A 57,671-nucleotide genomic window follows, 5' to 3' on the forward strand; every position below is an offset into this window, starting at 1 on the left:
CATACGGTCAAATGACCAGGTTTAGTTTCAACAACTTGTCCAGTTTTATAAGGGGTAAAACAAACTTCGAAATTTAGTTCTTTAGCTCGAGCCTCTAATACGGCCTGATCTCCTAAAATTACCAAAGGAAAATTATACCCCGCAAGTGCCAGACATAAATCTGGACCAACTCCAGCTGGTTCCCCGCTGCTTATAAGCAAAGGCCTCACGCCAGCTCCTTTTCAATGATATTCACATAAGCATCCGAACGTATGTGTTGTTGCCAATTTTGAACTGCTTCAGCAAACTTTCGTTGTTGTAAAAATTGTCGTACTTGTTGCTTTTTAAAAGCTTCGGAATCATCTTCTTGTTTACGGCCAAGCACTTGAATAAGATGCCAACCAAATTGTGATTTGACAGGTGGACTTATCTCGTTAACAGCTAGCTTATCCATGGCTTTCTCAAACTCAGGAACTAACACTCCTGGCGAAACCCAACCTAAATCACCACCTTTTACAGCACTCGATGAATCCAGGGAGTATTGTTTTGCCATCAGTGCAAAATCTTTGCCTGATTTTAGTTGCTGATAAATATTATTCACTTGTTTTTTGGAATCTTCAGGAAGCATGCTTGGATCAGGCTTTAAAAGAATATGACGAACATGAGTTTTGGTTATGACATGATGTTGATTGTCACCACCAATAGAAACCAGTTTAATTAATTGAAAACCATTACCTGCACGTAAGGGACCTGATACTTGTCCCACTTTCATATTTACTACTTCCTTAGCAAACAATTCGGGTAATTCAGCTAAATGACGCTCACCTAAATCACCTCCTTCCAATGCAAATTCACCACTGGAATTTTCTATAGCCAAGCGACTAAAATCCCCACCTTTTTTTATTTGCACCAGCAACGAATCTGCTTTGGCCTTGGCTTTTTTTAATTCTTCTGATGTAGGCTCTTCATTTAAGGGAATAACTATATTCTGAAGATGATAGGTCAGTGCCGAACGGTTGATTATTCCCCCTTCTGTTTTAAGATATTGCTCAACTTGTTCATTTGAAACTGCAGCGTCCCGCCCAACCGCCTTTTGTTGCAAGTTAGAAAGAAGAATTTCTTTTCGAATATTTTCTCTGTATTCATTCCAAGTCATTCCTTGTCTAGTAATTTCCTCCCGCAATTGAGTTACAGTGGCATGATTCGCAGTAGCTATTTTTTCAATGGCCTGGTTTAACTCTGTATCATCTACCGTGAGGCCGTGTTGCTTTGCCATCTGCAACTGTACATTCACATCAATTAAATGTTGAAGTACTTGCTTACGTAACACTGAATCTTCTGGAACTTGCATTCTTTGAGCAATAATTTGTTTCTTTGTCAATTCAACTTGTTTGTTTAGTTCACTTGCAGTGATTACTCCGTTATTAACAACTGCAACCACCTTATCCAATAATTGTTTTGCTTCGGTCATGCCAACGACAGCAAACAATAGGCATGCAAGGGTTATTTTTTTATACATGTTAATCCTTATTACTTTTTTTCGAGCAATTTAGGTTATTTTTATTCAAAACACAAGCGACTCTGTTTTAATTTATACCAATGTTCGATCTAACTATGGAATGGATCACTATATCCAGGAATATAAGTACGCAATACACTCCCAGGATCACTATTTGCTACTGATCCTAAGCCTTTTAATAAAATTTGCAAATAGATGTTGTTATTATATTGGGGCATATATTCTGCATTTAAACTCTTAAACGTTCTTCCTCCCAAAATTCTCACAGCCCAACAGCAACTATCATATTGCATCCCTAATAAAGACATCATACTGTAATCTTTACTAATATTATGACTATATGCGCCAATAGCGCTCCATCGATCACTGATTGGCCAAGCAGCAGAAACCATTCCCTGATGTAATGCATTATCTACCCCTGCATTATTCCTAACTTTGGTCACATCCCCATTAACTAAATAGCTGTAGCCTAAATTAATGACTGCATTTAATTTAGGTTGATAATGTAAGTTTAAATCCCCATTGTTTGTCCCGGAAGTTGCAGGATCCCATACATAATCACCGAGAATTTTTAAAGATCGGTTAAAGTGATAAACTGCCCGAGAAGCTATAGGGGATGTTTCAGAAAAGGGAGATAAGTGGCCAATCTCAAGAGGATTTGCGGTGCAAATTCCGGTAGGACTACGACATAACTGTACTTGTCTATCCGAAAAATATTTAATTTGACCCACCGAAAAACTGGCTAATTCAGTACCCGTACTTCCTGAAAGCCAACGAGTGGTTACTGCATAGGATAATTGATTAGCATCACCAATTCGGTCGAATCCGGAAAAGCGATTGGTTCTAAATAGTTGATCAAAATTAAAAATCATGTTCCCCGTATCATATATCGGAAGCTGACTTTGATTATAAAAAGGAACATACAAATAATATAAACTTGGCTCTAAAGTTTGGGTGTATGACTTACCCCTCCAATTAAAGTTCCTATCAAAAAATAAACCACCATGGGTACTAAAACGAGGAATAAAACGGTTATCTTCAGTGTTCGTATCAATCCAATTATTCTGGACCTGATAGTAGTTTTCTACAAACTCAACTGATGGTGTTATAAATCCCCAACTCGTTCGCTGTGGCACAGAAAGAATTGGGTTTAGGTGGAACCTTGGTCCCTGAGGCATTTTTCGTAAAAATTGAGGTGATGTCGGCCAAACAAACTGATCATATTGCCCTGTTATATTTAAATTGGCCTGCGCGGGCAAGTCATAATAATAACCACGAGCATTTATTTGGGGTAAACGTTCATATTGATCAAGAATAGGAGTCTCATTGATCGGGTGTAATGTTTGAAAACTTTGAACCATACTTCTAAAAGTCCAATGTTCTGTCGAATAAGTTAAATCGGCTTGGCGCAATAATTGTCGCTGAGTAATCCGTGCCAAATTGGTACTAAAATCCTGGAAGTAATAATCATCAGAAACTTGTTGCACATTTACATTTAAACGCAAATTAGAGCTCAATTGCGTGGTATCACGAACCCCAAATGACCATCGATTTGTTGACTTATCTCTAAAAAAGGGGAATTCTTCTACATGATTGTCCAAAAAATTCCGGTATGCAGCATCGTTCGGTAAAAAACTCCCAGTAAGAAAGCCCACGCTGTGTGGCGTTAAATAACGGAAATCTCCGCTTAACATAACATTCCGCTCAGTATAAAGATGCGGTGTTACAGTCAAATCATAGTTTGGAGCAATATTCCAATAATAAGGAAGTCCTAGATCAAAACCCCCTACATTCGAATATCCCACTATAGGCATTAAGAAACCTGATTTACGTTCTTTAGTTGTAGGAAAACTCAGGTAAGGAACATAAAGTAGCGGCCAGTCATGAATACGTAACTTAACATTCCTAGCGACACCCATCTTTTTCTTGTTATCAATGACAATTGATTTAGCCTCTATATCCCAAGCTTTATCTTGTGGGGCACAAGTAGTGTATGTCGCCCGCCGTAATAAGTAATCTGAATTTGGAAAGCGCTGCATTAAACTGGCTCTTCCCCATGCAGGCAAGATTGCCGAATGTTTGTTGGTATTAAAACGATAGAGTACATCTTCAGTTTGACCTGATTTATCTTGAGGATTGATTGTTGCTTTACGAGCAATCAATAATTTATCAGGTTCCAGGTAATGAACATTACCCAAAAATTCTATTTTCGTGACCTCTTTACTTTTTGGATCACGATAAACATGTGCTGTTTGTGCATTGACTATTCTTTGACCTTGCTGTACTTCAACATGGCCCGATAAGGTGGATGGCTTATCTTGATAAAAAGAAACTTGATCGGCCATAATCCTGATTTCATCAGGTGAGGCAAGCGGCGTCACCGTGAGCGGTTGATATGAACCAAGGCAAATCGGGGAACTTTGATCAGCGTGCCAACCTAAGCATTGAGCAAATTTCGCCCTCACTGAATCAGTTAAATCCACATCGCGAGCGATGACACAGGCTTGAACGGGTTCATTAATTATAGAAGCAGAATGGGCTAACGCATGATAAATTACCATGAGCAAAATAAGTAAGGTCATACAGATGCTCATCAAGAACCATTTAAATGAAATCTTGTTCACGGGTAATAAAATGCCTTATTATGCACACAAAAAATATGTAACTGTTTACTTTAAGATCGTCGCGTTCACGCTAAAGGTATTGCGGTATAATTCATACCACAACCTACCTCTTTATTCTCTCTACTCATGAGAGAGGAGATCTTGGTTATAAGTTACAACCAGAAATAATGATGGGAAAGTATACCATGCATGCTAGAGAAAACGCACTTAAAGAATGGTTAATTGATACGCTAAAACTACAAGATTTCCAATTAACTCCTTTGGCTGGAGATGCCAGTTTTAGACGATATTTTCGTCTTAAATATAATGGAATCACCCAAGTTGTTATGGATGCGCCTCCAGGAAAAGAGGATCTTAAACCTTTTATATATATTGCACAAACCCTTGAGAAAGTGGAAGTTCAAACGCCGAAAATTCTAGCAACTAATTTAGCCGATGGATTCTTATTATTAAGTGATTTAGGAGATCAACTTCTCTTGAATGCCCTTCACTCCGAAAACGTGGATGAACATTATTATCATGCAATAAACACTTTATTTAAAATTCAAAACTGTTCCAGTTACAATCCGACTCTTGCACAGTTTGATAAAGCACATATGCTCAAAGAAATGAGTTTATGCTCTGAATGGTTTTTTAAAGCATATCTCGATTTACAACTAACACAAGTTGAACATTCTTTAGTACAACAAACCATGGATTGGATCGCCACAGAAGTAGCCCTTCAACCGTTGACTTTTATTCATCGTGATTACCACTCTCGCAATCTGATGCTATTACAAAATGAGGTGGAATCAACCTTGGGAGTTATTGACTTTCAAGATGCAATGATTGGCCCATTTACTTATGATTTGGTTTCTTTGCTCAAAGATTGTTATATTTCCTGGCCAAGAAGTAAAGTCCTGGAATGGGTTGAATTTTTTTACGCTCAAAGTACTTTAACTAAAGATTATTCCTTGCCTGAATTTATCCGTGCATTTGATCTTTGTGGTTTACAAAGACATTTAAAAGTTTTAGGAATCTTTTCTCGCTTGCATTTACGCGATAACAAACCTGGATATCTTAAAGACTTACCTTTAACTTTTAAATATGTACTTGAATGTACAGAAATTTATGAGGAATTACATTCATTCTTTCAATTTATGCAAATGAGAGTTTATCTACCATGAAAACTGCGATGATATTAGCTGCTGGACGTGGCGATCGTTTAAAACCACTTACTGATATCACCCCCAAAGCCCTTTGCATTGTTAAAGAAAAGCCTTTAATAGAGCACCATGTAAGCAATTTAGCAAAAGCAGGTTTTGAACGATTAGTCATAAACCATGCCTATCTTGGGGGAAAAATCCGTCAGTATTTAGGTGATGGAGCTCGTTGGGGAATTGAAATTTGTTATTCACCGGAACCGCCAGGAGGCTTAGAAACAGGTGGAGGTATTGTAAATGCACTGCCACTGCTTGGTGATAAACCTTTTATCACTGTCAATGCGGATATCTATACGGATTTTGACTTCTCTCAATTACAGCCCGAAAATATTCATACCATTCATGTAATTTTAGTAAATAAAAATCCAGCCCTTAATCATCTTGGAGATTTCGGATTAATCAATCAAACTCAACTAAGTAATGCAGATCGAAAATACACCTTTGCAGGTATCTGCTGTTATCATCCAGATATATTTTCTAATTACAAACTCGGTCGCTATTCAGTTGCACCTATAATCCGTCAATACGCTGGAGAAAATAAAGTAACAGCCAGTCTTTATAGTGGCCTTTGGTTTGATATAGGAACTTTAGAAAGATTACATGCAGTGAATATGATCTAAAATCAGCATTCACTACATGTAAATAACTTAGACCTCTTGCACTGTTTTTTAAACAGTAAAAAAGCCCCGTTTAGGTTGGGCTAATGTTTTGGGGTTGAACTTCGGCCTCGACTTTTTCCGCTTCTTCCTCTTCTATTACACGCTCTACAGCTTTTTGAGCTGCGGCCTTCTTGGCTTCTTCCAATCGCTGTTCACCTGGGTATTCTCGTTGGCGAGCCACCAGTGGGGTTTCAGCATGATTGCTTTGTAAATAATCCTTAAAGCCCTGTGCTGAATCAGCCATGATCTCTTCTACTTCATCTGCAGTCAACTGCCTTGTTTTATTCCCTTCTGCGTCCGTTTTAAAGAAAAAACCATTCTCAGTTAGAACTTGATGTTCATTTGCTAACCATGCATTAAACAAACGATCTAAAGCATCTACTGTTTCGCCATCCAATGGAGGAGCTCCTTTCTCTATAGACGCATATCCGCGAACAAAATGTCCTTTCTCATCTCCAGTCTGCTTGATAGCATAATCGAATCGGATTCCCGCAAAACCTTTTTTCTCTAATAATTCTACCGCTTCCTGGGTGATTCCACGGTGTATATTTTCAAACCTTGAATTCGGCGGTATACCAGCCCAGATTTTCTTTTCTTGTTCAGAAAATTTATATTCCACAAGTTGCGTAAATTCGTCAACCGCTTTTATTATTTGTTGTGCCACTTGCATTTTCTCGGGCGATTTTTTAAAAGCTCTCGAAGTATCAACTATCTCATGGACTTGTTTTTTTAAATACTGAGCTAGCTCTGCTGAGGTTCCTGCAAGTTGCATTGCTTTTAGAAGATCTTCTCTAACGAAGGTTTTATCATTACCCGATGATATTACAGGTGAAGTTGAGGACATACATTTCTCACAAGAATTCTATTTTGTATTGACTTATTATAGCAAACTAACGTTATTTATAAGATAACTGCTTTTTCAGCTTGCTTGTTAAAAACGCGTAAATATAGGTTGTATAGCCTATTACTTATTCTTTATTCCTGAAAAACTGATAGATTACATAACTAAAACCCGCGGTTTCCCGCGGGAAATCCTTCTTTAAGAAGAAACATCTTCCTGCATAAAGGGTGATTTAATCTCATCAATAACTGAGTTAAATAATGGGTTTTTCATGGAATCAAAAGTGAACTCATCAACTAAAATAGCATCCCATCGCGCCGCTTCAGTTGCAAGTAACGCATCCATTTCCTGTTGTGTGAGCTCATTAAGCACCACTTTTTCTTTTAATTTATCTCTTAACTTACCGAATTTAACTCGTCTTAAGTCGCCCATTTTTTTGGCTAGATCATCCGTTTTAATGATTTGCTGTAAAGCTTGCTCTACTTTGTCGATTGGTTGCTTTGCATCCCCACTTAAATAAACAATCTTTTTCAACCGATCGCGGTACTGATTATTCTTGGTCATCAATCGTGCTAATTGCTGATCCAGCTTATCCGTTGGATAACGCATCGTTTGTCCTAAAGGGAAGGCCAAAACACGAGCGAAAGCGCCTAAAAATCGGGACGGAAAATTGTAGCATAATGCGATCATTGCACGTTGTGCATGATAAAAACAATAGGAAACAGCCCATTGAGCATGCAATACATCATCTGGATTTTCATTATTTAATTGTACATTACGTAAAACAGCCATGGCCATATAAAGATAGGACATACCATCAGCAAGACGCGCAGAAAGTCGCTCTTTACGTTTTAAATCTCCCCCCAAGACTATTAGAGACAAATCCGCCAACCATGCATAAGCGTGGCTAAGGCGTGCCAACCGCTGATATTCACGTTTCATTTTTTGTTTAGGAGCACTAATAAATATCCCACCCGTCCATCCAGAACAAATAGTTTTGGCAAAATTTTGCATGAAATATTGAATATGTTTCCAAATTATTTCTCTAAAAGCTTCTTTATCTTGGTTGGATATTGCGTAAAACTCTTGGCGAATATAAGGATGGCATGCCATCGAGCCTTGTCCAAAAATCAATAAGTTACGTGACATCACATTAGCCCCTTCCACCGTAATAGAAATAGGCACTCCATTATAAAAATTGGTGAGATAATTACGTGGACCCACCACTACAGCTCTTCCTGCATGCACATCCATTGAGGCATTAACCACTGATCGCGCCAATTCTGTATTAAAATATTTCGCAATTGCAGAGGCTACAGAAGGTTTTTTATGCTCGTTCACCGCGGCTACAGTCATTAATCGGTTTGAATTAATCAAATAATTTAAACCTGCGATTTCTGCAAGTTTTTCTTCAATTCCTTCAAATTGGCCAATTTCCACACCAAATTGACAACGTATGCGCGCAAATGCACTCGTTGCCAAATAACAAGTAGAGGAAGAACCCGCTCCAAGCGCCGGTAAAGAAATGGAGCGACCAATTGATAAGCATTCGACCAACATCTGCCATCCATTACCTATCCGTTGCTGACCGCCAATCACTGTGGTTATGGGCACAAAAATATCTTTTCCACGAATTGTGCCATTCATAAAGGGTTGATCCGAAGGTAAGTGACGATTGCCAATTTCCAGATTCTTAGTGTCACGTGGAATCAACACGCAGGTAATACCTTCTTGTCCTTCACCCTGCAATAAACCATCGGGATCTTTCACGTTTACTGCAAGTCCAATTAAGGTTGCTACGGGTGCTAAAGTAATCCAGCGTTTATCTAAAGTAATATTTAATCCGAGTACCATTTTGCCATTTACTTTTTTCTTCATGACGATAGCAGTAGATTGAATGGAGGTTGCATCACTACCAGCCCCGGGTTCTGTTAGTGCAAAACAAGGAATATCAATACCTTTTGCAAGACGTGGTAAGTAATGATTCTTTTGTTCCTCGGTACCATAGTAATTAATTAATTCGCCAGGGCCTAAAGAGTTAGGAACCATCACCGTTACCGCAGCAACTCCAGAACGACTGGATATTTTCATTACTACATCAGAATGACCACGCGCCGAAAATCCTTTGCCACCATATTCTTTGGGAATGACCAAACCAAAAAATCCATTTTCCTTCATATAGGACCAAACTTTTTCGGGTAAATCACGTGTTTGGCTAATTTCCCACTCATCGATCATGCTGCATAAAGTGTTCGTTTCATTCTCAAGAAAGGCTTGTTCTTCTGTAGAGAGTTCTGTAGCTACATTCGCCAGTCGGTTCCAATTAGGGGTTCCAGTAAAGATATCTTGTTCTAACCAAGTATCCCCTGCATTGAGAGCCTCTTCCTCTGTTTTGGATAACTTAGGAATCGATTTGCCAGCTCTCTTATAAAGGTGGTCCGCAATCGAGGCGCGTAACGGCTCAAGATAGACTACGAGTAATGCGACAATAATCACAAGCCAGAGCAGAAAACCAATAATCCAAGGCAAACCAATAGCAAAAGTGGCAACAATTAAGTAAAAAACGCTACCCAACTCCCAAACTAATGGATTCATTGCTCGGTAAAGAACAATCAAAGTAAATATTAGGTACACTAAAAAAAATAGAATGGCCATAATATCAATACCTTCCCTTGCTTTGCATAATAAAGGTGTAGTATATACTCTTTATTTTACGAGTAGCAATTGAGCATGAACCAACGTTTGGTTTGGAATTTCGAGTTTACTCCCAAAACTGGCTTGTCTTTGCCCACTTTAGTAGATAAAAAAGACGAGCAGATAAAATGGGAAAAGCGTTTCTTTTGGCCGGATAATAAAATAATTATCTTAAATATTATTGATGACTCATTACTCGATTTAGCTCAATACAAGCAAAAACATAGAGAAGATTACTATTATTTGCTACCTGGAACAAATTACAACATTAAGAAACGCAGGGAACAATTGCTTTACAAGCCTCTACTCAAACAATCAAACCATACAGCAGGTTATGGAGCAAAAATAATTCTTAGCGATTCTTATGATCAACCTCTTCCTCCAGATTTACAAGAAATAGCACAGCAAGTTGAACAGAAAGGAATTGAGGTTTGTGTCAAAAAAGAAGCACTTATCTATAAATTGCCAACGAAACCCAGCATAAAAATTGAACTCGCTCGTGTCGAGGTATGCAACCAAATTTATTTTAGCTTATGTATCGAAGGAAAATCGCTTCATTTGGTAGAGACTATTTCCAAACACTTGCTGGATGAACCTGTTTCCTGCGAATATGTAACTTTCCTGAAAAATTTAATGAAATTATGATAAATACCTTAGTCGCGATCATCCTAAGCTTCGGAAAAATTGGTCTTATTTCCTTAGGTGGTGGGAATTCAATGTTAAAGCTGTTGGAGTATGAAGCTGTTGATTATCGACATTGGATAGGACAAGAAGAATTTATCGCCATGGTGGGTTCAAGTTTTATTTTTCCAGGATTGACCGGGGTTAAATTATCGGCCCTTATTGGATATAAAGCTGCCGGAATCACTGGTTTAATCCTTGCTGTTCTAAGTCTTAATTTACCGGGACTACTGATGGCGATAGCAGGCTATCATTGGCTTACAAGCCATAATGGGCCGGGAATGCGAAAAATAATGATAGGTGTACAATATGGTGCATTGGCCTTACTTGCAGCTGCCAGTTACTCAGTTGGGCAGGGCGTTGTAGGTATGTATTTTTCAATCCCTATTGTGTTGTGTTGTTTGGTTTTTTTTCTTGCGTTAACCTTCTGGAACTTATCACCTTTTTATGGGTTTATAGGATTTATAGTGGTATGTTTTTTTCTGGTCCGTTAAGACCTAAAATAATAACATAGCCAAGCCTTATTACTTTTTGTAAGAAAAATGGAGTTACACTTGGACACTGTGTTGGACAATCCCGAATACTACATCAATAGAGAATTCTCAATTATCGCATTTAATCAGCGTGTTCTGATGCTGGCTAATGATGAACGGGTGCCTTTGCTGGAAAGAATGCGTTTTTTAAGTATTTGTAGCAGTAACCTTGATGAGTTTTTTGAAATACGTGTAGCAGGCCTTAAAGAAAAAATTGCAATGTCTTCAGGAAAATTAACTATTGATGGTTTACGATCTGATGAAGCATTTAGCCAAATCAGTCAAAAAACACATAAACTTATCGATCAGCTTTACTCGATCTTTAATAAACAACTCCTTCCAGCCCTAGCTAAGGAAAATATTTATTTTCTTGATACCGAACAATGGACTGATGATATTCACTTGTGGGCAAAACACTATTTTAAGCACGAGATTCAACCGGTAATTAGTCCTATTGCGCTCGATCTAGCACATCCCTTGCCACAACTAATTAACAAAAGCCTAAACTTCATTATTTCTTTAAGTGGTAAAGATGCTTTTGATCGTAACATTAATTATGCAGTGGTACATGCTCCGAGATCACTTCCTCGAGTCATTCATTTGCCTTCGGAGTTATGTGGAGATGCGCATTATTTTGTTCATCTCTCCTCGATTATTACTACCCACGTTAATAGTTTATTCCCAGGAATGGAAATAAGTGGTTGTTATTCGTTTCGTCTTACTCGAAATAGTGATCTTTTTTTACGAGAAGAAGAAATTGATGATTTGGCGAAGGCTGTGCAACGAGAAATTTTTTCTCGTCATTATGGTCATGTGGTTCGATTAGAAATTGAAAAAAATTGTCCCGAGAAAATTGTGGATTTTTTATTACAAAAATATCATCTTCGCCATGAAGATACTTATTATTGTGATGGGCCCGTTAATATACAACGTCATTTGACTGCAATTAACAGCATTGAAAGACCTGACTTGAATTACCCCCCTTTCTCAGCACAATATCCTCAATTTCCTAGATCAGAACGAAATCTATTCAATGTGATCGATGAACAAGACATTCTCCTTCATCATCCCTATCAAAGCTTTGAACTCGTTATTGATTTTGTAAGACAGGCAGCAAGCGATCCCAATGTGTTGGCAATAAGCCAAACATTATACCGTACCCGATCAGAATCTGTAATGGTCGATGCTTTGGTTGATGCAGCTCATTCTGGCAAGGAAGTGACCGCAGTAATCGAATTACGGGCTCGTTTTGATGAGGAATCCAATCTAAAATTAGCAAACCGATTACATGCCGCGGGAATTCTGGTGCTTTATGGAGTCGTAGGCTATAAAACCCATGCTAAAATGACCCTAGTTGTTCGTCGAGCTCATGGAAAACTAAAGCGTTACGTCCATTTAAGCACCGGTAACTACCATGAGTACACAGCAAAACGATACACTGACTTAGGTTTATTAACTTGCGAACCAACGATTACCTCAGATATTCAAATTATTTTCCAACAGTTAACTGGGCTGGGTAAAGTTGTCAAACTTAAAGCACTAAGCCATTCACCATTTACCTTACAAAAAACCCTATTGCAATATATTGAACAATGTACTGCAGCTGGATTAAAAAATGAAGACACCGAGATCCTTTTAAAAGTAAATGGATTAGCCGATAAAACGATAATTCAGGCCTTATATAAGGCATCACAAGCGGGAGTGAAAATAAATTTGCTTGTGCGGGGAGTCTGTTGTTTAAAACCCGGAATACCCGGTATTTCGGAAAATATACGAGTACTTTCCTATATTGGACGCTTCTTGGAACATCATCGAGTATTTTATTTTCGGATTCAAGAAGAAGAACATTACTTTTGTTCAAGCGCTGATCTAATGGAAAGAAATTTATACCATCGCATTGAAATTATGTTTCCAATCCTGGATGAGCAATGTAAAAAGCGGATCAAGCAAGAAATTATTAAAAACTACCTCAAGGACAACAGCAATACGTGGGAAATGCAAAGTGATGGAAGTTATAAACCAGTAACGCAAGGAACGAGTTGCGCTCAAGAAAAGTTAATTAAGCTGTATCGAGAGGAAGGAAGTACGATTTAAAAAACGGGGGCAGCAAGTACTGCTTTTGCTGCTCCCAAGTTAGCGAAAGCACGTTAATTGGCTATGTTCGCCAAGTTGCAAATGTGCTTCTGTTCCCAGAGGGATAGGAAAATTGATTGTACCATGTCCTATCCCTGCAATTCTTAGTACTGGAATAGCACTACGTTCAGCAAAACGTTGTAAGACGGGTTCAATTAAAGAAGAACCATTTGGTTCATCCCCATTGAGAAAATCGCCCAATAGAATTGCTGCCGCATTTGTAAAGATATCTGCTTGTTTTAAATGCTCCAGCATTCGATCCACACGATATCCTCGTTCACCTACTTCTTCCAGCAAAATAATTTTATCTCGACCATCCATTTGCCAACATGTGCCAATACCAGATTGAATGATTGCTAAATTGCCCCCAGTAACCGGAGACTTAATAGTCTTCTCTTTTTGTGCAGCCTTGTTCAATGGAATAAGCCCCGTGAACTTAGCCGGAGTCTCCCCCAATAAAATAGACTTCACGGCTGCAATTGAGTCTTTGGAAAATTTATCAGGCGCAGCAGCCCCATGAATTGTGGGCCAACCCCAATGTTGTTGCAAATAAAGATGCAGACAGGTGATGTCACTGATGCCAATGAATAGTTTAACCGATTCAGGAGGTTCAAGTTCTGCTAATCGGGGAATTAAACGCGTCGAACCGTAACCACCACGCACACAAATTACTGCTTTTGTTTCGGGATTGTGTAAGGCGTTTTTCAAATGTTTAAATCGCATCTCATCTGTATTAGCACATAAGAAATCCTGAGCAAAAATGTCATGTTGCACGATACATTTCAACTCCCAAGACTCTAATAATTCTTTTAACTCGAGCAATTGACTGTCCGTACTTCGAGATGAAGGTGCAATAATTTCAATCGCATCTCCGGGATTTAATACAGGTAATTTTTTCATTCTTTATCTCTTAAAACTTTTGCATGGGGATCACCCGTTAGCTTATTGAAATTTTGTTTGAAAAAGCAAAGTATTAGGCTCCAGTATACCCTAAATTAATAGAGTTTTACTTAATTTTCCGGGCTCTTCGCAAACCAAACGCGGTAAAAGGTATCCTGGCAAAAGATTTTGTAATTGCTGATAAATAGCTTGTACTTTCTCAAACGGCAAATCAAAGTGAGCAGCTCCTTTTACTTTATCCAATCGGTGTAAATAATAAGGTAAAACTCCATATTCAAATAAAGTTTGACTTAAATTAGCCAAAATATGAGCCTCATCATTTATTCCTGCGAGTAAAACAGTTTGATTCAAAAGATGACATCCTATTTGTTGTAACTCACGAAGGACTCGACCTACCGAATCATCCAGTTCCTGAGCATGGTTACAATGCAACACAATTACCTTCTTGAATCGCGTTGTTTGTAATAGTGCAAGTAAGCTCTGCTCCATCCGTTCGGGAAATACTACAGGAATCCGTGTATGAATGCGTAAGGTATGTAAATGAGGAATTTCTTCCAATTGTTTTATTAACTCGGCCAGTACCAAATCAGAGGCCAACAAGGGATCACCGCCACTTAAAATTACCTCGGTAATACTTGCATCTTGGGCTATATAGTCACAAATGGCTTTAAATCCATTGCGTCCAGGATTATTGTCTTGATAGGGAAAATGTCTGCGAAAGCAATAACGGCAATTCACTGCGCAGACCCCGGTCAAAGTTAACAACACTCGACCGTAATATTTATGCATTAATCCTCGAATTGGATTACTACTGCGCTCCTCTAAAGGATCGTCACTGTATTCTTCATTACTTTGTAATTCATCTTCAGTCGCTAAAACTTGGAGCAATAAAGGATCACGAGGATTACCTTTTTGCATACGTTTAGCAAATCCTAAAGGAACACGACTAGAAAATTGCTTTTCAGCGTGCACGTTTCCAGTAGATAAAGGCAGCTCCAGAAAATTTAATAATTCAGTGACTGAAGCAAAACCTTGTGCCAAATTTTTTTGCCAACTTAAAGAGGAATCTCGCATTAATTACACAGACTTGATAAACTGTGCGAACTTTAACTAAAACGAAGCAAAATCTCAACTGTGGAGCACTAATGGCAATTTATAGCACCAATGAATTTAAAAATGGCTTGAAAGTAATGGTTGATGACGCCCCATGTACCATTCTCGACTGTGAATTTGTAAAACCAGGAAAAGGACAAGCTTTTACCCGCATTAAAATTCGTAACTTGAAAACAGGTCGAGTTGTAGAGCGCACATTTAAATCAAATGAATCATTACCTTCTGCTGACGTTGCCGATGTAGAAATGCAATATCTTTATAACGATGGTGAACAATGGCATTTCATGGTTCCTGATAATTTTGAACAATATGCTTTAAGTAAAGAAGTACTTGCTGATGCGGCACAATGGTTAAAAGAACAAGATATTTGTATCGTAACCCTTTGGAATAATGAACCCATACAAGTGACACCGCCTAATTTTGTAATTTTAGAAATTACCGAGACAGATCCTGGATTAAAAGGCGATACCTCTGGAGGTGGTGGAAAGCCCGCCATTTTAGAAACCGGAGCGGTAGTGCGCGTTCCCTTATTTGTACAAACTGGAGAGTTAATTAAAGTAGATACTCGCAAAGGTGAGTACGTTTCTCGCGCCAAAGAATAATAAAAATGCACGCCGAAAATTCCAATTTCATTTATTAATTAAAGATTGTTGGAAATTCTTAGATCCTCGCACTTAACTACGAGGATCTATCTCAACCAGATAAAATCATTAATTAATAAACCTGATAGCTATTGTACATACCCCAATACCCCACATCACCTAAATCGTTATACCCATAATAATATGCATCGCTATCATTATAATAATCTATATCCCAATATGGGCTCGTATGATAACCGGCCGAATAAGTGTAAGCTGGAGTCGTGTAAGCTGGGGTATAATAAGTTTTAGTATAAGATGGAGTATAAACACGCTGCGTAACACACCCTGTGACTAAAAATGTCATTCCTGATACCATTAACGCAAGTATTAATTTATTCATGATCTCTTCCTCAATAGTGAACCCTAAGAGACATAACTAAAAATTTACCAAGGGTTCCAATCATGCCATCGATACCAATAGGCAATAATTGGTTGCTTTGGGTAAATTATTGTTAACTGCAGCATCTGTCCTTCAGTGCTGGATTCTCAAGCACAGAGGGTAGAGCCGCAAAAGCAAGCAGAGCAGTTAAGAAAAGGGGGGTACTTAAGACTACGGAAATCATTAGTATTTTCATAATAGCCTCCTGGCCTTTATTGCAACTCTAATTTCTGTAGATTAAGTATACGATATGTATATAGTTTAATCAAAATGATTATTTTTAAATAATTTGCGGGGGGGGTTAGTGCTCAAAAAATACAGGCGACGACTTCCTGTATACTGAGCCTCTTACGTGGTTCACTATGGAGGTTTATGGAACGCTTTAGGCTTCCTACTGGGTACATAGGCTTGCACACCACGCTCCAACACAACCCCCTAATCTGGCACTATTAAATGGTTCAGCCAGGATTAGCCATCACCTATATATATAAATAATAGACCATTGAAGGTGGAGCCCGAGCAATTTTGCGCAAACTTTACTTATTTCTTATCTCTCGCTAAATGATTAGCTGATGCTTGTACTGTGGGCATAATCGTCATTTCTTCGATATCTACATGTTTTGGGCGAGTTATACAATAAACTATCGCATCTGCTATATCATCTGCTAATAAAGGCTGAAAATCTTGATAAAACTCTTTTGCCTTTTGTTTATCATTCCATCGGACCTCACTAAACTCAGTTTCAACCGCACCCGGTGCAATTTCAGTAACTCGAACAGGTTTACCTAACATATCCAATCTCATTGATTTTGAAAGAGCATGGACCGCATGTTTCGTTGCACAATAAACATTGCCATTGGGATAACATTCGTGACCTGCCACAGAACTGATATTGACTACATGACCACGACCTCGCTCCAACATACCTGGTATCAAAGTACGACTGACATAGAGTAATCCTTTGATATTTGTATCAATCATGATATCCCAATGTTCTTCAATTCCCTTTTGCAAAGGCAAACTATCTAAAGCCAATCCCGCATTGTTAATTAATACATCCACGGATTGCCATTGGCCAGGTAAGGAACCTAGTTGCTTTTTAACTTGTTCAGGATCACATACATCTAAAGGTAAAACGTAATGCTCCTCTCCATAAAGTTGAGTCAACTCTTTGGCTAAGGCTTCAAGTCGTTCGACTCGGCGAGCACACAGTATTAATCGAGCTCCTTGCTGTGCGCACAAACGAGCACAAGCCTGACCAATTCCACTGGAAGCTCCTGTCACTAAAATAATTTTATTGGTTAAATTGTTCATCTCATGCCTCATCGCTACATGGTTAATGCGAGGAGGATAAGTTTGAGTGATACTTAGCTTTTTTGCAATAATTGCATCACTTCATCGTCGGTTGTTTGTGAAAAATCACTGTACCACAAGCCTACAGCATAAAAATTAACCGGGCGCATGGGACAAATAATTTCGTCAACTAGAGGAGCGATTTCATCACAGGTCGAGCGGGCGGCCACCGGAACTGAGACTATAATTTTAGCTGGATTTTTCTGTTTTAATGCAGCAATTGCCGCTCGCATAGTATAACCTGTCGCGATACCGTCATCTACCAGGATTACTGTTTTTCCTTCTAAGTTAGGGAATGGTTTTTTTCCTCGATAAACCAACTCACGCCGTAATAATTCGTCTTGTTCCGATTTTTGAATTGTATTAATCGCCTCTTTCGATATGAGCATGGCATTGACTATCTCATCGTTCAAAACAGTTATTCCGCCCGACGCAATGGCTCCCATAGCTAATTCTGCATGTCCAGGAACGCCAAGCTTACGAACAATGAAAATATCAAATGGAAGCGAAAGTTTATTCGCAATTTCATAGGCAACAGGGACACCCCCTCGTGGTAACGCCAATATGAGTACATCTGTTCGTTTCGCGTACTTCTTTAGTAAATCAGCTAGAACGCGCCCTGCATGAAAGCGATCCTGATAATTCATTGCCCTAATCTCCAAACGTTCCATCAATTTGAAGTCTAGCCCATACTTCGTAATGTAACAAAGTAGATTAGGGGCCTCATTTCAACTAAAACTTCTATTGGTTATCGAAAGTGTATTTAGTGCATTGTGCTATATTTTAACAATCAGCTGTTTTCAAGGAGGAAGCGATGAATGTAACGGAAAAGATCATCAAAGCACATCTTCTAGAAGGCAAAATGGAGCCTGGTAAAGAAATTGCCTTAAAAATGGATCAAACTTTGTGTCAAGATGCTACAGGAACACTAGTCATGCTTGAATTGGAAGCCATTGGACTTGAACGTACCCACGCTGAAATATCAGTTCAATACGTAGATCACAATTTAATTCAAGAAGACAATAAAAATCCTGACGATCATCTTTTTCTTGCAAGCGCAGCCAGAAGATTTGGGTTTTACTTTAGCCGTCCCGGAAATGGAATTAGTCATGCCGTACACATGCAAAATTTTGGAAAGCCGGGTAAAACACTCACCGGTTCAGACAGTCACACCTGTGCTGCAGGTTCTATGGGAATGGTTGCAATTGGTTCAGGTGGGTTGGAAGTCGCACTCGCCATTGCCGGTTATCCCCTGTATATCAAAATGCCTAAGGTTATGGGTATTCATTTAACAGGTGCCTTACCCCCCTGGGTTAGTGCAAAAGATGTCATTTTAGAAATGCTCCGTCGTTATAATGTTAAAGGGGGAGTTGGGTACATATTGGAATATTATGGAGAAGGATTAAAACATTTAAGTGCCATGGATCGACATGTAATTGCTAATATGGGTGCCGAGTTAGGAGCCACGACTACCGTTTTTCCATCAGACGAGATCACTAAGGAATTCTTAGAAAGTCAAGGTCGTAAAAACGACTGGATAGAACTAATCGCAGATCCCAAGGCTTCCTATGATGAACATACAGAAATCAATTTATCGAAATTAATCCCCCTCATCGCAAAACCAACCAGCCCAGGTAATGTAGTACCCGTCGCTGAAATAGCAGGGGAAGAGGTCTATCAAACCTATATTGGTTCTTCTGCCAATCCTGGATATCGAGATTTTGCAATTGCAGCTGAAATCGTCAAAGGCCGGACAATCCATCCAAATGTATCTTTTGATATCAATCCAAGTTCGCGAACAATTTTAGAGGAATTGGTCCGAGATGGATATTTAGGAACTCTTATTCATTCTGGAGCCCGCATCCATCAGGCAGGCTGCAATGGGTGTATTGGGATGGGACAAGCTCCTGCAACCGAAAAAAATAGCTTACGAACGGTACCGCGAAATTTTCCGGGCCGTTCGGGAACAGAAGAAGATAAAGTATTCCTTTGTAGCCCTGAAACTGCCGCTGCTTCCGCTTTGACAGGAGTAATTACCGATCCAACTACTTTGGACATACCTTACCCAGAAATAAAAATCCCTCAGAAAAGAATATTAAATCCAGCATGTTTCGAAGCCCCCTTGCCTTTAGAGGAGGCAAAAAAAGTAGAGCTCGTGAAAGGTCCAAATATAGTAACGTTGCCAGAGTTAGCACCCTTGCCAAATTCATTTAGAATACCCGTACTTCTTAAGGCAGGAGATAATATTTCTACGGACGAAATCTCTCCTGCAGGAGCAAAATTTCTTCCTTTCAGAAGTAATATTCCTAAAATAAGTGAATTTATCTTTATTCGGGTCGACCCAACTTATGCAAAACGTACTCGCAAACATCAAGATGGGCATGTAATTATAGGAGGAGACAATTACGGTCAAGGCTCAAGCCGTGAACATGCGGCTTTAGCTCCTCGCTATTTAGGTTTGCAAGTCGTCATTGCAAAAAGTTTTGCTCGCATCCATTGGCAAAATCTGATTAATTTTGGCATTCTACCTTTGGTTTTTAAAAATCCTAACGATTATGATGAAATCCATTTAGAAGATATTGTTGCGATCAATAACTTACCCCATATCTTAGACAAAACATTATTCACAATAACCGTTAATGATAGAGAAATAGAAGTAATACAAACTCTGTCCAAACGTCAAATCGAACTGCTTATTGAGGGTGGATTAATTAATTGGGTGAGAAAGGATCTAAAGAGTAGAGTATAGATTAATACTTTTTAAATGTATTGAGTAATGACTGGATTCCTGTCTACGTTCAGAACGACAGGAATCAGGGGCTATTAAAAATCAAAGTTAAGTTTCGGTCCTAAGGGTACAATTTGTGTTGGATTTATGTTCTTGTGACTAAAATAATAGTGTTGCTTGATATGTAAAAAGTTTACGGTGTCACGCACTCCAGGATGATTGTAGAGTCTTTCTAAATAGGGCTGTATCCCTTGATAATCACTAATTCGCTGCTGATTGGTCTTGAAATGACTGTAATACACTGCATCAAAACGAATTAAGGTGGTAAAAAAGCGCCAATCAGCCTCAGTTACCTGTGCACCCAGTAAGTATTTTTGGTGACGTAGTCGTTCATCCAGTTCATCCAGTAAAAGAAATAATTGGATGTATGCCTCTTCATAGGCCTTTTGAGTTGTTGCAAATCCACAACGATAAACTCCATTGTTAATGGCATGATAAATTCGGTCATTCAATGCATCTATTTCCGTTCGGAGTGATTCTGGGTAAAAGTCCTGATTATCACCTGTTAAATGGTTAAACTCTTGATTGAATTGACGAATAATTTCTGCTGATTCATTACTAACGATAGTTTGTTCCTTTTTATCCCATAAAACAGGAACAGTAACTCGGCCAGTGTAATTTTGGTTTGCTTTCACATAAAGTTCATATAAATAGTTCAATCCATAAAGAGTATCTCCAGTAGCTCCCATTTCTTGTTTAAACGTCCATCCCTTTTCAAGCATGTGCGGATGCACTATGGAAACATCAATATAATCTTCAAGTTTTTTGAGTTTTCTGAAAATTAAAGTCCGGTGCGCCCATGGACAAGCAAGCGATACATATAAATGATAACGGTTTTTTTCAGCTGGAAAGCGAGAATTGGGCTCATTACTTATCCCCGAATGAAATTGGCTCGGTTCTCGTTTGAATGCCCCTCCTGTTTTAGACGTATCGTACCAGACATCATGCCACTGACCATCAACGAGAAGTCCCATGATTTTCCTTATAAGTCCTCAAAAGTATCTGTAAACAATTTATATCAGATAATCCCTATACTTCACAAACTATAGATGGTCTAAAAACAGCAATAAAGAGTGGCGGGTAGGAAGTTGAATAATCAATTTCGTTCAACGGTCATAAAAAAAGAATAGCACAGAAGGATTCATTCTTATCCAGCAGGAAACTCCTATGTTCTCATGCTATGATGCTTGACTCAAAAAATTTTTTTGATCCATTAATGAATAAACAAATAATATGCATTGGCGGTATAACCATTGATCGCAAATTAACATCCACACATCAACTGCAATTAGGGACATCCAATCCCGTTTCATCCATTTCAAGCTTTGGTGGTGTTGCTCATAATGTGCAAAAAATCTTTCATTATTGACTAATAATGTTCATATCTACGGCGTGGTAGGCCAAGATAATGATGGACTACAAGCCATTGCCCATTTAAAAAGTATGGGCGTGGGAATCCAAAATATTCTTACTATTCATAATAAACCTACAGCTCACTATGATGTTATTCTCGATAAAGAAGGAGAATTAGTTCTTGCTTTAGCCGACATGGAAATTTTTGATCATGTTCCCTTCGAGCAATTTACGTCTTCTTGGTGTGAATGGAATAATGAAGAGATTGTATTTCTGGATACTAATTTACCTCATGTTATTATTGAATATGCCATTCAAATAGCGCGCACCCAAAATATTAAACTATGCATTGATCCGGTTTCTGTGAGCAAAGCCCGAAAATTACCGCCTTTATTAGAGAATATTTTTCTGTTGAAACCGGACCGTTTTGAGGCAGAAGCTTTAACACAAACTCATATTCATTCAGTATCTGACTGCATCAAAGCAGGCCAGATATTGTTGGATAAAGGCGTTAGGAATTGCATTATCAGTTTGGGAAAATCAGGTTATGTGATTGTTAATGAAACCGTTAAAAAACATGTGCCAGCATTTTTTATTGATCCAATAGTCGATGTCAGTGGAGCAGGAGATGCTTTCATTGCAGGAATTCTTTATGAATTAAAAAAGAACACACCCATAATTGACGCCTGTCACACAGGGGCGGCAATGGCTGCTTTAACCGTGCAATCATGTCACACCGTCAATGAACAAATTAATTTTGAAGCATTAAAAAATATTCAACTAAACCATTCAGTACGAGAAATTCATCATGAACCAATTTTTTGATTACTCCCCCGAAGTAAAAGTAGCGCTTGAGCATAACAAACCGATACTGGCATTAGAATCCACAATTATTTCTCATGGCATGCCTTATCCTGATAATTATGAAACCGCACTAGCAGTGGAGCAAATTGTACGGGAACTGGATGTGACACCCGCAACCATTGCTGTGATTGATGGAACAATTAAAATTGGTTTAACAACAAATGAATTGCAGCAATTTGCAAACAATAAAGAGGCTTTGAAAGCAAGCCGACGCGATTTACCCTATATGTTAGCCAATCGGCACTCTGCAGGAACTACAGTCGCTGCAACCCTATTTTGTGCTGCTAAAGCAGGTCTTAAATTATTCGCTACTGGAGGAATTGGCGGGGTTCATCGAGGCGATGCACAAGATATTTCAGCAGATCTTATTGAATTATCCAGAACTCCCATTGCGGTAATTTGTGCAGGAGCCAAAGCCATACTCGACCTGCCGCGTACCTTAGAATTTTTAGAAATGATGAGTGTGCCTGTAGTAGGTTATCGCACGCAAGTACTGCCCGCGTTTTATACCGATGCAACCCATCATCCGTTATCAACCTGGGTTGAGGATGTATCAACCCTTGCAGATATATTAACAGCACATTGGGGTTTGGGCATGACATCAGGTGTCTTGGTCACCAACCCGATTCCTGCAGAATTTAATATTCCAGTTCAGATCATCGAACCTGTTATTATGAATGCCATACAAAAAGCGGAACAAAATAATATCACAGGAAAGGAATTAACTCCCTTTCTCTTAGCCGAAGTTGCCCAACTCACCCAAGGAAAAAGTTTGCTGGCCAACATTGCTTTAATTAAAAACAATGCACGCCTAGGGGCTGAACTAGCACGTATTATTTATTCCTGACTGTAACATAAGAATTGTAGCCTGGAGCACGACTTCAGGTTACTCGTTTAATTCATAGTACCTTTTACCATACATGCGCCAATGGTATAGCTAGTACTCTCTTTAGCCACTAGAAATCCTGTCTCGGATGAATAATTCATAGCTAGGGGATTACAAATCATGGCCCGGATTAATCTAGGCCCCATTCCAGGCATACCGGCATGCATAACTTTTTTATTATCAATAAGCAATACATCCCCTTTTTTCCACAAACAAGATGAATAATAACTTCGCATGAGTTGAGCGAGTTCTTTTATCTCTTTGTCGTTAAAACAACTCCCCACTTTTACTGTTTTCGCTGATAACCTTTTATTTTTTCTACTCGCTTTAGAATTGGATAGTTTTGTGCGTACAATTTTATATGCATTTTGAGGTGAATTAAAAAAAGAAATACACACCATAGCGAGAAATTCTACTAAATTGAACATTGAGGTAGGTAAGCGCCAAAAAAATCGATGCCAAAACCAAATCTTCCCTTTATAGTCGTTCATAAAACACTTTCTCAGTTCATAATTAAGTGTAGGCAGCTCAAACATATTGATTTGCAGGGCTTTTTCTTGAGTAAGAGGATGTTCCCAAACACTGGGCTTATACATCAATACAAACTGATTTTCTCCATCGCCTTCAATTGGAAAATTGAATTTCTGGCATACTTTTTTTACCGCATCCTGAGAAATTTGATATCGTTCTGCAATTTCGGCAACTGACCATTTACAAACAAAAAAAGAATTATTTTCTAATTTTTGTTTTAGCTCATCTTGCAGATGGCTGTAAATTTTTTGCGTATTAATTAAACCGGTCTCACCCCCTAACTCTGAGGGTTGGAAACAACAAAAACAAAGATAACTAGGAACATCAGCAGAATAATAATTTTCCGAATGGAAGCCCCCTAGATAGAGTGTTCCGCCCGTTTTATAGACGGAATTAGTATGTAGCACAAATTGCAGATTATCCACGCGATCGCGACCATTTTCAGACATAAATGCTTCACTAATACCGCGAAATTCTGGGATACTCAAAACAATCCTCTCGAACTCCTCATCAGTATTGATAGCAAAACCTCTTAAAAGAACTGCTCCATACTGAGCCATATCTGCAATAATTTGTTGCGAGTTAGATTTAAGGAACTGTTGCAAAAACTTTAGATCTGTTGCATCAGTTGCCTCAATAACCAGTGGCATTTCATGTTCTTCGGATAATATGAGTCGCTCCTCTTGACGCAGAAATCGCGTCACCACTCCTTGGTATTTCGTGTACATATCCTTAAAACGTCCTTATAAAATCACCCATAAAAACTATAACAAAAAAAATGCACGAAGATAAACCATCTTATTTAATTCATACGAAATCATTTGTTCGAATAAAAATTAGTAAGCGCCTAATGGATACTCCCGCATTGCAAGAAAAATAAATACTATGTTTGGGTAGGTGTGGAGATTTTTATTGCCAATTTAAACTCTTGGTCTTCATAAAAAGCGGGCCAAGCTTGGATAAATTGCATCAAGTTTTTATTTGGGACAAGAGTCTTACCTCTAATGTTCTCCTGTGTCATTGGATCAGGGATTGGAAGTGTATTACTCACTGTTGGCAACCCAACTTGTTTCTTTTTTATCCATAGCTCAATGGATTTTTTCTCATAAGAATGTCCACTAGGACTCAACACAGGTTCGGTCATTGTTTCAGAAAATATAGGATCATTAATATCTTCATCAATTTTTTGTAATTTGCTCCAATACTCTTCTGGCATTAAAGTAGTTGCTGAAATGTAGTTGATAATGTTCTTTAGCTTAATATTGGGATAAAAATCTGCTCCTTCTTGCAGATAAGGATATTTTTCCAATAAATAGCTGCGCTCATAGCTAATTCCATCATCAACGCGTGTCACTGGATCTTTCATTACCTTCATCTGCCCTGTTTTTAATACTGAAATTGGACAACAAAGGGCCATGCTGATCCCTTCGGGCAAAAAAACTTCTGTTGATTGCACGGTGACTTTGGGTGACAAATCGATAATGTAAGTTGAATAACCTGTTAATTTTGATTGCTGTCCTGCCTTCGGGTTAATCCTATTTTCTATATAATATCCATTCTCGGCTAGAATTTTTAATAACCCCGGAAGATGAGGCTTGGCCTTATCGGCCGTCATATCGATAAACCCCCCCACTGAATCCACTACTGCAAGAAAGATATCACTGCCAGGAATTGAATTATTTAAAATCCATCCGTGATAATTCGATAACATGTAACGCTGAGGCCCATTGAGTACCCATTGGGTTAACTCTTTATCCCAGCTAACCGATTGAACTGTAAGTAAGCCAGCCACTCGGCTATCGCGGATTAACCAGAGCTTTTCGCTACTGTGTTGTAACTTAGCAATCTTTGAACAACCATCAGGCTGAATAAGTAACTGCTCCAGTTTAGTAAAGAGCATTCTGTCCGTTTCATCGGGTTCCATTTTACCGTAGATAAAAATATCCGCATCATTAATTTCTTCTATCTTAAGCTCCATTTTTTCTCCTTGTTATTCAGTTATAATGAGATAAAGGATAAATGTATCCTCGAATCAAAAACACGCTTTTAGCGCAATAGCACAGCTTTTGATCAAAATTAAAAATTTAATAAGATAGACAAATAAAAATGGAAACTCATTCTCTGTCGTAAAGATAAAAGTGCTACTTATATTAACCCAGTTATTCCCCTAAATTACTTAGGGGAATTACATACAATCTACTTGTTTGAAAAAGTACTAGGTACTTGCGAAACAGACGCCTCTTCCTTCTCTGATGAATGATTCTTCTCTTGCCACCAGTAGTGGAGTTTTTGACAACCGTGAAGGGCAGCTTTATATAAATCGGGAAGTATAGATACAATAGCATCAAGAAAATCAGTAAAGCCACCTTTGTTGTAACCGTAAATGCAACGGCTAAATTCCGCACCTTTTTTACTGAGTGCAATCGTATCGTCTGTTTTAGAAAAGAATTGATTAGGATTGAAGCCTAATTTAAATCTTTTTTCATACTCATTTAATTCTTCAGCAAATTTACCCTCAATATCATCCGCAATGAGATGTTTTACTTGTTTTTCCGTAAGAACAGGATAAAGCACAGCCATCATATCACGTATCGATTCGTGGGTAGTCAAAAGACTGATACTGCTATTGCGTGTTTCCTCACCTTCACCCAGACTCCAATTGCATACACCTACTAAAAGAGCCAATGATTCTTGATATTCTTTATATGCAATAGCACGTTGTTGAATAAAATAAGCGGTAGCCCCCCAACCTATCCAACCTAAAAGGCCAACCACAGGCAGAAACGATAATGCAGTTGCAGCTACCCCAAAAACCACACTGCCTATGATTTTTTGATCGATATTCTTGAGTTGCGTGGATTTTTCTCTCACCAGCGCAGTACATCTCTTTAAAAATTCAACATGTTCACTATTTTTTATTCCGAAGTGTTGTCCTTCATTAATCGCAACACCGAGTTGGTTGCCATCAGCAGCATAAACTCCTTTTGCAATAGTAAAATAATTTTGGGACTGCGATTGAAGTTTACTGAGATCACTGCTGATCCCTAATTCCGTCATGGAGGTATATTCAAGTTTGTCTTTTAGTCCTAGGAGCGCAAATACTGATGACATTTTGTTCTACTCATAAATAAAAAAGGCATTCTAAATTTAATTTAGAACAATGACAATGAGTAAATGTACAAAATAAGACTTAAGTGCATAACTACTTGATTTATTATTTTTTATTGGGGAAGAGATCAATTTTCTTTCTAAAATTTTGACGAAATAGTCATCATTTGTTTAACAACAAGAAGACAATTTACACTTAGTTTTTTTTCGCAATTAATTGTTTAATATCAAGAGCTATTTCACGGATTGTTTTTTCTTTATGGATGTCATTACGAATATCAAGATCAAACTCATCCTCTAGATCGAAGAATAAATTAACTAAATCCAGAGAGCGAGGAACAATTTGGTAAATCGATTGATCCAAATCAATATCTTCAGGTGGGATCTCTTGAGTTCTTGCAATTAAATTGATAACACGATGTTCTACTGTTTGCGCCATAAAAAATCCTTCTTTTATTCACTAATATATAATGTTCCTTCTATTTGAGTATACAGTCAGCTCTGGTTCAACTCCATTAATATTTATTATAAAGTCTCAACCCATATATCTTGGTAGTCTTAGTCATTTAAAAACCGAATTTCTTAAAGCACTGAGTCCCTAATGATTTCATCGCACTACATTGAATTATTGTTTTTGTCGCGGCGGCGTCGTTGGCAATTTGAATGACAAAGGACTTACCATTAGAACAAGCAATATTCCAATAGGCCGCATCATTCAGATCCACACCCTGATAAAAAGCTTCGGTAGGAATACATGGCTCGCCTGCTGAGTTGATAATCCCACTTAGAATTTGTGCTTTCTGCTCTGAGGTTCTGCTTAATAAAATATTATTAGCAATGTTGGCATAATCGCAAGAAGAAACTACCAAGAGGAGCATCATCATAGACTTACTCATAAATGCATCCTTAAAGTTGAATTGCAGCGCTTTAGCAAGATTTATGTCTATATGATGTTATTGTAGAATATGTAATGGATTTCTCCATTTAATTCATAAATTGCTCATCAAATGGAAGAATTAACTAAGGTGTTCAGGAGAAAAAGCATCGCAACATTTTTTCTCCTGCAATCTGTGAATTCTAGCGTTCATCACAGACGGTGTAATATCCATGGCGAAAAGGATTACTGCGGGATCTAAACTTATAATCACGACAGCGTTGTCCATGATCATCGGTATACCGTTTATCTAATCGAAATGAAAAATCACCAAAATTCATATCTTGTTGCCATTCTCGTTCTTGCCTTACCCTGTCTTCCTCATCCATTTGTTTTAAAAATTTACTAAGCTTACTGGTATGTCCAACTGAAACAATAGAAGTAATGATTAGAAGTAAGATTATTTTTTTCATAACTAGGTCCAAAGGAATACAAACAGCTCGTTATTAAACCACAATTTATCTCAATAAACAAAAACTTATAAGGGCAAAGAAAGACGTTGTATACTATAAGGAACTAAAGAGCACTGAAAAATAAGGACTTTTAGATGCGAGCCCGGCCTTTTAAAATAACAATAATTTTTATTTTACTGAGTATGCTCCTTTATCTTTTGTTACTCTCTGTTATTCAATATCCTTTGACCACCTTATTTAAAACAATTCCCATTGCCATACTGATGGTATTTGTTGTTCAAACCAACCCTCCGAGACACCTCAAAATTTTATTACTTTGTGCCTTAGGCTTTTCCTTAATTGGAGATGTATTTCTAACTCTTCCTACGAAGGTTGCATTGCAACTAGGAATCTTGATGTTTATGGGTGCACATTGCATGTACATTAGTATCTTTTTAATCAACATGCGATTTCAAAGAAAAAATTTGCTTTTCTTTTTACCCGTTTTAGTCTTTGTCCTAATAAGCTTTTACTTTTTATCCCCCTATTTAGGCGACTTAAAAAAACCAGTAGCCATTTATCTATGCCTGTTGACCTTCATGGTATTTTGCTCTTTTCAAGTGAAACAACCATCACTGTTGATACAGACAGGAGCTTGTCTTTTCTTATTGTCTGATTTTGTTTTGTCATTAAACTTATTTGTTCTATCGGATAACAAACTCACAACGATTTTGATTATGCTTCTCTATTATGCCGCCCAGTTTTTATTAGTAATAGGCATCACCAAGAGTTCAGAGTTAGTGGTTTTCGAGTTACGTGATATGGTACGCAGTTTAAAAAGGACCTAGCTCAAGAGAAACATTAACCCCGTAAAGGGTTCTTCAACGGTATCATCGTTGATATCTCCATATAAAGATTTGTTTTAATGTAGATCGGTGCTGAATGCCGCGAACCGGTCCCGGGACCTAGCGAGGGATAAATTGTTACATTCCCTAAAGGCTAAGTAACAAAATCATCCCAAGGCCAATACACTACTCAGTAATTACCCTATTTTTTTATAAGAGTCGTGGCCAATAAAACGAGCCCCAGGTCCTTCGTGAATTATGTCGGTAGCTTGTTTGCTGAGTATGGATAGGGTGTCAATGGCTTGCTGGTTTTTATCAAAATGGCCACTAACACTCAATATTGAGTCACACATCGGATAAACCACACTGAAGGATATAGCATTACCAACCATATAGCCGATAATAGGTCTTTTTTGATTAATTGCTTGTGGGCATGTTTTAGAAGCAACTGCTGTGGTGAAATAACCTTCAATTTTATGATCTGCTAAGATATTAAGTTCTAAAATTGATCCTCGTTCATTCTTATAAGCAATTGTTTTTTGCTCTGCATAAACAGACTGGGTCAATAAAGAAGACACAGCGATTGTTAGACTACAAAAAAATTTATAATTCATCAGATACTCCTTTATGATTTTGACTACTTAGTGACTTAATTCTGGGTTGGGGTGTAACATGTTACTATGCCTAGGTCAATAGCTGCCGATCGTGGAATAAAGTCGGGAATCTGTCTCTAAATTGAGGCCTTCCTTAAAAGATCAACTCTTTTTGACACATGGAATTCTTGAGCTTAATATACATAAATTAAATACCCCAAGATTGCATAGCTGCTAAAATTTGAGCAGTTCGTAATAAAGCTCAGGATGGGTTTGGAATGCAGAAACTGTTGCTCGTTGTTTTGACTCTCTTATTGCTCACAGCCTGTGAAAAAGAAAATAAGATATTTAGTGGATATATTGATACCGACCTGGTTTATTTGTCGGCTGATTTTGGCGGCCGGCTGAGTGATTTAGCTGTATCAAGAGGACAGTTAGTCAAAACGAATCAATTTTTATTTAAGCTTGAGCAAACCAGCGAATTGTATAATGTCAAAATGAGTAAATTAACTAACAAAGATTTACTTGCTCAACGTCAACAAATTGTGACCCAACTCAATTACAATGAGATTAACTACCGTCGTACTTTGGAGATGCGCAAGCAAAATGCAGCAAGTCAAAATGATCTTGATGCAGCCAAAAGAGATCTAAACATTTCAAAAGAGCAACTTAATGATATTGATTTTAGAATCAAAAACAATCAAGTTGATACCGCCGATAAAAAATGGCAGATGACCCGCAAGGAAAACTTTGCACCTGATTCAGGAATTGTGTTTGATACATATTATACCCAAGGTGAGTTTGTCCAAGCAGGTGCGCCTGTGCTTTCCTTGATTATCAAAAATAATATTAAGGCTATATTTTTTGTTCCTGAAGAACGACTTGCTGAATTACGTCTTAATGAGCACGTTAAGATTAAGACTGACCACAATGAACATTTTGCGGAAGGACATATTTTCTTTATTTCAAATATTGCTGAATACACTCCCCCTATTATTTATTCCCGTGAGGAACGTCAACGTCTTGTGTTCCGAATCGAAGCAAAAATTGATAGCCCTGATCTTGAAAAAATTCATCTCGGGCAACCTGTTACCTTGGAATTAGCTTGATGAGTGATTTTGTAATCGATGTAAAACAATTAACAAAAAAATTCGATAAGAAAATCGCGGTCGATCATATTAATCTACAAGTAGAAAGAGGTTCCATATTTGGTTTTCTTGGCTCAAATGGTAGTGGCAAGACGACGACTATTCGAATGATCTGTGGTCTTTTAACACCTACCGATGGAGAAGGATGTTGTCTTGGATATGATATTAAAACTCAAAGCGATGAAATAAAAAAGCGTACCGGCTATATGCCTCAAAAATTCAGCTTTTATACAGGATTAACTGTTCATGAAAACCTTCGCTTTATTGCAGATATTTTTGAAATAAAAAATTCGGCTCAGACCATAGAAGAAATGATCCGCGAACTCGGGCTCGAAGACTATCAAAACGTAAAAGCAGGTAATTTATCGGGAGGATGGAAACAGCGCTTAGCCTTAGCATGCAGTTTATTGCATAAACCTCAATTATTATTCTTGGATGAACCGACAGCCGGTGTCGATCCCAAAGCGCGTAAAGAATTTTGGGATTATTTACATAAAATTTCCTCGCGAGATAACACCACTATTTTGGTAACGACCCATTATATGGATGAAGCGGAAAAGTGCACCGATCTGGCCTATATTAATTTAGGAAAATTATTATATACCGGCCGGACCAAAGATTTAATTCCACAATCAAAAGTCAAAACCTATGTCGTAGAAGTAAATCGGAAAGAACAAAATAAAGTAATGGAGCAATTACTTGCTTCGCAGCCAAAACTATTAGCATCCATTGTAAATAATGAATTGCGAATTTCATCACGAGATCATAACTTATTAGACCAGGCCATTCAGGAAAACAATCATCTTTCATTTAAAGAGATCACACCATCTTTTGAAGAGGTTTTTATCGGATTAATGCGATGAACTATAAGGGTATATTACAAGGAATATCTCTAAAACGCCTCGGGGGTTTAATACGTAAAGAATTTATTCTTGTCATTCGCGATCGGGGCACCATTGCGATGCTCGTTATTTTACCGATTATGCTGTTAATTCTTTTTGGATTTGCAATTCAATTCGATCCAAAGCATTTACCCACTACCATCATCAGCTATGATAATACCCCGTTAACGAGAAGCTATGTCAGCGCACTTGAGGCTTCAGGCTATTTTAAAGTAAAGAATGAACTATTAAATGAAGACAAGAAGAATCAAGATTTCGCGAATGGAAAAATAAGCCTCGCTTTTACTATCCCTCCCAATTTTACTCGGAAGTACATTCGCAAAGAAAATCCCCAATTATTGGTTGAAATCGATGGGAGCGATCCTGGAAGCAGCGCCAGTGCTCTTAGTAATGCGCTTCCCATATTGAATCAAACTCTAAATAGGTTCAATCAACAAGGTTTAGGCTCACCCTCTCCAAGTCATTTGGATAGAAGCGTCAACCTCACCATTCACCGGCTTTATAACGAATCAAACACCAGTTCTTATAATATTGTTCCTGGTTTAATTGGTGTGTTGCTTACCCTCACCATGGTAATGCTAACTTCAACCGCTATTACCTCAGAAAAAGAATCCGGCACGATGGAAATGCTCTTAAGTACTCCATTAAAACCTTTGGAGATCATTCTGGGTAAGGTTATTCCTTATATTGTTTTAGGATATTTACAACTCACTAGTATTCTCATTTTTGGTAAGTTATTAATTCATATTCCTACGGAAGGCAGCATTCTTTTGCTGTATATTGCTGTGGCGCCATTTATTATCGCCAGTTTAATGGTAGGAATGATATTTTCTACTCTCGCACACATGCCGATGCAAGCAATGCAACTGAGTGTCTTTTATCAATTACCCTCAATGTTTTTATCCGGTTATATTTTCTCGTTCTATGGTATGCCTACGTGGGCACAACTTATTGGATATTGTCTTCCCATGACCTACTTTGTCCGAATCACGCGTGGGATTTTACTAAAAGGCAATACACTCGTGCAAATTATCCCTAATATTTTACCTATTTTATTGATCGCTTTTATTCTGATTCTTTTAACAGGAAAAATATTTAGAACGAAGCTCGATTAATAAATTTATTGAATTGGCCAAATTATGAAACTAAAAATTATCTTGCTCAATCTATTTGCCCTGTTACTTGGAGGATGTTGTAAAAACTGCATTCTTCATGAAAAGGTAAGTTATCCTGAAAGTACCCGAAGTGGAATCAAATATCTCAATAACCACGCCGATTTAAGTCATTTCGCATGGTGGAAAAAACTGCACGATCCAGAGCTTAATCAGCTTATGGCCCAAGCCCTAGCCTGTAATGATTCGATTAGAAGTTCTTATGCGACAATTGAACAAGCAAAAGCACAACTTAAAGCGGCTCAATATGCCTGGATCCCAACTCTTGATGCCAGCGCTACCGGTTTTACTGGGGGAACGTGGAATACCCATATTACTCCCAGAGGCCAATTGGCAAATAATCCTTTTTTTGGAAACCTTTCCAGCCTGAGGTTTAGGGGATACAACGCCGGGTTTGTTCCAGGATACACTTTAAATATCTTAAATAATATCAGCAACATTAAATCAGCAAAAGCTTCCCTTGCAATGGAAGAAGCCCAATCCCAGTCAATAAAATTAGGTATCATGAGCCAAATGAGCGGGGCATACTTTATGCTCTTGAGTCAACGAGAACAATTGGCAGTAGAGATCCGTCTGAGTACAGACTTAAAAAAACTACGTCAACTCGAACAAATACGATTCAAAAAAGGCGCCAGTACTATCGAGACAATTACTAATTTAGATCAACAAATTGCCCAAGAAGAAGCAAATATTCCCCAAATTGAAAATATCGTGGCACAAAGTGAGAATACGATTCGCCTCTTATTGAATCAAAACCCCGGTCCTATTGCTACTCATCGTAGTTTATTTTCTTTAAATGTTAATCAATTGATTCCTAAATCTTTACCCTCAGCAGTTTTAAAAAATCGTCCTGACATTATGATCGCCTTAAATAACTTAAAAATAGCACAAGCGCAAATTGGAGTGGCATATTCTGCATTTTTCCCAACCATTGCGCTCACAAGTTTAATTGGCGGAGCATCAGTTGATTTAACCCATCTTTTAAAATTGAGTACGAACATTTGGATTGCTGAAGCGGTGGCATCAACAAAAATTTTCAATGCCAGTTCCTATCAAAATATCAAATCAGCCAAAGCTGGATTCAAAGCCATTTATTATGATTACCTAGGAACCCTTCATTCAGCATTCGCAGATGTAGATGATGCGCTTACCAATCAGCAAAAGAACAATTTATCATACCTACAAACCTACAAAGGATATTTAGCAGCTAAACAATCATTTGCTATTGCACAAGCCCAATATAAATCTGGAGCAAGGGATTATCGCAATGTAATTAATGCAAGAATAAATCTTGACCGCAGTAAATTAACTTTAATTCAAGAAAAAGCTCAATTACTCGATAGTATCGTACAAGTATATAACGCTGTTGCGGGCGGATATGATGCGGGGTAATTTATTAAATAAGTTTTTCTGATTCAATCGATTGGAACCTCGGGAACTACATTGGTTTGAATCCCCAGGTTCCATTTCGTCCTTTTAATTCATGCTTTCTCATCCAGTGCTTTCTCAACAACTTTGATAAATCTTCCTGATTCTGGAGAAGTAGTTGAATAGAAATAATCAATAAGTTCTCCGTTACGGTTAATGAGATATTTATGAAAATTCCATTTTGGTGCGGTACCAAACCCTAATTTCTGTCGAGCCCAAAGATAAAAAGGATGCGCATCTTTTCCTGAAACTACTTCCTTGGCGGCCATCGGAAAAGTTACACCATAATTAACTTGGCAAAAACTAGCAATTTCTTCCTCAGTCCCCGGCTCTTGGCCACCAAAATCGTTTGAAGGAATTCCGAGTATAACTAAGCCTTTATCCTTATAGGTTTCATACAGTTTTTCTAAACGTGCGTATTGTGGGGTAAAACCACATTTTGAGGCGGTATTTACTACAATCACCACCTTTCCTTTAAAAGAAGACAAAGGTAGTGTTTCATGTCCGCGTAATGTATGGAATGAATAATCATACGCATTATCATGATGTTGGGTATCCGCTGCTGATAAATTAGAAGTCATTGTAAACCATCCTAGTAGTATAAATGAGAGAAAATACATGATTATCCCGGTTATTATTGAAATTCAGGCTGAATCAGTTTTGGGACTAAAATCAATAATATACTATTGACCTTGTAAAGCAAGAATGGAAAAATCCGCAACTGTTTTTTCCTTAGATACACTAAGGACTATATGTTTGCAATCTAGCCCAAAGGAATAAGAGGTACGTTGTATGTTGTTTTACCCTAAACTCCATGAAGAGTTTTTTTCTGTAGCACCTGATTTCTCCAATTGTTTTCATTTAATTAATAAAGTTCATCACGAAGAATGTACTTATTTCATTGAGTCTTTATCTACTTTGGAAAAATTACTTGAAGAAAAGCGTTCAAAAAAGGAAGATCCTACTCTCCGTTTTTTAGTTGATATGGAAGGACGTGTATGGTTCGCCAGGGAAACCAGACCCAATATAAATGCTCCTAAACATTTTCAAATGACTGGGAAACCCCAGAATAAAGCAAAATGCCAAACAGCTGGTAATATAAAATTTACCAACACCAAATGCACTACTTTAAAAAATATTAACCATCGAAGTGGTGACTTTCACCCCTCTTTTTATTCATTACGCATCTTTTTAGCTATTCTCATTTTGAATGAGGATGCGTTACCGTTTAAGTTACCCAGAATACTTGTTGTCAAAGAATTGGATAGGCATGGTGAGGTCATTTATAAGCACAGATGGCCTCTGTCAAAGATTAAAAAATGGGTGGAAACTTTTAATGATAAAACATTGATAATGCAATTAAAAAAACAGGGCGCCCAAACCAAACAAGTGCATTACAAAGCAACCAATGAGTTTTGTTATGAACTTTAAATAGGTTATTTAGGCTTGTGTTTTCAACTGCTTACAAATTTTTTCTTGCACTTCATGCATCTCGGCTTCGTCCTTATAATGAGTTCGCGGCCAGAAAAAACCTTTAAGTCCATCGTGTTTATTTCTGGGAACAATATGTATATGGAGATGGGGTATGCTTTGGCTGATTGTATTATTCATTGCAATGAAACTTCCTGCCGCATCCATTGCTTTCTCAACCGCAGTCCCCAGTTTTTGCGTGAGTAAAAAAAGAGGAGCGATCATAGGCTCAGGAACCTCATACATTGTTTTAATATGCATTTTAGGAGCTAACAGAGTATGGCCTGGAAAAAGAGGTCGAGAGTCCAAAAAGGCTATAAAATGCTTGTCTTCAAAAACAATAAACGATTTTTCTTTTTTTGCCACGATTAGATCAATAACACATTCACTTGTCATTTCATATCCTATTTATATCTTGGACAATGGATTAAAAAGCAACTCGATACGATGAAAACACTACTTGAAAAAACCATTATACTCCAGGAATAATGTCTATTTTAGATAAAAAATCCTCCTCGGTATTCGTTTTTTCTTTTCTAGATGATTTCCGTGCCATACTTTATTATCTAATCTTTTAATTAGATGAGTCGGAGTAAAATATTATGAAAAAATATTCTCTTATTCTGTTCTTAGTGCTTTCTTTGTTTCAATACAATAATAGTGCTTATTCTCTCACCTTAAAAAGCCCAGACATTAAAATGAATTCACTAATTCCAGATTCTTATACGTGTACTGGAGCAGATCAATCCCCTCCTTTAACGTGGAGTAATATTCCCCCTAAAACACAATCGTTTGCCTTGATTGTAGACGATCCCGATTCTCCTGATGGCGTCTGGACGCATTGGATTTTGTTTAATATACCTTCCGACGTGCACCAATTAGATGCAGGAAGCCCAGTACCTACAGGAGCCGCAAATGCAAAAAACAGTTGGGATGGTTTAGGATATCGAGGCCCTTGCCCCCCTTTTGGAATTGCTCATAGTTATCATTTTAAATTATATGCTTTAGATACGGTCTTAAATTTAGGTGATGGTACAACGCGAGATTTAGTTTTAAATGCCATGACTGGACATGTTATCGGCGAAGCTGATTTAATCGGACTGTATCAAAGATTTAAACAATAAACCTGTTTTTGTATGTTCCAAATATAGCTTGGTCGCAGCGTGTGGGGTCCGGGTTTCGCTTCGCTGCACCCTGGCTCCTAGTGCTATTCTTCTCTTTTTTTGACAAAAATAAATTCAGAATAGATAATTAATAATCAAGTTAAAAATCATTTCACTAGTTTTTGGAGATCATGACATGCATGCTGAGCTTTTTTATACAATCAATCGTGTCAACTCCATTCCGCTTTATCTAATTTCTCCAAAGCAATTACAAGAACAAAATACGACATTAAGCCCTAAAGAACGTAATTATTTTGTTCAAACTCATTTTAATGGTGCAATTGGTGAATATTGCTTATTTCACGATACCGAGGGTTTATTAGAGAAAGTCTATGTAGGAACTGGTAATGAATCTCAGATATTAGCAATGGCTCATGCTGCTCTATTATTGCCAGCAAACCATTACCAGCTGCAAGAACCTTGCTCTCAGGAAGCCGCCTTATATTGGGCTTTAGCGCAATACCGTTTTGAGCTATACAAAAAAGATTCTCCTTCTCCTAGGGTCTTAGTCATTGAGGAAGAAATATTCTCAAATTTGATCGATTCAGTCCAAGCCCATTTTTTGGTACGTGATCTAATCAATCAGCCCGCGAGTGAAATGGGGCCTAAAGAAATGGCAAATACAGTTGAAGCTTTAGCCGCAGAACATAACGCACAGTTCAAACAATGGATTGGCGATGAATTGTTGCAGGCAAATTTTCCTGCCATTCATGCTGTTGGCCGTGCCTCCCAATCAGAGCCACGCCTGCTTTCCTTAATCTGGGGTGATGAAAAAAATCCTCGGATTACATTAGTGGGCAAAGGGGTTTGTTTTGATACGGGGGGATTGAATCTAAAATCCTCCTACGGGATGCGAATAATGAAAAAAGACATGGGTGGTGCCGCCCATGCGATAGGTCTTGCTCACTGGATTATGAAAAGGAACTTACCTATTCGTTTACATTTACTTATTCCCGCCGTAGAAAATGCTATTGGACCCCGTTCTTTTAGGCCTGGTGATGTTCTAACTATGCGTAATGGTTTAACTGTAGAAATTGATAATACAGATGCGGAAGGACGTCTGATTTTAGCCGATGTTTTTGTAAGGGCTTGTGAAGAAGAACCTGAATTATTGATTGACTTTGCTACTTTGTCCTCAGCAGCTCGTGTTTCTGTAGGAACGGAAATAGCAGCATTTTTTACTAATGATGATTTTTTAGCATCAGGTCTCATCGAGGCCTCACATAAAGCAGTTGATCCTGTATGGAGACTCCCTTTATTTGAACCTTATGAAAAATTTTTGCGCTCATCTGTTGCTGATATGAGCAATTGCACTGATTATCCCTATGGGGGAGCGATTATTGCGGCATTATTCCTACAACGATACATTACTAAACACACCCCTTGGATACATTTTGACATTATGGCATGGAGTGAGCAAAGTAAACCCGGGAAACCCGAAGGCGGGGAAGCCATGGGATTACGTGCAATCATGGAGTATTTGTTGCGTTTATGGTTGAGATGAATGAAGCCAGAAAACCGTCTAAGCGGAGGCTAATCTGAACTCTGCTAATGGATAGTAATTTTGTCTACCTTTATCGGCTTTGCTTTCTATTAGATGAATTTTATTAACAATGATTGCAGGGATAGTTGGTTTCTTTATAGTCTCCAATAGTTCATAGTGCACTCCTCTTCGAATTAATCTTCCCATTGTCATGTGCCCACGAAATGGGCGTTTTTCAATTGGAATATTTAAAGCAGTTAGGGCGCTCCCAATTGTATCGGCCAATATCGCTAAAGTTACTTGCGGGTGAACGGATAGCGAAAGAATCTTAGGATGTCGCAAGGTGGGAAACCATTCAAAAGGACCGAACTCGAGTCGAAATGCGGGTAGGGTTTTTATAGCACTGCACGCGCTTTCAACCACAGCCATCAACTTCTCTTGTGGTAAGTTTCCGAGAAACTGTAATGTGATGTGCATTTTTTCTATAGGTATCCAGCGAATGTATTCAGAGGACATGATGGGTTGTAATGTCTTTAAGCTATCGGAAAGAGGGACTTGCGTTTCCTTTGGGAGAAGAATGGCAAAAAACGTTCGTAAGGTATGCATCATTTCCTCATAAATTGGAACTATCGATTATAATAGTATCGCTCAAATAAAATGGGTTGTCCTATAAACCACACACCTCATTGTTTAAAAAATAACGTATTGATTAAATGAGCTCATCCACAGTGAATCTAATCTAAACCCAGAATGAGCTTATAGATAAATTTTAATCAAGGTGATAGCATTGGGACTTTTTGTTTGAAGGTGAATGAAATACCGGCCCGATATTGATGGACTTAGAGCCATTGCGATTATATTGGTTTTAATTTATCACGCAGGACTCTCTTTTTTTCCTTCCGGATTTATAGGAGTCGATGTATTTTTTGTCATCTCCGGTTTTCTCATTACGCGGATTATTCATGAATCCCTCCAAAATAACTCCTTTTCATTTTTAGATTTTTATAATCGAAGACTCTGGCGGTTACAACCTGTTTTTATTTGTTTGCTTTTTTTGGCAACCACCTCGACTTTGTTGTTTTTTTTACCTGATGATTTAATGCAATACAGCAGAAGTGCTCGCAAAACGTCTTTATTTTTGTCCAATTTATTCTTTGATAAAACGACAACGGGTTATTTTTCACCGGATACGCATCAACTTCCTTTATTGCATACCTGGTCTCTTTCAATAGAATGGCAATGCTATTTACTTTTACCTCTCTTTATCTATTGTTTATATCGTTTCTCGCCTAAGAGATATTTGCTTCCTATTCTAATTGGGTTGACCTTTTTTGCTTTGTTAATATCTTTATACAATGCCCGAACATTCCCTGCACATACGTATTACTTGCTCTCCAGTAGAGTCTTTGAATTCTTAACCGGCTCTTGTGTTGCATTTATTCCGATGACAGTCGGCTCTATCAATAAATATCTTTTAAACCTTATTGGCGGTTTGGCATTTATAACCTTGATCTATATTGCTCGACTTAATCCCGAGTTAGCAGGATATCCGGATGTAGATGCATTTGTTGTTTGTAGTGCAACTGGACTCCTTATTGCCTTAGGAACGTGTTCTCCTAAAAACCTTTTGAGCCAAATACTTTCGAGCAAACCTCTAGTATTTATTGGTCTGTTGTCTTATTCACTCTATATTTGGCATTGGGTTGTGTTCTCAGTGCTAAGATATCAAAGCATTATAGAAACCCCTCGTGTTTTGTGCGCTGCTTTTGGGCTTATTTTTGTTTTAGCCTATCTCTCTTGGCATTTTATTGAAAAACCTTCTAAACGCTGGAAGAACATGCCATTTCGTTATACCGTTGTGCTTCTATTATTAGTCCCCATACTGCTGGTTCACCTGACTGACTACGTAATAAAAAAAAACCATGGGTTTCCACAGCGGTTTGACGGCGAACTATTAGCCGTATATCAACAATTAGATCAATACAGCAGTCAACTGAGGGATTTGTGTATTACCGACCACAAGCATGAAATTAATATGCAATGCCTCGCTGGCGCAAAGAAATTGAATAGTAAGCGTGCCTTGATGATAGGGGATTCCTTTTCCAATCATTATTGGGGCTTTATCGATGTATTAGGACAAGCAGCAAATGTCTCCATTTTAATGCAAACTGTATCTTCTTGCTTAACCTTACCTGATATTTATCTCTATGATTGGTGGCACTTTAAAAAGCAAGTTTATAGCCTCTGCCATGAACTTACCCAAAAATATTATCAGATGATCCAAAGTAACCAGTATGATTATGTCATCATTGGACAATTATGGGCTGATTATTTGTCAGAAAACATCATAAATAACTTGGGTGATCAACGCTCTTTACCCTTGACCCAAAAAAGATTGGAAGAAGCCTTGGATAAAGCACTCTCAATCATCACCCACTCTGGAGCAAGGCCCGTATTGATGCACTCCACCGCTTTAATGCAAAATAATTTTCATGATTGCTTTTTTAAACATATTAAATTAAGAACATCCTACACCCCCCATGAATGTGATTTTACCTTTAATGAGGATCAGTGGTTTAAACAATTATTTGATAAAATGAAAAATAAGTATCCTCAATTGATTATAATTGATCCAAAGGAAGTACAATGTGAGCAAAATATTTGTAAAGCGGAAATCAATGGTATCCCAGTATATCGGGATGTAGGCCATATTACAGATTATGCTTCCTATCAATTTGGTATGCTTTATTTACAAAAATTTCCTAAACCTTTGGGATAATCTATTCTCTCGGACGTTATGAAATCTTGTCGTTGTAATTTAAGATTGAAGTTCTTCTTCGAATCAGAAATATTGTTCTATTCTTTAATAGTACATAATTATGATGTCGTGTTATAACTGCGAGTTATTATGAGTACTAAGACCACACACTCTTCTGATATCCTTTTGGAGATTGCCAACCACAAGGATTTAAAGGGCGAATTAACCTATCAAGAAATTTTACAAATTCTAGGGGAGCGTGCGTTTGGCATTGTCTTGTTGTTTTTTGCTTTACCAAGTGCTTTACCTTTCTCTACAGTCCCCGGCGTTTCGGTGGTATTTAGCGTGCCAATAGCACTTTTTGCCTGCCAAATGGTATTTGCCAGAAAGACATTGTGGTTACCCCAAATTATAGCCAAACGTACGATTCATCAAAAAACTATTTCTAAAGTGATTTATGCTACCGTACCTTATTTGACTAAAATCGAATACTTTTTGAAACCACGCTGGGAATTCATGACTTCTCGGTGTATGGAAATAATCAATGGAATACTTATTTTTTGTTTAGCCATTTTTTTAATGCTCCCTATCCCATTAAGTAATTTTATCTTTGCGGCACTTCTTATAATTTTTAGTCTGGGATTAATAGAACGTGACGGTGTACTCCTTGTTTTAGGATATATTGGGATTCTTTTTTATACCAGCTTCATCTATTTTTTTATTGAAACAATCATAAAACATTTATTTCACTAACCTCCCTACTTCATAAATACTCTAAAAATTGTGTGAAATCCGAGTATTATCACTACTACTCCCGCTAACAACATGATGATTCGAGGATGAATATAACGAACGAGGTAAGCGGCAAAAGGGGAAGCAATTGCACCCCCAACAATTAATCCCATAATAATTAACCAATGAGAGATCCCAATTGTGAAAAAGAAGGTGGCAGACGTAGTAAGGGTAATTAAAAATTCAGTTAAATTAACTGAACCTATAGTGTAATGAGGCGTCGTGCCTTGCACCAGCAACGTGGAATTAACTATGGATCCCCACCCACCGCCCCCTGTGGCATCAAAGAACCCCCCAAAAAATCCAAGAGGAATTAACCCGCGGGCATGATTAGAAGGCAATGCACGTCGGGTAACTCGTTTTACCATAAAATTTTTTATGAGCTTGATGATTTTACCACCTTGACAGGCTCGGTATAAGATAAATACGCCCATGATGACTAGATAAACTGCAATAAAAGGCCTTGTCACCTTTTCTGAAACTTTTGTTAAAACATAAGCACCCAGGATACTCCCTAAAACACCGGGGATAGCTAAACGTCTAAATAAAGCATAATCAATGTTTTTAAACATTGCGTGGGAAAAACCTGAAATACCTGTTGTAACAATCTCAGAGGTATGCACTGTAGCACTTGCTACCGCAGGGGAAATACCATAAGTGACTAATACCCCGGTAATAATCACACCATAAGCCATACCCATTGCACCATCAACTATTTGTGCAATAACGCCAACCAGTACAAAAATAAAGAATTGCTCCATGAATATCCTTTGATTGTTAATCCCACGAGGGTTTTAATCGACTTTTTTATGCCACAATTTGCTCGCAATAATTGAGCCACCGAGTATGAGTACAATCATTGCAAGTGTTATTACTACAGGAATATCAATGATGTCATGCACAATCATTTTTATCCCCACAAAGCCTAAGATTAAACCCAATCCATAATTAAGATAATAAAATTTATTTTGGATGTGCGCCAAAATAAAATAGAAGGATCGTAATCCCAGTATGGCAAAAGCATTCGAGGAACACGCAATAAATGGATCTTGGGTAATTCCTAATACTGCAGGAATGCTATCAATTGCAAAAATTAAATCGCTTACTTCGATAAAAATAAGAACCACGAATAAAGGAGTCATAAAATACGACTTATTCTTCTTAATAATAAAACGTTCATCTGAAATTGTTTTTGTTATTGGAAAAAATTTTCTTAATGTTCTTAGAATAAAATTATTCGCAATAAATTGCTCATCTTTAAATAACGTAAAAAATTTTGACGCGGAATAAAGAAGCAATAAGCCAAATAGATAAAAAATCCAATGAAATCTATTGATCAACCATATACCAAAGACAATGAGTATGATTCTCATAAAAATTGCGCCTAATACACCAAACAATAATAGTCGACGCTGATATTTCATGGGTACAGAAAAATATTTAAATATCATGACAAATACAAATATATTGTCGATAGATAATGATTCTTCAATTAAATAAGCTGTAAAAAATTCCAGTGCTTTTTGGTTGGCTATATGGGTTGTTTCGTTTTGCATCAGATACACCCATAAAAAAGTGTTAAAAAGTAACGCTAAGACAATCCAAACCGTGACCCATATTATAGATAACTTTAATGAAGCCGGGCCTTCTTTTTTTCGGGTCAAAAAAATAAGGTCAATACTCAAGACAATGAGTATTAAAACAATAAAAAACACCCATAACCACCAGGTACCTATAGAATGCATTTTGATCTACCTGACCTTTTGAACACCTGTTATTTATCCATTTTTAAATTCATTTTTTTTATTATTACCAACTTATCCATCATCTAACAATACATTTCACTCTAAATATCAACGATCTTTATAAAATAATGGCCAGATTTAAATTTGGGCTTAAATAATCATAGCGTCGCGCAGATTCCGCTTCCAGGAAAAATGAGATTAATTAGTACAAGCACCCGAATGTCATTCTTGCATCTAATGCAACCCTGGTTTTGTTCTAAAATTTAGAGACCCTAATCTAACTTTTCGCAATTTTATAGTTTAGGAATGGATTCCTCATTGTGTGTTAATACATATCCCGTAAATGCTTTTTCAGCAAACCACTGAGCATAGTCATCGATATTCGGAGTTAGGAAGGCTTTAAAATCCCAACCTAACTCATTGTGATTAAAGGGTCCTAATTCAATATTTTTTTCATGGGCAAGGCCTCTGACCATCCATTCAACAATAGCAGAGTTTCCTCGGCCAACGGGTTGTAATCGAGCAAGACTATAAGCAAGTTTTCCTGCACTTTTAAGAAATTCCTTTATATCTTGATCAGGAGTCCACTCAATACAATCTTGAAAATAGGGTTGAATTAATTCAAATTGCACCTGAAAATAGCTGGAACGATCACGATAATCCTGATTAAAAGGAGTAGGACAATGATCAATATTTATGGCTGTTTTACTATCATTTTTCCCATAATCTTCGAAGGTAATTGTGAGAACTATATCATCCTCAATAAAGGGAAATTGTGATGTGGTATTTTTCTTATGTAATAAATCAAATTCCTCAGGAGTTAATTTAATCTTAATCGTGTATTTTACCCCTTCTTCTGATTTATGTTCTTGTCGATTTACCTCTACATGATCATTCTTTTGTTCAATCAAATTCCTTAAATGTTCATAAATCTTATCCTTTTGGGTAGGCAGATGTTTTGATAGATTAAACTCATCTGTGGACATAAAACCTGGTTTATTAATTAATCCAAATTGATGTCTAAGCGGGCCTTGTTTCAACATTTTTGCTACTTCACGGCGTTTATCTGCTAACCAAGCATAAGTACAGCCTACCTGGGAGCTCAACATATCAGGAGGACAATTAATATCTTTATGAACGATTGGCGGTTCTTTTGGAAAAGAGGATACTTTTGAGCCCAATTCATGAATCACTTTTTTACTGTATTCGAGCCATTGCTCTTGTTTTGAAGCATCAAAATCTTTCAGGCGGTCTTTAGAGGAGACCGTATTCGCTGGGGTAGCATCGTCTGACGAAAATAAGGTATTGCGATTTGTTCCTACCCGTTGCTCTGTTTTCTCATCTTTCATAATCAACTCCACCTGCTGGATTATTTTTAATTATAGATGGGAAATATAACTCTGAAATAACTGGTAGCCACCAGTCCTATTTGAAAATATTGGATCCCACTTCTATATTTATTTTTTATCCCTCTTTTTCCAAAACGAATATGTGGACAGAACTTGCTCGGTTTGCATTTTGACATGCTAGGTCATTATGTTAACGGACTCAGAAGTTCATTGTTTTTTAAAGCGTAATAAAAATAAAAATGGGAGCTTGCTTATGAACACCAATGAACACACGGAACTGGGTGATGCGTTACGATTTCAAGATTGGGAGAGCTTAGAGGGCAATCCCTACGTGACCATCGATGAGAAGGGAGGCTTGCGCTTGCAAGTACAAGGGTTTAATGAATTTGGTTTTCCTGAACCCATTGGTTTAAATGTATCTGCAGGCGTCATTATCGCTATGTCTGGCGACTATTTCGGTGGAAAAGAGGTCGCTCTTGATTTACCAAGCGTTGGTGAGTTTAAGAAGAAACGAAAAACTTTGGATCGCACAGGGGCTAGTGAGACCTTAGGTAAATATTTAATCAAAAAGCCAGTTACGGAAGATGAGGAAGTAAAATTAATTAACTCTTATAAACGGTTGGCCAATAACCAGGTACACCAAAGTGATATCGATACGATTTATACTATTAATAATGGAAACTACATTCCCTTTTCGAGTACTTTGAATTTTTATGTACAACAACTCATGTTTGCTCTGAGGGTAAAAAATTACAGCGACATTTTGAACAGAAATTTATCACATTTTACTCCATGGTCCGTTCGGGTATATACGATAGGCCATCATATAGCTCTCAAATATGCGCGTATTTACTATGAATTAAAACAATATATTACTCACCAAGATTATCAATCAAAAAATAAGGACTTTAGTGCCCTCCTTGAGCTTCTAAAACTGACGCCTAATGGATTGGATAAAGACAAATTGCACGATCTAGCCCACCGATATCAGGCTTTGGCACTAGGCATGGAGTTTTTTTGTTTCCATTACTATACCGATCATTTTGCTGCCGGGCATATTTCATTTATGGGGGATCTACGTGCCCTGCTTCCACAGCGTTTTGGTATTTGGGGTAGTATTTTAGTCAACAATTTACATGATGAATTAAACAAAGTGACTGTTTATACCAAACGCATTTACGATCCATCACCCGATAAAAGTGAGCCCCCAGTTACAACAAGTGGAGATAATGATTTTAATATTGCCAATAATTATTTTAATAAACAAGCTTGTTTGGCAGGAATGACCTGTTCCTTACAAGATTTAAATTTTGTATTTAACGGGAGTAAATTGCCTGAACAAATTCAATATGGGGGTCTAGAACAAATGCCGGATATTGATGATGCATATCGCCAACCTCAGCCTTTAATTTTACTAGGAGATGATAATAAGATTTATTACCGTACTGATCTCAATCACGTTGAGATCTTATCACCTTCTCAATTACAGGCCACATATGCAGCACCATCACAATATGGATACACTGAGTTAAGTAGTAAATTCGAGGCATTCTTGTTGGTTTTCAAGCTTCGTATGTTACCTTTTATTTATTCCAGTCAAGTCGAAACACTTACTTCCGAGCAACTTAAATTACTGGAGACCGAGGAAAATGAACTTAATCCCGGTAGAAAACCAATTCCGCAACCTCCCACCGCTCTTGGGCAAATACCAGTTACAATACCGGTCTGGCAACAACCTGCGACCCAGAACCGAGTAATACAGGGGCTTATGAAGAATGGTTTCTTAGCTACTTCGGGAAAAAAGGGCAGTTTATTGGAACAGGATATCACGTTAAACAGCGAATCAACTTTAACGCCCTTATTATAAAAAATAAACAGTTGCGAGCCTGTATTAACTAAACTAATACAGGCCGCTAAATCCACTTAGGTGTTGTATTCTCTTTTCGTGCTAAATGAAGGAGATTTCCAGTAGATGCTGATTTTTTCATACCAAAAAAAGAATGACCAGCAGCTGAGGATCCGTAAATTTGGAATGAATCAGTGGGATCTGATGGAGCCATTGGAGCATCTACAGAACCAGCATTTGCAGGTTCAGATTCCATTACTGGTCTTTCTTTGAGCTGTTTCGTTAATTGATCTATTGTTTGTTCTGCTCCCGCTACTTTTGAATTTAACTCGCTGTTCTCCTGCTTCAAACGATCTATTTCTTTTTTCATCTTCTCGATTTGTGCTTTATCTGCAGCCGTTTCATCTACACGTTTAATCTGAGAATCAAGATCCTTAATTAAGTCATTGAGTTTCCCTGCCTCTTTATCCACAAGATCAATTTTACATAATTCATCTATTTTTTCTTTATCCAATCCCTTCCATCGACTGATCAGATTTTCAATTCCTGGGCGTTCTACAAACCAGTACACAGCAAGTGCTGCTAAACCAACAACGATGGCTGCAACAACAATGGGCCATGCGGTTGCAGACATGGTCGTCACGAATAAGCTTGCAATCGCTAAAGATACGGTCTGCCCTGCAAAAAAACCACCACTGAAAAAGATCATACCTGCAACCCCCGCAGTAAGTTCTTTTGCAGCAGTAAGGAACAGACTCTCAGAAGCTAAGGTTAAATTCATGCGAATTTCATCGAGCTCTTTATGCCTTTGCAGTAATATTTTTGCGAGCCTGAGGTATTTATCGAGCTCATCTCTGGTTACGGTCTCCTCTTTGGCAAGACGTATAAGTCGTGCACGCATTGCTTTTATTTGTTTAAATTCATCGAGTGCCGCATCAATTAATTGGGGGGTTTCTGAAGATTTCACTCCCAGATTTTTCGAGATTTCAACTAAATCAAAACTGCAAAATACAATCATGGAAATAATTGAAAATGCTAGCCCCGTTGCAAAAATAGCAAGGGATGGTATAGAAGGAAAAATTCCCATAAATGCGGTGATACCATCAAACCCTTCACAGCCAAAAAAAGTAATACCCGCAAGGGCAAGTAAGGCATATTTAGCTTTTGCAGACATTGGAGTTTTTGTAGTATCTTCTTCCTGTTTTCCGGAATTTAATGACTTATTAAGTTCTCTTAATAAATTAGCGCGTAAGGAGGTAACCAAAAAAAAAGCTTCCTCATTACTCTTAATTGTCGGACATGTTTGATACCAAGCAATTATAGTGTCTATATCAGTGGTCGTTTGGTGTTCAAATGGTTTAACGAGACTTGGATTTATTAAACCTAATTTGTGAATTAAATCTTGAGTAGTTGGATTTAGTGTCACCGAATTTGGCATATCGTCTCCCCCTAATTTTGGGTTATTTGGTTTCCCAGCGCGATAAGGGAATAGCTTATATAATACTGAATATTTATTAACCAAATATTAAATTATCCCATAAACCGCCCACAAATGGTTAATTTTTGTAAAAAAAGAGCAAAGTAATTACTATTTATGCGATCCTAAAGAAAAAAGGTGTAATTATTTATATTCGCTGATGGGGCTGTTTGTGAGAACATATAAACTTAATGGACCTTCTTAGCTCTCCATCGGTTTAGTAGTTAATAGGAAGATAATCTACAGACGTTAAAGGAATAATCATGCCCAAAAAGGTAATCGAAGTTCCCGAATTACTTTCTTATGAAAAGTATGGGTTTACACAGTGCATTCAATATAATGATTTGATTTTCGTCACTGGCCAAGCAGGACAAGATAAACAAGGGAAAATAGTCGGTTTGGATATTGAATCTCAAACTCGCCAACTATTTCAAAATATTGAATACGCTCTCCATGCTGCTCATTCAAGCTTAGAGCACATTCTTTCAATGACCTCGTACATTGTTAATATTGAGAAAAATGGCCAGGCTTATTTTGCCACCCGAAAAAATTGTATCCCCGTTTCTTCTTATACAAGTGCTTCTATTGGAGTAGCCGCATTAGCACTACCTGATTTACTTGTGGAAGTCACTTGTATTGCGGCACCTAAAAATAAATAGAGAAAGCGAGCTTTGCTCGAGAGCTTATTAAAAATTTTTATATTGGTAATGAGCAAATCACAGGAGGTTTTTGATGATAATTTTGTATTCTTATCCCGAGCTTTTTGGCCTTCCGGATAATAATCCTTTTGGACTAAAAGTGGAGACTTTTCTTCGGTTAACCAAAATTGATTACCAACATATGCATATTATTAATACCCAAAATGCACCTCGCGGGCAGTTACCTTACCTGATGGATGAAGAGCAGGTTATTACAGATAGTAATACAATTCTGAACCATCTTTCACAAAAATATGTGAATTTAGATCATGACCTAACCGCGGAACAAAAAAACATCCATTTTTTGATGAACCGTATGCTAGATAATCATTTATATTGGGTTATGTCCTATTCGCGTTGGCAAGATGAACAATTCTGGCCGTTGTTTAAAGCAGAATTCTTAAAGCAACTTTCTGAATTATCAGAAACCTCTCTTGAGCAAGTACGAAAATATAATCTTGAAAAATATCATTACCAGGGTATTGGTAGGTACTCCTCCAAGGATATATATCAATCTGGGATCGACGATTTGCAAGCGATTCTTTATGTTTTAGGAGATAAAGATTATCTATTTGGCAATAAAGTCCATTCACTGGATGCCTGCTGTTATGGTTTTTTAGCCAATATCTTATATTTTGAGATTGAAACACCTTTAAAAGATTTTGTGATGCAAACTCCATTAAGTGATTACACCAATCGGATCAGAGCCTTACTTGGATATTGAATATATAGATTCAACGTCCGATCTAATTAAAAGGATATAGGATTATGTTGGCTTAATGGCGTGGGACATAAGGGTTTATTTTCTGAGCGTAAGATATGGGTTGACGATAGGTTAGGGTATGATCACTCAAACAAGGCGGGGGTAGATTGACGCCGGGAGCAATTCCTTCTATCAAAAGAAAATAATAATTAATTTTTATTCCAAACAACGTCAAGAGCCCGTAACTCGCTCTCCGTCAAAAGTTCATATTGATCAATTGCGCGTGTAACATGATCGGGATAGTGCTCCAGGCATTTTTTAATTAACTTCAATAAATCCTGCTCATTGATAGGTTTGGTAATGAAATCTATAGCTCCTGCTTTTATCGCTCTTACGGCCATGGGGATGTCGCCATACGCTGTAATAATAATCACTTTGAGTAAGCTATTTTGTCTTTTTAATTTTTCGAGGAGCTCAAGACCATCCATATCAGGCATACGCACATCGGAAATTAAACAGCCCATATGTTTTGGATTATATTGTTCGAGAAAACTTGTCGCATCCAGGTAAGTTTTTACTTCAAAACTCATTGAATCAAAAAGCCATTTCAAAGCACGTAGAACATTTTCATCATCGTCAACAATATAAATTGTCTTATTCATTGTATGATCCCAAAATATGATTAGGTAATCTAAAAGAACTTATAGTTCCCTCCCCAGCAGTATTTGATTCTATTTTAATACACCCTCCATGAGCCTCAATAATTTTTTTGCAAATACTTAGCCCCAGACCCAAGCCATACTCTTTGGTGCTATAGCACGAAGTAAATAGATTATTGAGGACTCCTTGAGGCACTCCAGGCCCATTATCAACAATAGACACCAGTACTTCCGTACCCTGATTTTTTATCTTAAGGAGTAACGAAGGATTTTTGGTTTGAGCATCGAACATTGCTTCAAAAGCGTTATTAATAAGGTTTAGAAATACCTGGCGCATTTGATTGCGATCCAAATAGACTTCGGCCAAATACTCATCGAATTCATAGTGAACTGTTCCTGAAAAATTCGAATAGAATTTTGACAAGATAACAGACTGTTTCGCTAATGAAGCTAAATTTACTCGCTCAAAATGCAATTCTCCATGGGTCACGAAACGTTTCATTCGCTTAATAATAGTACTTATTAGGTCAACTTGTTCCAATGCTTTTTGGAGCACGACGATGAACTCCTTTGAACTGGACCCCTCTTGCTGTAAACGTAAAATACTACCTAATAGATAGGAATTCAGTGCCGATAACGGTTGGGAAATTTCATGAGACAATGAGGAGGCTGCTTCTCCGGAAAAATAACATCTTGATATTCGATCAAGAGTCGTTTGTTGCTGCTTAATTAACTCCTGATTTTGTTTTTGTTCTGTAATAAAATGCCAGGTACCAATCATTTTAATCGGATTATTTTCTGCATCACGAATATAACGTCCACGAGCCGATACCCATTCATAATGTCCTTTAGTGGATTGAATACGAAAATCTGAGTAATGGTCCTCATAATGGGTCAGAGAATTAACTAAGGCATTGGCAATTTCTTCACGATCTTCTGGATGAAGTCGTGTTATAAAATGATCGATATGCCCCACTTTGCTGTCTGCATTTAAAATGGATAGCGATTCAGAGTAGCCAAAATCAATTATTTCATTGGTCCCCAAATCCCATTGCCACACATTTAATTTGCCGACATCCAATAATTCCATTAAGTAATCATGAGAAATTTCGTAGGTGAGATTATTTGAAAATAGATCTTCGGAATATTCCTTTTTTAAATCCAAAGACAACTTGGAGTTCCTCATGATATATCCCCTATGAAATTGAATCCAACCTAGCTTTATTTGTGTTTCAAATAAGGAAACTATTCTTCATTTTTAAAATCATACCACAGTATTTTTATCACAGAGTTGCATTAATTTGAATTAATATTTAACATAATGATTTTTATCTAAATTATACGTCAACGCACACCAAAGTGGTTCAATGATGATTAGGCTCTCCCAACCATCATTGATAATCTACTTAATGGTCAATGTGGTAAGGCTGATAAACTGGTTCCCATACATTGTCTGCAAGCTCCTCCTCAAATCCTGCTTCATTAACCCCAGCAAGCCCTTCCAATATTGCCTGCTTCCCGACTGCTTTGGCTACAGCAAGACTAATTGAGCGGAGGTTTGCCAATGGGGGTAATAGATTAGCCGATTTATTTTCTCGGGCTGGAGAGCATTCGGCAAGCGCTAGGGCGGCCGCTTTGATCATTCCATCGGAAACCAGTTTTGCCTTGGAAGAGATAATTCCTAAAGCTAAACCGGGAAAAATGTATGAATTATTTGTTTGATCAATATGATATTCTTTCCCTTTGTACTGTACAGGCTCGAAAGGACTTCCTGTTCCAATTAAGGCACGACCTTCCGTCCAATTCAACAGATCTTGGGGTATTGCTTCACTATGAGAAGTTGGATTAGAAAGCGGGAAAATAACGGGGCGATCGGTATACTTTGCCATTGTACGGACCACTTCTTCAGTAAATGCACCTTGTTGGGCTGAAACGCCAATAAGCACCGTCGGCTTAACATTGCGAACCACATCGAGCAATCCGATTTCTTCTGAATTGCTAAGCTGCCATCCAGATACTTCGGAGCGTTTACGCGCAAAAGTAGCCTGATCCGCAGTCAATCCTTTCCCCCCTTCAACAAGAAGTCCGTATCTATCCACCGCATAGATACGATCGCCGGCTTCTTGATCGCTTAATCCTGCATCTTTAAGAGCCCCTCGTATCAATTCAGCAATTCCATGTCCCGTGCCACCAAAACCTACAAATACGATTTTTTGTTCTTTCAGTGGAATTCCAGTGACATTAATAGCAGAAAGTAAGGTCCCTGTTGCCATCGCTGCAGTTCCTTGGATGTCATCATTAAATGTGCACAGTTGATCTCGATAACGGGCCAATAACCGTGTTGCATTTACGCCTGCAAAATCTTCCCATTGTAGAAGAACATGCGGCCAACGACGTTTCACTGCAGATACAAAAGTATCCACAAATGCATCATACTCTTCCCCACGAATACGATGATGTCGCCAACCAACATAAAGAGGATCTGCCAATCGTTCTTCATTATCCGTTCCCACATCCAGTAAAATAGGCAAGCAATATTGTGGCGGAATGCCAGCCAAAGCAGTATAAAGTGCCATTTTACCAATAGGGATTCCCATGCCTCCCGCGCCTTGGTCACCCAGACCGAGAATACGCTCACCATCACTTACAACAATACACTTGATTAAATCATAACGGGGATGAGAAAAAATTTGATCAATCAAATGCTTATTAGGATAACTAAGAAATAGACCTCGTGGTTTGCGAAATATTTCACTGAATTTCTGACATCCCTCACCAACTACGGGGGTATAAACTATAGGGAGCATTTCCTCAATATTATTAATAATCAACGAGTAAAACAGTGTTTCATTATTATCTTGGAGACCCCGTAGGAAACTGTACTTTTCTAATGGAGTAGACAATTCAGTCAATCCGTCGTAGCGACGTTTTTGCTGCTCTTGCAAAGTACTCACTTGAGGAGGCAATAAACCGTGAAGAGAAAAGTCATCCCGTTCATGATCAGTAAATGCGGTCCCTTTATTTAATCTGGAATTATTCAACAGATTATAACCGGTCAATTTGGTTTTAATGGTTCCTTCTTTGAGATATTGAGTTTCCTGAGCTGATTTTTTCATTTTTCAAGGTCCTTTTTAATGAAGTATTTTAAACTGCACAACTGTTTATTCGGGTAAAGGGATCCATTCTTTATCATCGCCAGGTATGGTCCCAAACCGCCCTTCGCTCCAATCCAATTTTGCCTGCTCAATTCGTTCCTTAGAACTGGCTACAAAATTCCACCAAAGATATCGCCGTTGTTCAAGTGGGGGCCCACCTAAGATAATCATATGGACCTCAGAAGTAGCTGTTATTTTGACTTCAACTCCTGTTTTAAGGATAAGCATGCTAGTTGCGTTATACGGAATGTTCTCAATAGTTATCTTACCACTTAAAAGATAAATTGCTCGCTCTTCTACTGTGGATGGAATACTAAATTGAATGTGAGGTTTTAATTTACATTCGACAAAAAGTGCACCATTCGGAGCAATAACCGATGATTTAGAGCCCATCCATTCGCCAGTAACAATTCGCAAACTCATATTTTTATCATCATTATATATAGGAATGGCACTTTTATCATAATGGGTGAATGAAGGATTGGTTTCTTCTTTGTTAAGAGCTAATGCGAGCCAGCATTGAATGCCAAAGAAGTGATGTGGATAGAAACGAGCTTCATATGGCGTACGCTCTGAATGAGCAATACCTCGACCTGCTGTCATTAAATTAACTTCGCCAGGAACAATAATTTGACAACTGCCAAGTGTATCTCGATGTTCCAATTTTCCAGAAAATAGATACGTCATGGTTGATAAACCAATATGTGGATGCGGAAGTATATCGATTCCTCCTCCCGTTAGCAGTTCGCTTGGTCCTGCTTGATCCCAAAAAACAAAAGGGCCTACAGTTTTTTTCTCCTTAGAGGGGATTATACGCTCTACTTGAAATCCACCCAGATCAACTGCCCGAGGGAGCAACACTACACTAACTTGTTCCGGACATCCTTGAGTCTCACATATTGGGTCATTCGCATTAAAGTAACTCATTCTTGATCTTCTCCCTTAGACCACAATATCCTGCTCTGACTATTGAAATAAGCATAGCTCAAATTAAGAATTAAGCAGAGTATCGGAAATCAAAGCGCTTACAGCGAGTACCCGTATCAGTAAAAAAACATCATGCTTCTTTCTCCACAAGATAAGAGATAAAAGCACAGGGATAAAAATTTTCTACCTGGTTTTAATTCAATTTTGTACATGTTTGCTTAAATTTTGCAGCAAACTCATTTAAGGTATTTTGTGTTAGCTTGGAATTACCTGCCGCAATATAAGAAATGAATAATTGGTTAAAGCATGACTGGAGTGCACCTTGATTAGGCATTTCTTTGGTATCTGCGATAGTTCCCAGATCAACATAATCAAATTTCAACTGTGCATTGGAATCCACCTTATAATATGCTTTAGCAACACAACAAATAGCGCAAGCAGCCAAATCATCATATGCTTTAACCCTAGGATCAGGCTCTTTGGATAAAGCAATAAGATCATAGGCGGTAAGATTTTGACTAAAGATTAAGTGATGGTTGCTTTCGGACACGTTTTGTAAACCCCCATTACAACGATCACCCCCTGCTAAAGTTTCAAGATTCAAAATATCCGCCTTTTTTCTCTTTACAAGATGGATGGCAGTAAAAACTCCAGTGCCACCACCACTATTAAGAGTGTAAAGCCAATATAATTTTTCTCCTGCATTAAAGAACTTATAATAGCTATACCCTTGGGCTGAATCTGAAAATTCGGGATCTTGCCAATTATAACCTATAAAACCTTCCGCAATAAGCTTCGAGTTTTGCCCTTTCATAACATAATTTTCTTTTGCTAAACCGCATTGATTCAAATCAATTTCATTTCCTTCCATATTAAAAAAACACAACGCATCCACTGGTTTATCATGAAATATAAAATCAGCAGGAATAGCTGCCCCGATTTCTCCAGCAAAAAGATATGAAAAGAAACAAAAACAAACGGTTCTAACCCACATATTAAAATATCCTTAAATTGCTAGATTACAAGCGCACATACCGACATCATATGTGGATTCTAAAATTTTATTCTACAGAATAGACCATTCCGGTTTGCGCACCTTCGACACTTTTGCTAAATGCCAAGGCAACTCGACTCGCCGGCACCGATTCAAAACCACGAAAAAAAGGAGCATAACGATTCATTGATTCCGATATGACCGTAGGACTTACTGAATTAATACGAAGATGATGAGGCATTTCGATCGCAGCACTTTTGACAAAAGAATCAATCGCGCCATTGACCATAGCGGCAGATGTCCCCATCGGAATGGGATCATGGCTTAAAATACCGCTGGTTAAAGTAAATGAACCGCACTTATTAATGTATTTAAGGCCAGCCAATACCAGTCTGATTTGTCCCATTAATTTACTATTCAAGCCCACGGTATATTGTTCTTCAGTGAAGTTCGTTAATGTTTCAAAGTAAACTTCCCCAGTGACCGAGACAACCGCATCGAATGAACCCACCGATTGGTAAAGCTTTTCAATTGAATGTGCATCCCTAATGTCTGCTTGAAAATCACCCGTTGTATGCCCTACGGTAATCACTGTATGACGTTGCGAAAGCTCTTTACAGACTGCTTCACCTATTATTCCAGTTCCTCCGACTACAATAATTTTCATTTGCGTTTCCTTTTGCTAAGATCGAGACCTCAAAACATATAATAGACACCCTTTCCAATTTTGGCTCATTCCAACCCGTATAATTGTTCTAAAATGTCATCAATCTCTTTTTGTGTAGTGGAAATTTCTGTGCCTGATTTACAATTCATTTTATTCGCGTCCGTTAATAATCTATAGGAACGATGCAAATCAGTCCGTGCGTTAAACCAATATTCTTTTAATATGAACTGTCCACTACGGTCTACTAATTTCGCAGATTCTTGGATTATGGATGAGCAGGAATTTGTTTGATCAACGTTTAATGCTTCAATTTTTAGCGACACTTCATGACATTGATTTGCAAGAAAGGTTTTTTCTTCCTCGGGCATACCGTATGCTGAGCATGATAATAAGAAAAAAGCAGCAACGGACAGAAGATTTTTTAACATGTGATGATCCTTTATCTATTTAAGTCCAATTTTCACATGGAATTCTTACATGAGTAGTTCGACTTTTCAATCTTCCTATACCAATTAAAGCGCAACAAATAAAGTTCGACTAATAAAATTTATTATTATAAAATAACAATCATTCTGTAAATATAAAGTTCATTATGTTCGAATTTATTCACTCGACCACACTCCTAGCATCGAGCCTAAGCGATTTACATAAGAGATTAAAAGGATTCCACATCGATACAAAAAAGAGTGGAATTCCCTTTATGACCACAGCATCCCGGTTAGCATTAGATGGAAAAGATCAGCACGTAGAGTGGTTGCGACAGTTGGGAGCGAGTGTTGATTGCATTGCTCGCGGTTATGCAATGGCCAAAAACAAAAATATATATGTTGAGGATTATTTAAACGAACACCAAGTAAGTATTGATGCTATTGCTGAAGGTTATGCATTAGCTGGTGTTATCCTAAAAGTCAACGAATATCAATACATATATAAAGCAAGCATCGATGCGATTGCCAGAGCCTATGCTACCAGTAAAAATTATGAGAAGACGGAATATTATCGTAAGACACTTGGTGCAAGCGTTCATGCGATCGCTGCAGGCTATGCTTTGGCTGGTGAGGATTCCCAGGTAGAACTCTATCGAAAGGAATATTCAGCAAGCGTTCATGAAATTGCCGGAGGTTATGCTTTAGCCGGAAATGATGACAAGGTTGAAATTTTTCGCAGCGAATATAAAGCAAATGTAGATATTATTGCTAAAAATTATGCTTTGGCTGGAAATGATGAGAAAGTTGAAGTCTATCGAACAAAGCATGGAGCAAAAGTTAATGCCATTGCTCAAGGTTATGCTCAGGCCGGAAATCATAAGAAAGCTGAAGAATATCGTACCAAACATGGAGCAAGTGTTGATGCAATTGCCCAAGGTTATGCACAGGGTGGCTATCATAAGCACGTTGAAGAATATCAGACCAAACATTCAGCCAGTTTTAATGCAATTGCCCAAGGTTACGCTTTTGTTGGAAATCACAAAAAGGTTGAAACATATAAATCGACACATAAAGCAAGCCCTTCTGTGATTGTTCAAGGTTATGCTCTCGCCGGAAATCATGAGAAAGTTAAAGAATACTTTAACAATCATCTAGTAAG

57 protein-coding genes (2 of these 57 cut by a window edge) are annotated in these 57,671 nt (G+C 37.8%); 24 read left to right on the forward strand and 33 right to left on the reverse strand.

Going from position 1 to position 57,671, the window contains the following annotated elements:
• The 3 genes from pdxA to HBNCFIEN_RS14065 all read right to left on the reverse strand — a co-directional run.
• A protein-coding gene (gene pdxA / locus HBNCFIEN_RS14055) for a 4-hydroxythreonine-4-phosphate dehydrogenase PdxA (RefSeq protein ID WP_182391675.1) crosses the window boundary here: on the reverse strand, window positions 1–209 show its 5' portion. It extends 766 nt beyond the left edge of the window; 209 of the gene's 975 nt are visible here — the first part of the coding sequence; its start codon is at window positions 207–209; the stop codon falls past the left edge of the window.
• Window positions 206–1,498, reverse strand: coding sequence for a peptidylprolyl isomerase (locus tag HBNCFIEN_RS14060; RefSeq protein WP_182391676.1), 1,293 nt, complete (start codon window positions 1,496–1,498; stop codon window positions 206–208). Before HBNCFIEN_RS14060 ends, pdxA begins: the two co-directional genes overlap by 4 nt.
• Before the next feature lie 89 nt (window positions 1,499–1,587).
• Window positions 1,588–4,092, reverse strand: a complete 2,505-nt coding sequence (locus tag HBNCFIEN_RS14065; RefSeq protein ID WP_182391677.1) for an LPS-assembly protein LptD — start codon at window positions 4,090–4,092, stop codon at window positions 1,588–1,590.
• A 215-nt stretch (window positions 4,093–4,307) separates the two neighbouring features.
• Here HBNCFIEN_RS14065 and HBNCFIEN_RS14070 point away from each other — a divergent pair, with 215 nt between their 5' ends.
• Window positions 4,308–5,288 (forward strand): aminoglycoside phosphotransferase family protein, encoded by a 981-nt coding sequence (locus HBNCFIEN_RS14070; RefSeq protein ID WP_182391678.1) that lies wholly within the window; start codon window positions 4,308–4,310, stop codon window positions 5,286–5,288.
• A complete protein-coding gene (gene murU / locus HBNCFIEN_RS14075; protein ID WP_182391679.1) occupies window positions 5,285–5,944 on the forward strand; it encodes an N-acetylmuramate alpha-1-phosphate uridylyltransferase MurU in 660 nt (219 codons plus the stop codon). Before HBNCFIEN_RS14070 ends, murU begins: the two co-directional genes overlap by 4 nt.
• 70 nt (window positions 5,945–6,014) lie before the next feature.
• On the opposite strand, the gene HBNCFIEN_RS14080 is transcribed toward murU, so the two are convergent.
• Together HBNCFIEN_RS14080 and HBNCFIEN_RS14085 are read right to left on the reverse strand one after the other, a co-directional pair.
• A complete protein-coding gene (locus tag HBNCFIEN_RS14080) occupies window positions 6,015–6,827 on the reverse strand; it encodes a hypothetical protein (protein WP_182391680.1) in 813 nt (270 codons plus the stop codon).
• Window positions 6,828–7,022: 195 nt separating this feature from the next.
• On the reverse strand, window positions 7,023–9,479 hold the full coding sequence (locus HBNCFIEN_RS14085) for an acyl-CoA dehydrogenase (protein ID WP_182391681.1): 2,457 nt from the start codon (window positions 9,477–9,479) through the stop codon (window positions 7,023–7,025).
• Between the two features lie 75 nt (window positions 9,480–9,554).
• Here HBNCFIEN_RS14085 and HBNCFIEN_RS14090 point away from each other — a divergent pair, with 75 nt between their 5' ends.
• Genes HBNCFIEN_RS14090 through ppk1 form a run of 3 tightly spaced genes read left to right on the forward strand, consistent with a single transcriptional unit; the run spans window position 9,555 to window position 12,826 of the window.
• Window positions 9,555–10,163: a hypothetical protein gene (locus HBNCFIEN_RS14090; RefSeq protein ID WP_182391682.1), complete on the forward strand. Its 609-nt coding sequence runs from the start codon at window positions 9,555–9,557 to the stop codon at window positions 10,161–10,163.
• The gene (locus tag HBNCFIEN_RS14095; RefSeq protein ID WP_182391683.1) at window positions 10,160–10,693 is read left to right on the forward strand and encodes a chromate transporter; all 534 of its coding nucleotides are present in this window, start codon (window positions 10,160–10,162) and stop codon (window positions 10,691–10,693) included. The genes HBNCFIEN_RS14090 and HBNCFIEN_RS14095 overlap by 4 nt, the downstream gene beginning before the upstream one ends.
• Window positions 10,694–10,753: 60 nt before the next feature.
• On the forward strand, window positions 10,754–12,826 hold the full coding sequence (gene ppk1 / locus HBNCFIEN_RS14100; protein ID WP_182391684.1) for a polyphosphate kinase 1: 2,073 nt from the start codon (window positions 10,754–10,756) through the stop codon (window positions 12,824–12,826).
• Between the two features lie 39 nt (window positions 12,827–12,865).
• Here the strand turns inward: ppk1 and HBNCFIEN_RS14105 are convergent, their stop codons facing one another.
• Both HBNCFIEN_RS14105 and epmB read right to left on the reverse strand, forming a co-directional pair.
• Entirely contained in the window at window positions 12,866–13,765 is a 900-nt protein-coding gene (locus HBNCFIEN_RS14105) for an LD-carboxypeptidase (RefSeq protein WP_182391685.1), read from the reverse strand.
• A gap of 90 nt (window positions 13,766–13,855) precedes the next feature.
• Window positions 13,856–14,839, reverse strand: a complete 984-nt coding sequence (gene epmB / locus HBNCFIEN_RS14110) for an EF-P beta-lysylation protein EpmB (RefSeq protein ID WP_182391686.1) — start codon at window positions 14,837–14,839, stop codon at window positions 13,856–13,858.
• Window positions 14,840–14,910: 71 nt separating this feature from the next.
• Between epmB and efp the strand changes: the two genes are divergently transcribed.
• Complete coding sequence (gene efp, locus HBNCFIEN_RS14115) at window positions 14,911–15,480, forward strand: elongation factor P (RefSeq protein ID WP_182391687.1); 570 nt, start codon at window positions 14,911–14,913, stop codon at window positions 15,478–15,480.
• Between the two features lie 112 nt (window positions 15,481–15,592).
• Here efp and HBNCFIEN_RS14120 read toward each other — a convergent pair whose 3' ends face one another.
• The 4 genes from HBNCFIEN_RS14120 to HBNCFIEN_RS14130 form a co-directional block, all read right to left on the reverse strand.
• A complete protein-coding gene (locus HBNCFIEN_RS14120) occupies window positions 15,593–15,862 on the reverse strand; it encodes a hypothetical protein (protein WP_182391688.1) in 270 nt (89 codons plus the stop codon).
• Between the two features lie 112 nt (window positions 15,863–15,974).
• A complete protein-coding gene (locus HBNCFIEN_RS17750; RefSeq protein ID WP_255464229.1) occupies window positions 15,975–16,097 on the reverse strand; it encodes a hypothetical protein in 123 nt (40 codons plus the stop codon).
• 344 nt (window positions 16,098–16,441) lie between these two features.
• Complete coding sequence (locus HBNCFIEN_RS14125; RefSeq protein WP_182391689.1) at window positions 16,442–17,215, reverse strand: SDR family NAD(P)-dependent oxidoreductase; 774 nt, start codon at window positions 17,213–17,215, stop codon at window positions 16,442–16,444.
• Between the two features lie 53 nt (window positions 17,216–17,268).
• Window positions 17,269–17,901: a phosphoribosyltransferase gene (locus HBNCFIEN_RS14130; protein ID WP_182391690.1), complete on the reverse strand. Its 633-nt coding sequence runs from the start codon at window positions 17,899–17,901 to the stop codon at window positions 17,269–17,271.
• Window positions 17,902–18,068: 167 nt separating this feature from the next.
• Between HBNCFIEN_RS14130 and HBNCFIEN_RS14135 the strand changes: the two genes are divergently transcribed.
• Window positions 18,069–20,003: an aconitate hydratase gene (locus HBNCFIEN_RS14135; RefSeq protein WP_182391691.1), complete on the forward strand. Its 1,935-nt coding sequence runs from the start codon at window positions 18,069–18,071 to the stop codon at window positions 20,001–20,003.
• A 74-nt stretch (window positions 20,004–20,077) separates the two neighbouring features.
• Here HBNCFIEN_RS14135 and HBNCFIEN_RS14140 read toward each other — a convergent pair whose 3' ends face one another.
• Window positions 20,078–21,016 carry a glutathione S-transferase family protein gene (locus tag HBNCFIEN_RS14140; RefSeq protein WP_182391692.1) on the reverse strand — a complete coding sequence of 313 codons (939 nt, stop codon included), beginning with the start codon at window positions 21,014–21,016 and terminating at the stop codon, window positions 20,078–20,080.
• Between the two features lie 242 nt (window positions 21,017–21,258).
• On the opposite strand from HBNCFIEN_RS14140, the gene HBNCFIEN_RS17755 reads away from it, so the two are divergent.
• The 3 genes from HBNCFIEN_RS17755 to HBNCFIEN_RS14150 are packed head-to-tail and all read left to right on the forward strand — an operon-like array spanning window position 21,259 to window position 23,106.
• Window positions 21,259–21,411 (forward strand): hypothetical protein, encoded by a 153-nt coding sequence (locus HBNCFIEN_RS17755; RefSeq protein WP_255464230.1) that lies wholly within the window; start codon window positions 21,259–21,261, stop codon window positions 21,409–21,411.
• Window positions 21,408–22,220 (forward strand): PfkB family carbohydrate kinase, encoded by an 813-nt coding sequence (locus tag HBNCFIEN_RS14145; RefSeq protein ID WP_255464231.1) that lies wholly within the window; start codon window positions 21,408–21,410, stop codon window positions 22,218–22,220. Before HBNCFIEN_RS17755 ends, HBNCFIEN_RS14145 begins: the two co-directional genes overlap by 4 nt.
• Window positions 22,204–23,106, forward strand: coding sequence for a pseudouridine-5'-phosphate glycosidase (locus tag HBNCFIEN_RS14150; protein WP_182391693.1), 903 nt, complete (start codon window positions 22,204–22,206; stop codon window positions 23,104–23,106). The genes HBNCFIEN_RS14145 and HBNCFIEN_RS14150 overlap by 17 nt, the downstream gene beginning before the upstream one ends.
• A gap of 47 nt (window positions 23,107–23,153) precedes the next feature.
• Here the strand turns inward: HBNCFIEN_RS14150 and HBNCFIEN_RS14155 are convergent, their stop codons facing one another.
• The 6 genes from HBNCFIEN_RS14155 to HBNCFIEN_RS14180 all read right to left on the reverse strand — a co-directional run bounded on the left by HBNCFIEN_RS14155 (window position 23,154) and on the right by HBNCFIEN_RS14180 (window position 28,131).
• Window positions 23,154–24,404: a TauD/TfdA family dioxygenase gene (locus HBNCFIEN_RS14155; RefSeq protein ID WP_182391694.1), complete on the reverse strand. Its 1,251-nt coding sequence runs from the start codon at window positions 24,402–24,404 to the stop codon at window positions 23,154–23,156.
• 155 nt (window positions 24,405–24,559) lie between these two features.
• Window positions 24,560–25,654 carry a U-box domain-containing protein gene (locus tag HBNCFIEN_RS14160; RefSeq protein WP_182391695.1) on the reverse strand — a complete coding sequence of 365 codons (1,095 nt, stop codon included), beginning with the start codon at window positions 25,652–25,654 and terminating at the stop codon, window positions 24,560–24,562.
• A gap of 218 nt (window positions 25,655–25,872) precedes the next feature.
• On the reverse strand, window positions 25,873–26,787 hold the full coding sequence (locus tag HBNCFIEN_RS14165; RefSeq protein ID WP_182391696.1) for a hypothetical protein: 915 nt from the start codon (window positions 26,785–26,787) through the stop codon (window positions 25,873–25,875).
• 193 nt (window positions 26,788–26,980) lie between these two features.
• The gene (locus HBNCFIEN_RS14170; RefSeq protein WP_182391697.1) at window positions 26,981–27,223 is read right to left on the reverse strand and encodes an acyl carrier protein; all 243 of its coding nucleotides are present in this window, start codon (window positions 27,221–27,223) and stop codon (window positions 26,981–26,983) included.
• A 127-nt stretch (window positions 27,224–27,350) separates the two neighbouring features.
• Window positions 27,351–27,680: a hypothetical protein gene (locus HBNCFIEN_RS14175; RefSeq protein ID WP_182391698.1), complete on the reverse strand. Its 330-nt coding sequence runs from the start codon at window positions 27,678–27,680 to the stop codon at window positions 27,351–27,353.
• Window positions 27,681–27,861: 181 nt separating this feature from the next.
• Window positions 27,862–28,131 (reverse strand): hypothetical protein, encoded by a 270-nt coding sequence (locus HBNCFIEN_RS14180; RefSeq protein ID WP_182391699.1) that lies wholly within the window; start codon window positions 28,129–28,131, stop codon window positions 27,862–27,864.
• A gap of 134 nt (window positions 28,132–28,265) precedes the next feature.
• On the opposite strand from HBNCFIEN_RS14180, the gene HBNCFIEN_RS14185 reads away from it, so the two are divergent.
• Complete coding sequence (locus HBNCFIEN_RS14185; protein ID WP_182391700.1) at window positions 28,266–28,958, forward strand: lysoplasmalogenase; 693 nt, start codon at window positions 28,266–28,268, stop codon at window positions 28,956–28,958.
• Between the two features lie 194 nt (window positions 28,959–29,152).
• Here the strand turns inward: HBNCFIEN_RS14185 and HBNCFIEN_RS14190 are convergent, their stop codons facing one another.
• Window positions 29,153–29,569 carry an avidin/streptavidin family protein gene (locus tag HBNCFIEN_RS14190; protein WP_182391701.1) on the reverse strand — a complete coding sequence of 139 codons (417 nt, stop codon included), beginning with the start codon at window positions 29,567–29,569 and terminating at the stop codon, window positions 29,153–29,155.
• Between the two features lie 257 nt (window positions 29,570–29,826).
• Between HBNCFIEN_RS14190 and HBNCFIEN_RS14195 the strand changes: the two genes are divergently transcribed.
• From HBNCFIEN_RS14195 to HBNCFIEN_RS14210, 4 genes are read left to right on the forward strand one after another with little or no spacing between them, the layout of a single operon-like run.
• Window positions 29,827–30,657, forward strand: coding sequence for an HlyD family secretion protein (locus HBNCFIEN_RS14195; RefSeq protein ID WP_182391702.1), 831 nt, complete (start codon window positions 29,827–29,829; stop codon window positions 30,655–30,657).
• A complete protein-coding gene (locus tag HBNCFIEN_RS14200; protein ID WP_182391703.1) occupies window positions 30,657–31,559 on the forward strand; it encodes an ABC transporter ATP-binding protein in 903 nt (300 codons plus the stop codon). Before HBNCFIEN_RS14195 ends, HBNCFIEN_RS14200 begins: the two co-directional genes overlap by 1 nt.
• Entirely contained in the window at window positions 31,556–32,713 is a 1,158-nt protein-coding gene (locus tag HBNCFIEN_RS14205) for an ABC transporter permease (protein ID WP_182391704.1), read from the forward strand. The genes HBNCFIEN_RS14200 and HBNCFIEN_RS14205 overlap by 4 nt, the downstream gene beginning before the upstream one ends.
• A gap of 24 nt (window positions 32,714–32,737) precedes the next feature.
• Window positions 32,738–34,162 (forward strand): TolC family protein, encoded by a 1,425-nt coding sequence (locus HBNCFIEN_RS14210; protein WP_182391705.1) that lies wholly within the window; start codon window positions 32,738–32,740, stop codon window positions 34,160–34,162.
• A gap of 89 nt (window positions 34,163–34,251) precedes the next feature.
• On the opposite strand, the gene HBNCFIEN_RS14215 is transcribed toward HBNCFIEN_RS14210, so the two are convergent.
• Entirely contained in the window at window positions 34,252–34,779 is a 528-nt protein-coding gene (locus HBNCFIEN_RS14215) for a glutathione peroxidase (protein WP_182391706.1), read from the reverse strand.
• Window positions 34,780–34,990: 211 nt separating this feature from the next.
• Between HBNCFIEN_RS14215 and HBNCFIEN_RS14220 the strand changes: the two genes are divergently transcribed.
• The gene (locus tag HBNCFIEN_RS14220) at window positions 34,991–35,629 is read left to right on the forward strand and encodes a hypothetical protein (protein ID WP_182391707.1); all 639 of its coding nucleotides are present in this window, start codon (window positions 34,991–34,993) and stop codon (window positions 35,627–35,629) included.
• A gap of 9 nt (window positions 35,630–35,638) precedes the next feature.
• Here HBNCFIEN_RS14220 and HBNCFIEN_RS14225 read toward each other — a convergent pair whose 3' ends face one another.
• A complete protein-coding gene (locus HBNCFIEN_RS14225) occupies window positions 35,639–36,064 on the reverse strand; it encodes an HIT family protein (RefSeq protein WP_182391708.1) in 426 nt (141 codons plus the stop codon).
• A 206-nt stretch (window positions 36,065–36,270) separates the two neighbouring features.
• Between HBNCFIEN_RS14225 and HBNCFIEN_RS14230 the strand changes: the two genes are divergently transcribed.
• Window positions 36,271–36,792, forward strand: a complete 522-nt coding sequence (locus HBNCFIEN_RS14230; RefSeq protein ID WP_182391709.1) for a YbhB/YbcL family Raf kinase inhibitor-like protein — start codon at window positions 36,271–36,273, stop codon at window positions 36,790–36,792.
• 175 nt (window positions 36,793–36,967) lie between these two features.
• The gene (locus HBNCFIEN_RS14235; protein ID WP_182391710.1) at window positions 36,968–38,335 is read left to right on the forward strand and encodes a M17 family metallopeptidase; all 1,368 of its coding nucleotides are present in this window, start codon (window positions 36,968–36,970) and stop codon (window positions 38,333–38,335) included.
• An 18-nt stretch (window positions 38,336–38,353) separates the two neighbouring features.
• On the opposite strand, the gene thpR is transcribed toward HBNCFIEN_RS14235, so the two are convergent.
• On the reverse strand, window positions 38,354–38,923 hold the full coding sequence (gene thpR / locus HBNCFIEN_RS14240; RefSeq protein ID WP_255464232.1) for an RNA 2',3'-cyclic phosphodiesterase: 570 nt from the start codon (window positions 38,921–38,923) through the stop codon (window positions 38,354–38,356).
• 202 nt (window positions 38,924–39,125) lie between these two features.
• Between thpR and HBNCFIEN_RS14245 the strand changes: the two genes are divergently transcribed.
• Complete coding sequence (locus tag HBNCFIEN_RS14245; protein WP_182391711.1) at window positions 39,126–41,093, forward strand: acyltransferase family protein; 1,968 nt, start codon at window positions 39,126–39,128, stop codon at window positions 41,091–41,093.
• A 129-nt stretch (window positions 41,094–41,222) separates the two neighbouring features.
• The gene (locus HBNCFIEN_RS14250) at window positions 41,223–41,825 is read left to right on the forward strand and encodes an exopolysaccharide biosynthesis protein (RefSeq protein WP_182391712.1); all 603 of its coding nucleotides are present in this window, start codon (window positions 41,223–41,225) and stop codon (window positions 41,823–41,825) included.
• Between the two features lie 5 nt (window positions 41,826–41,830).
• Here the strand turns inward: HBNCFIEN_RS14250 and HBNCFIEN_RS14255 are convergent, their stop codons facing one another.
• The 3 genes from HBNCFIEN_RS14255 to HBNCFIEN_RS14265 form a co-directional block, all read right to left on the reverse strand.
• Window positions 41,831–42,625 carry a sulfite exporter TauE/SafE family protein gene (locus HBNCFIEN_RS14255; protein ID WP_182391713.1) on the reverse strand — a complete coding sequence of 265 codons (795 nt, stop codon included), beginning with the start codon at window positions 42,623–42,625 and terminating at the stop codon, window positions 41,831–41,833.
• Between the two features lie 33 nt (window positions 42,626–42,658).
• Window positions 42,659–43,609, reverse strand: coding sequence for a TerC/Alx family metal homeostasis membrane protein (locus HBNCFIEN_RS14260; protein ID WP_182391714.1), 951 nt, complete (start codon window positions 43,607–43,609; stop codon window positions 42,659–42,661).
• A 293-nt stretch (window positions 43,610–43,902) separates the two neighbouring features.
• Window positions 43,903–44,958 (reverse strand): hypothetical protein, encoded by a 1,056-nt coding sequence (locus HBNCFIEN_RS14265; protein ID WP_182391715.1) that lies wholly within the window; start codon window positions 44,956–44,958, stop codon window positions 43,903–43,905.
• 253 nt (window positions 44,959–45,211) lie between these two features.
• Here HBNCFIEN_RS14265 and HBNCFIEN_RS14270 point away from each other — a divergent pair, with 253 nt between their 5' ends.
• Window positions 45,212–46,825 (forward strand): hypothetical protein, encoded by a 1,614-nt coding sequence (locus tag HBNCFIEN_RS14270; RefSeq protein WP_182391716.1) that lies wholly within the window; start codon window positions 45,212–45,214, stop codon window positions 46,823–46,825.
• Between the two features lie 46 nt (window positions 46,826–46,871).
• Here the strand turns inward: HBNCFIEN_RS14270 and HBNCFIEN_RS14275 are convergent, their stop codons facing one another.
• Window positions 46,872–48,242 (reverse strand): hypothetical protein, encoded by a 1,371-nt coding sequence (locus HBNCFIEN_RS14275; protein ID WP_182391717.1) that lies wholly within the window; start codon window positions 48,240–48,242, stop codon window positions 46,872–46,874.
• 302 nt (window positions 48,243–48,544) lie between these two features.
• On the opposite strand from HBNCFIEN_RS14275, the gene HBNCFIEN_RS14280 reads away from it, so the two are divergent.
• Together HBNCFIEN_RS14280 and HBNCFIEN_RS14285 are read left to right on the forward strand one after the other, a co-directional pair.
• Window positions 48,545–48,940, forward strand: a complete 396-nt coding sequence (locus HBNCFIEN_RS14280) for a RidA family protein (protein ID WP_182391718.1) — start codon at window positions 48,545–48,547, stop codon at window positions 48,938–48,940.
• Window positions 48,941–49,013: 73 nt separating this feature from the next.
• A complete protein-coding gene (locus HBNCFIEN_RS14285) occupies window positions 49,014–49,703 on the forward strand; it encodes a glutathione S-transferase family protein (protein WP_182391719.1) in 690 nt (229 codons plus the stop codon).
• 188 nt (window positions 49,704–49,891) lie between these two features.
• On the opposite strand, the gene HBNCFIEN_RS14290 is transcribed toward HBNCFIEN_RS14285, so the two are convergent.
• From HBNCFIEN_RS14290 to HBNCFIEN_RS14320, 7 genes are all read right to left on the reverse strand, one after another.
• Entirely contained in the window at window positions 49,892–50,344 is a 453-nt protein-coding gene (locus HBNCFIEN_RS14290) for a response regulator transcription factor (RefSeq protein ID WP_182391721.1), read from the reverse strand.
• Window positions 50,337–51,527 carry a sensor histidine kinase gene (locus HBNCFIEN_RS14295; RefSeq protein ID WP_182391722.1) on the reverse strand — a complete coding sequence of 397 codons (1,191 nt, stop codon included), beginning with the start codon at window positions 51,525–51,527 and terminating at the stop codon, window positions 50,337–50,339. Before HBNCFIEN_RS14295 ends, HBNCFIEN_RS14290 begins: the two co-directional genes overlap by 8 nt.
• A 220-nt stretch (window positions 51,528–51,747) precedes the next feature.
• Window positions 51,748–53,457 carry an NAD-dependent malic enzyme gene (locus tag HBNCFIEN_RS14300; protein WP_182391723.1) on the reverse strand — a complete coding sequence of 570 codons (1,710 nt, stop codon included), beginning with the start codon at window positions 53,455–53,457 and terminating at the stop codon, window positions 51,748–51,750.
• A gap of 45 nt (window positions 53,458–53,502) precedes the next feature.
• Window positions 53,503–54,423 (reverse strand): pirin family protein, encoded by a 921-nt coding sequence (locus HBNCFIEN_RS14305; RefSeq protein WP_182391725.1) that lies wholly within the window; start codon window positions 54,421–54,423, stop codon window positions 53,503–53,505.
• 193 nt (window positions 54,424–54,616) lie between these two features.
• A complete protein-coding gene (locus tag HBNCFIEN_RS14310) occupies window positions 54,617–55,417 on the reverse strand; it encodes a hypothetical protein (RefSeq protein ID WP_182391726.1) in 801 nt (266 codons plus the stop codon).
• Window positions 55,418–55,484: 67 nt separating this feature from the next.
• Window positions 55,485–56,084 carry a short chain dehydrogenase gene (locus HBNCFIEN_RS14315; protein ID WP_182391727.1) on the reverse strand — a complete coding sequence of 200 codons (600 nt, stop codon included), beginning with the start codon at window positions 56,082–56,084 and terminating at the stop codon, window positions 55,485–55,487.
• Between the two features lie 65 nt (window positions 56,085–56,149).
• Window positions 56,150–56,512: a hypothetical protein gene (locus HBNCFIEN_RS14320; RefSeq protein ID WP_182391728.1), complete on the reverse strand. Its 363-nt coding sequence runs from the start codon at window positions 56,510–56,512 to the stop codon at window positions 56,150–56,152.
• A 272-nt stretch (window positions 56,513–56,784) separates the two neighbouring features.
• On the opposite strand from HBNCFIEN_RS14320, the gene HBNCFIEN_RS14325 reads away from it, so the two are divergent.
• On the forward strand, window positions 56,785–57,671 hold the 5' portion of the coding sequence (locus HBNCFIEN_RS14325) for a hypothetical protein (RefSeq protein ID WP_182391729.1). 805 nt of this gene lie beyond the right edge of the window; 887 of the gene's 1,692 nt are visible here — the first part of the coding sequence; the start codon lies at window positions 56,785–56,787; its stop codon lies off the right edge, out of view.

Origin of the sequence: Legionella sp. PC997, assembly GCF_014109825.1 — a bacterium.
GTDB lineage: Bacteria > Pseudomonadota > Gammaproteobacteria > Legionellales > Legionellaceae > Legionella.

Coding starts and splice junctions, on each gene's coding strand:
- HBNCFIEN_RS14130 (WP_182391690.1), bottom strand. CDS start 17,901: ATGAATTATCAGGATCGCTTTCATGCAGGGCGCGTTCTAGCTGATTTA.
- HBNCFIEN_RS14190 (WP_182391701.1), bottom strand. CDS start 29,569: ATGAATTATAAATTTTTTTGTAGTCTAACAATCGCTGTGTCTTCTTTA.
- HBNCFIEN_RS14275 (WP_182391717.1), bottom strand. CDS start 48,242: ATGCCAAATTCGGTGACACTAAATCCAACTACTCAAGATTTAATTCAC.
- HBNCFIEN_RS14200 (WP_182391703.1), top strand. CDS start 30,657: ATGAGTGATTTTGTAATCGATGTAAAACAATTAACAAAAAAATTCGAT.
- epmB (WP_182391686.1), bottom strand. CDS start 14,839: ATGCGAGATTCCTCTTTAAGTTGGCAAAAAAATTTGGCACAAGGTTTT.
- HBNCFIEN_RS14320 (WP_182391728.1), bottom strand. CDS start 56,512: ATGTTAAAAAATCTTCTGTCCGTTGCTGCTTTTTTCTTATTATCATGC.
- HBNCFIEN_RS14245 (WP_182391711.1), top strand. CDS start 39,126: ATGAAATACCGGCCCGATATTGATGGACTTAGAGCCATTGCGATTATA.
- HBNCFIEN_RS14120 (WP_182391688.1), bottom strand. CDS start 15,862: ATGAATAAATTAATACTTGCGTTAATGGTATCAGGAATGACATTTTTA.
- HBNCFIEN_RS14210 (WP_182391705.1), top strand. CDS start 32,738: ATGAAACTAAAAATTATCTTGCTCAATCTATTTGCCCTGTTACTTGGA.
- HBNCFIEN_RS14290 (WP_182391721.1), bottom strand. CDS start 50,344: ATGAATAAGACAATTTATATTGTTGACGATGATGAAAATGTTCTACGT.
- efp (WP_182391687.1), top strand. CDS start 14,911: ATGGCAATTTATAGCACCAATGAATTTAAAAATGGCTTGAAAGTAATG.
- HBNCFIEN_RS14225 (WP_182391708.1), bottom strand. CDS start 36,064: ATGACAAGTGAATGTGTTATTGATCTAATCGTGGCAAAAAAAGAAAAA.
- HBNCFIEN_RS14095 (WP_182391683.1), top strand. CDS start 10,160: ATGATAAATACCTTAGTCGCGATCATCCTAAGCTTCGGAAAAATTGGT.
- HBNCFIEN_RS14250 (WP_182391712.1), top strand. CDS start 41,223: ATGAGTACTAAGACCACACACTCTTCTGATATCCTTTTGGAGATTGCC.
- HBNCFIEN_RS14305 (WP_182391725.1), bottom strand. CDS start 54,423: ATGAGTTACTTTAATGCGAATGACCCAATATGTGAGACTCAAGGATGT.
- HBNCFIEN_RS14260 (WP_182391714.1), bottom strand. CDS start 43,609: ATGCATTCTATAGGTACCTGGTGGTTATGGGTGTTTTTTATTGTTTTA.
- HBNCFIEN_RS17750 (WP_255464229.1), bottom strand. CDS start 16,097: ATGAAAATACTAATGATTTCCGTAGTCTTAAGTACCCCCCTTTTCTTA.
- HBNCFIEN_RS14125 (WP_182391689.1), bottom strand. CDS start 17,215: ATGAACAATTTAACCAATAAAATTATTTTAGTGACAGGAGCTTCCAGT.
- HBNCFIEN_RS14295 (WP_182391722.1), bottom strand. CDS start 51,527: ATGAGGAACTCCAAGTTGTCTTTGGATTTAAAAAAGGAATATTCCGAA.
- HBNCFIEN_RS14185 (WP_182391700.1), top strand. CDS start 28,266: ATGCGAGCCCGGCCTTTTAAAATAACAATAATTTTTATTTTACTGAGT.
- thpR (WP_255464232.1), bottom strand. CDS start 38,923: ATGATGCATACCTTACGAACGTTTTTTGCCATTCTTCTCCCAAAGGAA.
- HBNCFIEN_RS17755 (WP_255464230.1), top strand. CDS start 21,259: ATGAATAAACAAATAATATGCATTGGCGGTATAACCATTGATCGCAAA.
- HBNCFIEN_RS14105 (WP_182391685.1), bottom strand. CDS start 13,765: ATGAAAAAATTACCTGTATTAAATCCCGGAGATGCGATTGAAATTATT.
- HBNCFIEN_RS14205 (WP_182391704.1), top strand. CDS start 31,556: ATGAACTATAAGGGTATATTACAAGGAATATCTCTAAAACGCCTCGGG.
- HBNCFIEN_RS14060 (WP_182391676.1), bottom strand. CDS start 1,498: ATGTATAAAAAAATAACCCTTGCATGCCTATTGTTTGCTGTCGTTGGC.
- HBNCFIEN_RS14220 (WP_182391707.1), top strand. CDS start 34,991: ATGTTGTTTTACCCTAAACTCCATGAAGAGTTTTTTTCTGTAGCACCT.
- HBNCFIEN_RS14170 (WP_182391697.1), bottom strand. CDS start 27,223: ATGGCGCAAACAGTAGAACATCGTGTTATCAATTTAATTGCAAGAACT.
- HBNCFIEN_RS14270 (WP_182391716.1), top strand. CDS start 45,212: ATGAACACCAATGAACACACGGAACTGGGTGATGCGTTACGATTTCAA.
- HBNCFIEN_RS14160 (WP_182391695.1), bottom strand. CDS start 25,654: ATGGAGCTTAAGATAGAAGAAATTAATGATGCGGATATTTTTATCTAC.
- HBNCFIEN_RS14150 (WP_182391693.1), top strand. CDS start 22,204: ATGAACCAATTTTTTGATTACTCCCCCGAAGTAAAAGTAGCGCTTGAG.
- HBNCFIEN_RS14235 (WP_182391710.1), top strand. CDS start 36,968: ATGCATGCTGAGCTTTTTTATACAATCAATCGTGTCAACTCCATTCCG.
- HBNCFIEN_RS14255 (WP_182391713.1), bottom strand. CDS start 42,625: ATGGAGCAATTCTTTATTTTTGTACTGGTTGGCGTTATTGCACAAATA.
- HBNCFIEN_RS14215 (WP_182391706.1), bottom strand. CDS start 34,779: ATGACTTCTAATTTATCAGCAGCGGATACCCAACATCATGATAATGCG.
- HBNCFIEN_RS14285 (WP_182391719.1), top strand. CDS start 49,014: ATGATAATTTTGTATTCTTATCCCGAGCTTTTTGGCCTTCCGGATAAT.
- HBNCFIEN_RS14155 (WP_182391694.1), bottom strand. CDS start 24,404: ATGTACACGAAATACCAAGGAGTGGTGACGCGATTTCTGCGTCAAGAG.
- HBNCFIEN_RS14135 (WP_182391691.1), top strand. CDS start 18,069: ATGAATGTAACGGAAAAGATCATCAAAGCACATCTTCTAGAAGGCAAA.
- HBNCFIEN_RS14175 (WP_182391698.1), bottom strand. CDS start 27,680: ATGAGTAAGTCTATGATGATGCTCCTCTTGGTAGTTTCTTCTTGCGAT.
- HBNCFIEN_RS14230 (WP_182391709.1), top strand. CDS start 36,271: ATGAAAAAATATTCTCTTATTCTGTTCTTAGTGCTTTCTTTGTTTCAA.
- HBNCFIEN_RS14280 (WP_182391718.1), top strand. CDS start 48,545: ATGCCCAAAAAGGTAATCGAAGTTCCCGAATTACTTTCTTATGAAAAG.
- HBNCFIEN_RS14165 (WP_182391696.1), bottom strand. CDS start 26,787: ATGTCATCAGTATTTGCGCTCCTAGGACTAAAAGACAAACTTGAATAT.
- HBNCFIEN_RS14085 (WP_182391681.1), bottom strand. CDS start 9,479: ATGGCCATTCTATTTTTTTTAGTGTACCTAATATTTACTTTGATTGTT.
- HBNCFIEN_RS14180 (WP_182391699.1), bottom strand. CDS start 28,131: ATGAAAAAAATAATCTTACTTCTAATCATTACTTCTATTGTTTCAGTT.
- HBNCFIEN_RS14310 (WP_182391726.1), bottom strand. CDS start 55,417: ATGTGGGTTAGAACCGTTTGTTTTTGTTTCTTTTCATATCTTTTTGCT.
- murU (WP_182391679.1), top strand. CDS start 5,285: ATGAAAACTGCGATGATATTAGCTGCTGGACGTGGCGATCGTTTAAAA.
- HBNCFIEN_RS14265 (WP_182391715.1), bottom strand. CDS start 44,958: ATGAAAGATGAGAAAACAGAGCAACGGGTAGGAACAAATCGCAATACC.
- HBNCFIEN_RS14140 (WP_182391692.1), bottom strand. CDS start 21,016: ATGGGACTTCTCGTTGATGGTCAGTGGCATGATGTCTGGTACGATACG.
- HBNCFIEN_RS14080 (WP_182391680.1), bottom strand. CDS start 6,827: ATGTCCTCAACTTCACCTGTAATATCATCGGGTAATGATAAAACCTTC.
- HBNCFIEN_RS14090 (WP_182391682.1), top strand. CDS start 9,555: ATGAACCAACGTTTGGTTTGGAATTTCGAGTTTACTCCCAAAACTGGC.
- HBNCFIEN_RS14070 (WP_182391678.1), top strand. CDS start 4,308: ATGCATGCTAGAGAAAACGCACTTAAAGAATGGTTAATTGATACGCTA.
- HBNCFIEN_RS14315 (WP_182391727.1), bottom strand. CDS start 56,084: ATGAAAATTATTGTAGTCGGAGGAACTGGAATAATAGGTGAAGCAGTC.
- HBNCFIEN_RS14300 (WP_182391723.1), bottom strand. CDS start 53,457: ATGAAAAAATCAGCTCAGGAAACTCAATATCTCAAAGAAGGAACCATT.
- HBNCFIEN_RS14195 (WP_182391702.1), top strand. CDS start 29,827: ATGCAGAAACTGTTGCTCGTTGTTTTGACTCTCTTATTGCTCACAGCC.
- HBNCFIEN_RS14065 (WP_182391677.1), bottom strand. CDS start 4,092: ATGAGCATCTGTATGACCTTACTTATTTTGCTCATGGTAATTTATCAT.